Origin of the sequence: Serratia sp. CMO1, assembly GCF_015689115.1 — a bacterium.
GTDB classification, from domain to species: Bacteria; Pseudomonadota; Gammaproteobacteria; order Enterobacterales; family Enterobacteriaceae; genus Serratia; species Serratia marcescens.
On the sequence record NZ_CP065032.1, the window covers coordinates 2952177 to 3009847 of the forward strand.

55 protein-coding genes (2 of these 55 cut by a window edge) are annotated in these 57671 nt (G+C 60.4%); 38 read left to right on the top strand and 17 right to left on the bottom strand.

The window, feature by feature from the left end; all coding sequences use genetic code 11:
* Positions 1 to 211, bottom strand: partial view of a flagellar basal body rod protein FlgB gene (flgB, locus tag IT763_RS14080; RefSeq protein WP_015378256.1) — the 5' portion only. 203 nt of this gene lie to the left of the window's left edge; 211 of the gene's 414 nt are visible here — the first part of the coding sequence; its start codon is at positions 209 to 211; its stop codon lies off the left edge, out of view.
* Positions 212 to 371: 160 nt separating this feature from the next.
* Between flgB and flgA the strand changes: the two genes are divergently transcribed.
* From flgA to IT763_RS14105, 5 genes are all read left to right on the top strand, one after another.
* On the top strand, positions 372 to 1022 hold the full coding sequence (gene flgA, locus IT763_RS14085) for a flagellar basal body P-ring formation chaperone FlgA (protein ID WP_206194782.1): 651 nt from the start codon (positions 372 to 374) through the stop codon (positions 1020 to 1022).
* Between the two features lie 129 nt (positions 1023 to 1151).
* On the top strand, positions 1152 to 1463 hold the full coding sequence (gene flgM, locus IT763_RS14090; RefSeq protein ID WP_016927295.1) for a flagellar biosynthesis anti-sigma factor FlgM: 312 nt from the start codon (positions 1152 to 1154) through the stop codon (positions 1461 to 1463).
* Between the two features lie 39 nt (positions 1464 to 1502).
* Positions 1503 to 1937 (top strand): flagella synthesis protein FlgN, encoded by a 435-nt coding sequence (locus IT763_RS14095; protein WP_016927294.1) that lies wholly within the window; start codon positions 1503 to 1505, stop codon positions 1935 to 1937.
* A gap of 229 nt (positions 1938 to 2166) precedes the next feature.
* Positions 2167 to 2541, top strand: a complete 375-nt coding sequence (locus IT763_RS14100; protein WP_049299123.1) for a type II toxin-antitoxin system RelE/ParE family toxin — start codon at positions 2167 to 2169, stop codon at positions 2539 to 2541.
* Positions 2534 to 2836: a DNA-binding transcriptional regulator gene (locus IT763_RS14105; RefSeq protein ID WP_015378258.1), complete on the top strand. Its 303-nt coding sequence runs from the start codon at positions 2534 to 2536 to the stop codon at positions 2834 to 2836. The genes IT763_RS14100 and IT763_RS14105 overlap by 8 nt, the downstream gene beginning before the upstream one ends.
* A gap of 2 nt (positions 2837 to 2838) precedes the next feature.
* Here IT763_RS14105 and IT763_RS14110 read toward each other — a convergent pair whose 3' ends face one another.
* From IT763_RS14110 to flhD, 15 genes are all read right to left on the bottom strand, one after another.
* Complete coding sequence (locus IT763_RS14110) at positions 2839 to 3243, bottom strand: flagellar protein FlhE (RefSeq protein ID WP_206194783.1); 405 nt, start codon at positions 3241 to 3243, stop codon at positions 2839 to 2841.
* Positions 3243 to 5321: a flagellar biosynthesis protein FlhA gene (flhA, locus tag IT763_RS14115; RefSeq protein ID WP_016927291.1), complete on the bottom strand. Its 2079-nt coding sequence runs from the start codon at positions 5319 to 5321 to the stop codon at positions 3243 to 3245. The genes IT763_RS14110 and flhA overlap by 1 nt, the downstream gene beginning before the upstream one ends.
* On the bottom strand, positions 5314 to 6465 hold the full coding sequence (gene flhB, locus IT763_RS14120; protein WP_016927290.1) for a flagellar biosynthesis protein FlhB: 1152 nt from the start codon (positions 6463 to 6465) through the stop codon (positions 5314 to 5316). The genes flhA and flhB overlap by 8 nt, the downstream gene beginning before the upstream one ends.
* Positions 6466 to 6630: 165 nt before the next feature.
* Positions 6631 to 7275 (bottom strand): protein phosphatase CheZ, encoded by a 645-nt coding sequence (cheZ, locus tag IT763_RS14125; protein WP_004934858.1) that lies wholly within the window; start codon positions 7273 to 7275, stop codon positions 6631 to 6633.
* A 10-nt stretch (positions 7276 to 7285) separates the two neighbouring features.
* Complete coding sequence (cheY, locus tag IT763_RS14130; protein WP_004934862.1) at positions 7286 to 7675, bottom strand: chemotaxis response regulator CheY; 390 nt, start codon at positions 7673 to 7675, stop codon at positions 7286 to 7288.
* A 102-nt stretch (positions 7676 to 7777) separates the two neighbouring features.
* Positions 7778 to 8827 (bottom strand): chemotaxis response regulator protein-glutamate methylesterase, encoded by a 1050-nt coding sequence (locus tag IT763_RS14135; protein ID WP_015378262.1) that lies wholly within the window; start codon positions 8825 to 8827, stop codon positions 7778 to 7780.
* The gene (cheR, locus tag IT763_RS14140) at positions 8827 to 9699 is read right to left on the bottom strand and encodes a protein-glutamate O-methyltransferase CheR (protein ID WP_025159837.1); all 873 of its coding nucleotides are present in this window, start codon (positions 9697 to 9699) and stop codon (positions 8827 to 8829) included. Before cheR ends, IT763_RS14135 begins: the two co-directional genes overlap by 1 nt.
* A gap of 37 nt (positions 9700 to 9736) precedes the next feature.
* Complete coding sequence (locus IT763_RS14145) at positions 9737 to 11353, bottom strand: methyl-accepting chemotaxis protein (RefSeq protein WP_016927287.1); 1617 nt, start codon at positions 11351 to 11353, stop codon at positions 9737 to 9739.
* Between the two features lie 76 nt (positions 11354 to 11429).
* A complete protein-coding gene (locus tag IT763_RS14150) occupies positions 11430 to 13100 on the bottom strand; it encodes a methyl-accepting chemotaxis protein (protein ID WP_004934873.1) in 1671 nt (556 codons plus the stop codon).
* 194 nt (positions 13101 to 13294) lie between these two features.
* On the bottom strand, positions 13295 to 13795 hold the full coding sequence (gene cheW / locus IT763_RS14155; RefSeq protein WP_004934876.1) for a chemotaxis protein CheW: 501 nt from the start codon (positions 13793 to 13795) through the stop codon (positions 13295 to 13297).
* Positions 13796 to 13827: 32 nt separating this feature from the next.
* On the bottom strand, positions 13828 to 15849 hold the full coding sequence (gene cheA, locus IT763_RS14160) for a chemotaxis protein CheA (RefSeq protein ID WP_049299119.1): 2022 nt from the start codon (positions 15847 to 15849) through the stop codon (positions 13828 to 13830).
* Positions 15846 to 16910, bottom strand: coding sequence for a flagellar motor protein MotB (gene motB, locus IT763_RS14165; RefSeq protein WP_016927283.1), 1065 nt, complete (start codon positions 16908 to 16910; stop codon positions 15846 to 15848). Before motB ends, cheA begins: the two co-directional genes overlap by 4 nt.
* Complete coding sequence (gene motA / locus IT763_RS14170; RefSeq protein ID WP_015378266.1) at positions 16907 to 17797, bottom strand: flagellar motor stator protein MotA; 891 nt, start codon at positions 17795 to 17797, stop codon at positions 16907 to 16909. The genes motB and motA overlap by 4 nt, the downstream gene beginning before the upstream one ends.
* Positions 17798 to 17942: 145 nt before the next feature.
* Complete coding sequence (flhC, locus tag IT763_RS14175) at positions 17943 to 18527, bottom strand: flagellar transcriptional regulator FlhC (protein WP_016927281.1); 585 nt, start codon at positions 18525 to 18527, stop codon at positions 17943 to 17945.
* Positions 18527 to 18877 (bottom strand): flagellar transcriptional regulator FlhD, encoded by a 351-nt coding sequence (gene flhD, locus IT763_RS14180; RefSeq protein ID WP_004934891.1) that lies wholly within the window; start codon positions 18875 to 18877, stop codon positions 18527 to 18529. Before flhD ends, flhC begins: the two co-directional genes overlap by 1 nt.
* 1343 nt (positions 18878 to 20220) lie before the next feature.
* On the opposite strand from flhD, the gene ydgT reads away from it, so the two are divergent.
* From ydgT to IT763_RS14195, 3 genes are all read left to right on the top strand, one after another.
* A complete protein-coding gene (ydgT, locus tag IT763_RS14185; protein ID WP_004934895.1) occupies positions 20221 to 20436 on the top strand; it encodes a transcription modulator YdgT in 216 nt (71 codons plus the stop codon).
* A 197-nt stretch (positions 20437 to 20633) separates the two neighbouring features.
* Positions 20634 to 21053, top strand: a complete 420-nt coding sequence (gene uspC / locus IT763_RS14190) for a universal stress protein UspC (protein ID WP_016927278.1) — start codon at positions 20634 to 20636, stop codon at positions 21051 to 21053.
* Between the two features lie 84 nt (positions 21054 to 21137).
* Positions 21138 to 22169: an NADP-dependent oxidoreductase gene (locus IT763_RS14195; RefSeq protein WP_016927277.1), complete on the top strand. Its 1032-nt coding sequence runs from the start codon at positions 21138 to 21140 to the stop codon at positions 22167 to 22169.
* 45 nt (positions 22170 to 22214) lie between these two features.
* Here IT763_RS14195 and pcp read toward each other — a convergent pair whose 3' ends face one another.
* Complete coding sequence (pcp, locus tag IT763_RS14200) at positions 22215 to 22862, bottom strand: pyroglutamyl-peptidase I (protein WP_033641394.1); 648 nt, start codon at positions 22860 to 22862, stop codon at positions 22215 to 22217.
* Positions 22863 to 22959: 97 nt separating this feature from the next.
* Here pcp and IT763_RS14205 point away from each other — a divergent pair, with 97 nt between their 5' ends.
* The 30 genes from IT763_RS14205 to IT763_RS14350 all read left to right on the top strand — a co-directional run.
* Entirely contained in the window at positions 22960 to 23892 is a 933-nt protein-coding gene (locus IT763_RS14205) for a LysR family transcriptional regulator (protein ID WP_206194784.1), read from the top strand.
* Between the two features lie 512 nt (positions 23893 to 24404).
* On the top strand, positions 24405 to 26744 hold the full coding sequence (locus IT763_RS14210) for a type VI secretion system Vgr family protein (protein WP_016927273.1): 2340 nt from the start codon (positions 24405 to 24407) through the stop codon (positions 26742 to 26744).
* A 10-nt stretch (positions 26745 to 26754) separates the two neighbouring features.
* Complete coding sequence (locus IT763_RS14215) at positions 26755 to 27144, top strand: DUF3592 domain-containing protein (protein WP_016927272.1); 390 nt, start codon at positions 26755 to 26757, stop codon at positions 27142 to 27144.
* A gap of 86 nt (positions 27145 to 27230) precedes the next feature.
* A complete protein-coding gene (locus tag IT763_RS14220) occupies positions 27231 to 27731 on the top strand; it encodes a hypothetical protein (protein WP_049299109.1) in 501 nt (166 codons plus the stop codon).
* Between the two features lie 171 nt (positions 27732 to 27902).
* A complete protein-coding gene (locus tag IT763_RS14225; protein WP_206194785.1) occupies positions 27903 to 30455 on the top strand; it encodes a DUF2169 domain-containing protein in 2553 nt (850 codons plus the stop codon).
* Entirely contained in the window at positions 30452 to 31519 is a 1068-nt protein-coding gene (locus IT763_RS14230) for a pentapeptide repeat-containing protein (RefSeq protein ID WP_206194786.1), read from the top strand. Before IT763_RS14225 ends, IT763_RS14230 begins: the two co-directional genes overlap by 4 nt.
* Before the next feature lie 30 nt (positions 31520 to 31549).
* Entirely contained in the window at positions 31550 to 32185 is a 636-nt protein-coding gene (locus IT763_RS14235) for a DUF3540 domain-containing protein (protein WP_016927268.1), read from the top strand.
* A gap of 16 nt (positions 32186 to 32201) precedes the next feature.
* Entirely contained in the window at positions 32202 to 32594 is a 393-nt protein-coding gene (locus IT763_RS14240) for a DUF4150 domain-containing protein (protein ID WP_004934933.1), read from the top strand.
* Between the two features lie 48 nt (positions 32595 to 32642).
* On the top strand, positions 32643 to 33143 hold the full coding sequence (gene tagV / locus IT763_RS14245) for a type VI secretion system accessory protein TagV (RefSeq protein WP_033632731.1): 501 nt from the start codon (positions 32643 to 32645) through the stop codon (positions 33141 to 33143).
* Between the two features lie 29 nt (positions 33144 to 33172).
* Entirely contained in the window at positions 33173 to 33703 is a 531-nt protein-coding gene (gene tssJ / locus IT763_RS14250) for a type VI secretion system lipoprotein TssJ (RefSeq protein WP_206194787.1), read from the top strand.
* A 40-nt stretch (positions 33704 to 33743) separates the two neighbouring features.
* On the top strand, positions 33744 to 35090 hold the full coding sequence (gene tssK, locus IT763_RS14255) for a type VI secretion system baseplate subunit TssK (protein WP_028128110.1): 1347 nt from the start codon (positions 33744 to 33746) through the stop codon (positions 35088 to 35090).
* 21 nt (positions 35091 to 35111) lie between these two features.
* Positions 35112 to 36314 (top strand): DotU family type VI secretion system protein, encoded by a 1203-nt coding sequence (locus IT763_RS14260; RefSeq protein ID WP_004934945.1) that lies wholly within the window; start codon positions 35112 to 35114, stop codon positions 36312 to 36314.
* Positions 36314 to 39949 carry a type VI secretion system membrane subunit TssM gene (tssM, locus tag IT763_RS14265; RefSeq protein WP_060444625.1) on the top strand — a complete coding sequence of 1212 codons (3636 nt, stop codon included), beginning with the start codon at positions 36314 to 36316 and terminating at the stop codon, positions 39947 to 39949. The genes IT763_RS14260 and tssM overlap by 1 nt, the downstream gene beginning before the upstream one ends.
* An 18-nt stretch (positions 39950 to 39967) precedes the next feature.
* Positions 39968 to 40687: a type VI secretion system-associated protein TagF gene (tagF, locus tag IT763_RS14270; protein WP_028128112.1), complete on the top strand. Its 720-nt coding sequence runs from the start codon at positions 39968 to 39970 to the stop codon at positions 40685 to 40687.
* 23 nt (positions 40688 to 40710) lie between these two features.
* Entirely contained in the window at positions 40711 to 41742 is a 1032-nt protein-coding gene (tssA, locus tag IT763_RS14275; protein WP_143778249.1) for a type VI secretion system protein TssA, read from the top strand.
* Between the two features lie 121 nt (positions 41743 to 41863).
* On the top strand, positions 41864 to 42400 hold the full coding sequence (tssB, locus tag IT763_RS14280) for a type VI secretion system contractile sheath small subunit (RefSeq protein WP_016927260.1): 537 nt from the start codon (positions 41864 to 41866) through the stop codon (positions 42398 to 42400).
* Positions 42401 to 42403: 3 nt separating this feature from the next.
* Positions 42404 to 43909 (top strand): type VI secretion system contractile sheath large subunit, encoded by a 1506-nt coding sequence (gene tssC, locus IT763_RS14285; RefSeq protein ID WP_016927259.1) that lies wholly within the window; start codon positions 42404 to 42406, stop codon positions 43907 to 43909.
* Between the two features lie 304 nt (positions 43910 to 44213).
* The gene (locus tag IT763_RS14290) at positions 44214 to 44696 is read left to right on the top strand and encodes a type VI secretion system tube protein Hcp (RefSeq protein ID WP_004961372.1); all 483 of its coding nucleotides are present in this window, start codon (positions 44214 to 44216) and stop codon (positions 44694 to 44696) included.
* Between the two features lie 51 nt (positions 44697 to 44747).
* The gene (locus tag IT763_RS14295) at positions 44748 to 45227 is read left to right on the top strand and encodes a type VI secretion system amidase effector protein Tae4 (RefSeq protein ID WP_089180537.1); all 480 of its coding nucleotides are present in this window, start codon (positions 44748 to 44750) and stop codon (positions 45225 to 45227) included.
* Positions 45228 to 45247: 20 nt separating this feature from the next.
* On the top strand, positions 45248 to 45586 hold the full coding sequence (locus IT763_RS14300; protein WP_227255705.1) for a T6SS amidase immunity protein Tai4 family protein: 339 nt from the start codon (positions 45248 to 45250) through the stop codon (positions 45584 to 45586).
* A gap of 69 nt (positions 45587 to 45655) precedes the next feature.
* Positions 45656 to 45991 carry a T6SS amidase immunity protein Tai4 family protein gene (locus tag IT763_RS14305; protein ID WP_227255704.1) on the top strand — a complete coding sequence of 112 codons (336 nt, stop codon included), beginning with the start codon at positions 45656 to 45658 and terminating at the stop codon, positions 45989 to 45991.
* A 480-nt stretch (positions 45992 to 46471) separates the two neighbouring features.
* Complete coding sequence (gene tagH / locus IT763_RS14310; RefSeq protein ID WP_206194788.1) at positions 46472 to 48193, top strand: type VI secretion system-associated FHA domain protein TagH; 1722 nt, start codon at positions 46472 to 46474, stop codon at positions 48191 to 48193.
* On the top strand, positions 48193 to 48966 hold the full coding sequence (locus tag IT763_RS14315; protein WP_015378289.1) for a PP2C family serine/threonine-protein phosphatase: 774 nt from the start codon (positions 48193 to 48195) through the stop codon (positions 48964 to 48966). Before tagH ends, IT763_RS14315 begins: the two co-directional genes overlap by 1 nt.
* A gap of 28 nt (positions 48967 to 48994) precedes the next feature.
* On the top strand, positions 48995 to 49981 hold the full coding sequence (locus tag IT763_RS14320; RefSeq protein WP_206194789.1) for a type VI secretion system-associated protein: 987 nt from the start codon (positions 48995 to 48997) through the stop codon (positions 49979 to 49981).
* A 15-nt stretch (positions 49982 to 49996) separates the two neighbouring features.
* The gene (locus IT763_RS14325; protein ID WP_269472475.1) at positions 49997 to 50818 is read left to right on the top strand and encodes a type VI secretion system accessory protein TagJ; all 822 of its coding nucleotides are present in this window, start codon (positions 49997 to 49999) and stop codon (positions 50816 to 50818) included.
* A gap of 2 nt (positions 50819 to 50820) precedes the next feature.
* Complete coding sequence (locus tag IT763_RS14330; protein WP_049299094.1) at positions 50821 to 51396, top strand: type VI secretion system baseplate subunit TssE; 576 nt, start codon at positions 50821 to 50823, stop codon at positions 51394 to 51396.
* Positions 51397 to 51400: 4 nt separating this feature from the next.
* The gene (tssF, locus tag IT763_RS14335) at positions 51401 to 53287 is read left to right on the top strand and encodes a type VI secretion system baseplate subunit TssF (protein ID WP_004934987.1); all 1887 of its coding nucleotides are present in this window, start codon (positions 51401 to 51403) and stop codon (positions 53285 to 53287) included.
* The gene (gene tssG / locus IT763_RS14340) at positions 53284 to 54354 is read left to right on the top strand and encodes a type VI secretion system baseplate subunit TssG (RefSeq protein ID WP_206194790.1); all 1071 of its coding nucleotides are present in this window, start codon (positions 53284 to 53286) and stop codon (positions 54352 to 54354) included. Before tssF ends, tssG begins: the two co-directional genes overlap by 4 nt.
* A gap of 56 nt (positions 54355 to 54410) precedes the next feature.
* Positions 54411 to 57065: a type VI secretion system ATPase TssH gene (gene tssH / locus IT763_RS14345; protein ID WP_143778253.1), complete on the top strand. Its 2655-nt coding sequence runs from the start codon at positions 54411 to 54413 to the stop codon at positions 57063 to 57065.
* Between the two features lie 49 nt (positions 57066 to 57114).
* Positions 57115 to 57671 carry the 5' end (the start) of a serine/threonine-protein kinase gene (locus IT763_RS14350; protein ID WP_193842866.1) on the top strand. 889 nt of this gene lie beyond the right edge of the window, so 557 of the gene's 1446 nt are visible here — the first part of the coding sequence; its start codon is at positions 57115 to 57117; its stop codon lies off the right edge, out of view.

Below are 57671 nucleotides of genomic sequence, written 5' to 3' on the forward strand. Positions count from 1 at the left end.
GCGCCGCCGTCAGGTTGAGCGCCATGCCGTTGCCGCTGACGCGCCCTTGTTCCAGCACCTTGTTCAATTGGCTGGCGAAATCGATATCCCGCGCCTGATAACCCGGCGTGTCTGCGTTGGCGATGTTGGCGGCCAGAATTTCCTGCCGCTGGGCGCGCAAGTTCAGCGCCTCTTGGCCAAAGCGCAGAGCCGCGTCCAGTTTGTCGAGCATGCTCCCTCCGCGAGGTTAGAATTTGGAGTCGACAGCATAAACGCCCCCTGCGCCACCCTATCGCGGGAATAAACGCAAAATGGGGTGCTATTTATCTGCTTAGCCTGCGCGCGCTGCGGGTACACTTACGCGTATCCCGATGAAGCTTGAGAAGATGACGATGAAAGGTAAAATGCTGCTTATCGGCCTGCTGTGCAGTCTGAACGCGCGCGCCGACGATCTGGCGACGCAAATCGAAAGCTTCATCCAGGGCAAGTTCAGCGGCGAACCGGTACAGGTAAAAGTGCGGGTGCGCACGCCGCCGAACCAATGGCCCGCTTGCGAACTGCCGCAGCTGTCGCTGTCGCCCAACGCGCGGATCGGCGGCAACGTCAGCATTTCGGCGCGCTGTGGGCAGGAGCGGCGTTTTATCCAGACGCAGGTGCAGGTGTTCGGCCGCTATCTCGTTTCGGCGCGCGGCATCAGCGCCGGCAGCCGGTTGACGGCGGCGGATCTGGCGTTGAAAGCAGGCCGGCTCGATACCCTGCCGCCGCGCGCGCTGACCGAAGCGGGCAAAGCGGTGGGCGCCGTCAGCCTGCGCAACATCAGCCCCGGTCAGCCGCTGACCCTCGCCATGCTGCGCTGCGCCTGGATTATCAAGGCAGGGCAACCGGTGCAGGTCAACGCACAGGGCGAAGGATTCAGCATCAGCGGTGCGGGCAAGGCGATGAACAACGCCGCCGCCGAAGACAGCGTGCGGGTGCGCATGGCCTCCGGGCAGATCGTCAGCGGCGTGGTCGGGGACGACGGCGCGATCCGCATTACGTTATAAAAAAGTAAAGGTTCCGCAAACCTTGCCGATAAGACAAATCAAGCAGCATTTTATTGGCCACCAGGGCCGCAAAACTTTCATTGCAGCGTCGTCGCCCGCGAGCGGTCACGGCGTAAACGGAGATGGACCATGAGTATCGATCGCACCCAGCGGTTACAGCCGGTTTCCACTGTGCAACCGCGAGAAACCCCGGCCGACAACCCGCTCCAATCGCGCAAGGCCGCCGTGGCGGAAACCGCCGTCAGCGGCACGCAGGTCAAACTGAGCGAGGCGCAGGCGCGCCTGATGCAGCCGGGCACCCAGGATATCGATATGGGTCGGGTCGAGGCCATCAAGCAGGCGATCCGCAACGGCGAACTGAAGATGGACGCCGGCAAAATCGCCGATGCGCTGCTGCAAGACGCGCAGAGCGATGTTCAATGGATCGCCGGACGCGACTGACAGCGCGCGGCGAGTAGCGGTAAAGGATAAGTCATTACTATGGAAAACCTGGCACAACTGCTGGACAAACTGTTGGAAACGCTGCAGGCGCTCAACGGCGTGCTGGAGGAAGAGCACGACTTGCTGTGTTCCGGCCAGTTGCCGGGCGTGGCCTTGCAGCGCGTCACCGATGCCAAAAGCCAACTGCTGGCGACGGTCGCTTACCTCGAGCAACAGCGCCTGGGGCAGGAAAAAACCTGCGGGCAACGCGCCCCCTATGCCAGCCAAGCGCCCCTGGCCGATCGTTGGCAGCGCGTTCAGTTGCTGAGCCAAACGCTGCGCGAAAAGAACCAGCACAACGGTCTGCTGCTCAATCAGCAGATCGACCATAACGCGCAGGCGCTGGCCATCCTCAGCAAAAACAACAAATCGCTGTATGGCCCAGATGGCCAGTCGCACGCCGGCAGCCTGCTCGGCAGAAAAATCGGCGTCTGACCTGACTCATTTACCCGGTGAGCCTATCACCGGGCATGCGTTAACCGGCTTCTGCGCATCCCGTCGCATTTTCTCCCTATCACTCTTTGAATTCACTTAAGACTTTGCGCCAGGCTGCGCATGGCGTGAATTTGGCTGTTTCTTTCCCTTTGGCCGCTTGTCACCCTGTGGTTATTTTTAAACCACTTGAAATATACCCTTAACGGGTATAGATTCGCAGGGAGAGCGAATGGTCGACATTTATCTCACCAAAACCTTTCAGGGTTTTGCCGCACGCGAGCGCATCAGTGATGCCAGGATAGTGAAAGCGGCGCGAGAGATGCAACATCAGCTGTACGACGCCAATCTTGGCGGTTGCGTATACAAAAAGCGCATCGCTCGGGCTGGTGCGGGCAAACGTGGCGGCTATCGGGTACTGATCGTTTTTCGCGATGAAGAACGCCTGTTTTTTATGCGCGGCTTTGCCAAAAGTGAGAGAGAAAACATCAGTACGGATGAGTTACAGGGATTGAAACATCTGGCTGCGCTGTATCTGGATTATTCGCCATTCAGACTCTACCAGCTGGTCAACAACAGGGAGTTACGGAGGCTAAGCGATGAGTAAAATTCTTGCCGAGATCCACCAGGAAGTTCAGGGGCTGCACCGCGCCGGTTTCGTCGACGACGTGACCATGCGCACCTTCGACATGCTGTGCCTGCGGCCGGTGAAGCAGTTCGGGCCGGCCGAGATCCGCGCGCTGCGCGAACGGGAAAACGTCAGTCAGCCGGTGTTTGCGCTGTATCTCAACGTCAGCAAAAAGGCGGTGCAGAAATGGGAGCGCGGCGAAGCGCAACCGAACTCCGCCGCGATGAAACTGCTGACGCTGGTGGAACGCAACGGCCTGCAAATTCTGGCCTGATGTTACTGATAATTGACGATCACCTGATTGCCAATCACCCGCAGCGGCGGGTTCAACCCGCCTTGCGACTGCACGTAATAGATAAAGCGCAATTCCGCATTGGCCGGCTCGCCCTGCAGACCGTCACTGCTGCCGCTGCCGCCGCCCAGTGGAATGCAGCGGTTCACCGTGCAGAGCTGCGCCTGCAGCCCCACGGGCTCTGGCCCCAGCAAACGGTAGCGCCAGCTGACGCGGGTGATGCGCGCATTGGCATCCGGCAGCGCGTTCGGCGGCCGCAAAGCGGCGGATTCATCACGCATGCCGCCCTGTTCCAGCGTCACGCCCGCCCCTTCGGCCACCCAGGAGCCGGACACCGCATAGGCGGCGAGCGGCGCCAGCAAACAAAATACGAACAGACAGCGTTTCATCAGGCGGCTCCAATGGTCGAGGTCATGCGAATCTGGCGATCGTCGTTAATCTCCAGGTTGGACAGCACCACGAGCTGCGGCAGGCTGCGACGCAGGAAGCGCGCCAGTAAAGGACGCAGCGCATGGTTAACCAACAGCACCGGTGGCGCGCTGAGCATCTCTTGCCGCTGCAGCGCCTGGCGCGCCTGATCCAGCAAGCGATCGGCCAGCCCCGGCTCCAGGCCGCCGCCGCCCTGCAACGCCTGCAACAACAAGCGCTCCAACTGGGTATCCAGCCCGATAACCTGAATCTCGCCGTTGCCCGGGAACCACTGCTGCGTGATCGCCCGGCCCAGCGCCACCCGCACCACGGTCGTCAGCTCATAAGGATCGCTCTGCGCCGGGGCATGTTCCGCCAGCGTTTCGACGATGGTGCGCATATCGCGGATGGACACGCGCTCGGCGAGCAGATTTTGCAGCACCTTGTGCAGCGTCGTCAGTGACACCACGCCCGGCACGAAGTCTTCGGTCAGTTTAGGCATCTCCTGCGACACGCGATCCAGCAACTGCTGGGTCTCCTGGCGGCCGAACAGCTCGCTGGCGAACTGGCCGATCAGGTGATTGAGGTGCGTCGCCACCACGGTGCTGGCCTCCACCACGGTAAAGCCCTGGATCTGCGCCTGCTCGCGCAAGGCGCTGTCGATCCACACCGCCTCGAGCCCAAAGGCCGGATCGACGGTTTTGTCTCCCGCCAGCTCCCCAACGGCATTGCCGGGGTTGATCGCCAGCCAGCGGCCCGGCTGCGCTTCACCGCTGCCGATCTCGACGCCTTTCATCAGGATGCGATAGCTGGCTGGCGGCAGTTCCAGGTTGTCGCGAATGTGCACCACCGGCGGCAGATAACCCATGTCCTGGGCGAATTTCTTGCGGATCCCACGGATACGCCCCAGCAGCTCGCCGTTCTGTTGAAAGTCGACCATCGGAATCAACCGGTAGCCCACTTCCATCCCCAGCGGATCTTCCAACTGCACGTCGGCCCAGCTGGCCTCGGCGGCCTGCGGATTCTCAGGCATCACCGGATCCTCCACCGTTTTCGGCGCCTGCTGTTCACGGCCGCGCAGCCACCAGGCGAGGCCCAGCAGAGCCGCGGTAAACAGCAGGAACACCAGGTTCGGCATGCCCGGCACCAGGCCCAGCAGGCCCAGCACCCCGGCGCTCAGCAGCATCACGCGCGGATTGTTGAACAGCTGGCCCACCATCTGCTCGCCGACATCCTGATCGGTCGCGACGCGGGTGACGATGACACCGGCGGCGGTGGAGATCACCAATGCCGGGATCTGCGCCACCAGGCCGTCACCAATGGTCAGCAGCGTATAGCTTTCCGCCGCCGCCCCCAGTTCCATGCCGTGTTGCACCACGCCGACCAACAGGCCGCCGACCACGTTCAGCACCATGATCATCAGGCCGGCGATGGCGTCGCCGCGCACGAATTTACTGGCACCGTCCATCGAGCCGTAAAAATCGGCCTCCTGGGTCACTTCGGCGCGGCGTTTCTTCGCTTCGTCTTCGCCAATCAATCCGGCGTTCAAATCGGCGTCGATCGCCATCTGTTTACCCGGCATGCCGTCCAGCACGAAGCGCGCGCCCACTTCGGCGATACGCCCCGCCCCCTTGGTGATCACCATGAAGTTGATTAACACCAGGATGATGAACACCACGATGCCGATGGCGAAGTTGCCGCCCACCAGGAAGTGGCCGAAGGCTTCCACCACGCGGCCGGCGGCGGCGGAACCGGTGTGCCCCTCCAGCAAGATGATGCGCGTCGACGCGACGTTGAGCGACAAACGCAGCAACGTGGAGAACAGCAGGATGGTCGGGAAAGCGGCGAATTCGAGCGTGCGCTGGGTGAACATCGCCACCAGCAGCACCATGATCGACAGCGCAATGTTGAAGGTAAACAGCAGGTCGAGGATAAACGCCGGCAACGGCAACACCATCATCGACAGAATCAGCAGGATCAGCACCGGGCCGGCCAGCACCTGCCACTGCGTATCTTTAAAATTGCCCGGCAAACGAAGCAGGGAGGCCAAATTAGCCATCAGAGTCACTCTCTCTTGCAAAATCCAGTGCTTCCGGCACCGGTAAACGTTCAGGTTTTTTCGGGATCAGGCCGCCCTCGCGCCGCCAGCGGCGCAGCTGGTATACCCAGGCCAACACTTCGGCGACCGCGGCATACAGGGTGGCCGGAATATGCTGGCCGATCTCGCTGTGCCGATACAGCGCACGCGCCAGCGGCGGCGCTTCCAGCATCGGGATGCGGTGCTCCGCACCGAGCTCACGAATGCGCAAGGCGATTTCGCCGGCCCCCTTGGCCAGCACCTTCGGCGCACTCATTTTCTTGTCGTTGTACTGCAACGCGACGGCGTAGTGCGTCGGGTTGGTGACGATCACGTCCGCCTTGGGCACGTCGGCCATCATGCGGCGCCGGGCGATCGCCCGCTGCTGCTGGCGAATGCGTCCCTTGACGTGCGGGTCCCCTTCCTGATCCTTGAATTCGTCGCGGATATCCTGCTTGGTCATCTTCAGCTTTTTGAAGTGGCTCCACAGCTGATAGAACACGTCGAACGCCACCATCGGCGTCAGCCCCAGCACCACCAGAAAACCGCAGAACAGGATCATCTGCAGCGCATTGCCCAGCGCATCGAGCGGCTGCTGGGTCATCAGATGCAGCATCGCCGCCCAGTTGTGCCACAGATAGAGGCCGGTCACCCAGCCGACCAACGTCGCTTTCAGGATCCCTTTCAGCAGCTCGGCCAACACCTGGCTGGAAAAGATGCGCTTCAACCCGGACAGCGGGTTCAGCCGCTTCACGTCGAATTTAATCGACTTGCCGCTGAACAGAATGCCCCCCAACAGCATTGGCGCGGCGAGCGCCACCAGCACCAGCCCCGCCATGATCGGCAGCAGCGCCAGCACCGCCTGTCGCAACAGCATGCCGAGCTGGCGAAGCATCTGCTTGTCGTTACTGACCATGCCGTGGTCAAAGTTCAGCCCTTGCGTGAGCATCGCCGCCAGCTGTTGCGCCATGTTGCTGCCGGACATCAGGATAATCGCAAGGCCCGAGAGCAGCATCAGTACCGAGGTCAGCTCGCGGGAGCGCGGGATCTGGCCGTCTTCACGCGCCTTCTCCAGCCTGTGGGGCGTGGGGGCCTCGCTTTTTTCCAGATCGCTGTCTTCAGCCACGAAACGCCGTTCCTGTATCGGGAGGGTAAAGAATGGCGGTCAGCATGCCAAAAAATTGGCGATGTCATTGGCGGAACAACGGGGAAAAAGGCGGGTTATTTAGGGGATGAGACGAAAACTGCGTGGCTTGTTGTCGGGGCGCGCCGTCGCGCGCCCCGAAAGGCCTCAGAAACCGAGGCTGTCGAGCAGATCGTCGACCTGCGCCTGGTTGGCGATCACGCCGACGCCGTTCTGGTCGAGCTGCGGGCCGTTCAGCAGGCTGTCGTTCGGCCGTTTTTCCTTCACCGGCTGCTCCGGCATGTTTTCCATCAGCACCATCAGCAGCTGCTTTTCGATCTCCTGCACCACGTCCATCATGCGCTTGATCACCTGACCGGTCAGATCCTGGAAGTCCTGCGCCATCATGATTTCCAGCAGCTGGGCGTTGGTGAAGGCCGTATGGCCCGGCACCTGATCCAGATACTGACGCGTGTCGTTGACCAGAGAACGCGCGTCGTCCAGTTCGATGGGATTGGCGAACCACTCGTCCCAGCGCCCTTTCAACGCGTTGGCGCCGGATTCCAGCTCCGCCTGGCGCGGTTGCGCCGCCTCCACGCAGTTCAACGCCCGTTCCGCCGCCTGCGCCGTCATGGTTACGACATAGTCAAGACGGTCGCGCGCATCCGGGATCGCCTCTGCCGCCTGGGCGATCGCCTGATCGAGCCCCAGTTCGCGCATGCTGTCGCGCAGCATTCGGGTCAGTTGGCCGATGCGGGAGATGATCTCTCCCGCGGTCGCTGCATCGCTGGCAGGCATTGGAATGTCTCTCATCGCCCTCTCCTTACATGCCCAATTTTTCAAAAATCTTGTTGAGCTTTTCTTCCAGCGTCGCCGCCGTAAATGGTTTCACTACATAACCGCTGGCGCCGGCCTGCGCCGCCGCGATGATATTTTCTTTCTTGGCTTCCGCCGTCACCATCAGTACCGGCATCGCGGCCAGCGCGCTGTCGGCGCGGATGGTTTGCAACAGCTCAAGTCCGTCCATGTTCGGCATGTTCCAATCGGACACCACGAAGTCGAAACCGCCGGCGCGCAGCTTGTTCAGCGCATCCGCGCCGTCTTCAGCCTCTTCGACGTTGTTGAAGCCCAACTCTTTGAGCAGATTTCTGACGATGCGGCGCATGGTGGAGAAGTCGTCCACAACCAGAAATCTGAGGTTTTTGTCTGCCATTATTACTCCTGAAATAGTTAACCGTTTAATGATGCAACACCGCAGGCCACCGCGCGGCGAACCTGGGTCATATCGCCGCCGGGTAGACCCTGCGGACTAAAATCAAATGCGCAATGCCTGGCCGCCGGCGATCTGCGCCAGCATGCGCTGGCTCATTCTGTCCAGCTCGACCACTTCGCTGACGCCGCCGCTGGCGATCGCCTCGCGCGGCATGCCGAACACCACGCAGCTCGCCTCGTTCTGCGCCAGGGTATAGGCCCCGGCGCGGTGCATCTCCAGCATCCCCGCCGCCCCGTCGTTGCCCATGCCGGTGAGGATCACCCCCACCGCATTGCGGCCGGCGTATTGCGCCACCGAGCGGAACAGCACGTCGACCGACGGGCGATGACGGTTGACCGCCGGGCCGTCATGCAGCTTCACCTGATAGTTGGCGCCGCTGCGCGTCAGCTCCAGGTGGCGATCCCCCGGTGCGATGTAGGCGTGGCCCGGCAGCACGCGCTCGCCGTCCTCCGCTTCTTTCACCGTGATCTGGCACAGCTTGTTCAGCCGCTCGGCGAACGAACGGGTGAATCCCGGCGGCATGTGTTGAGTGATCAACAGCGCCGGGCTGGTGGCCGGCAGCGGCTGCAGCACTTGGCGAATCGCTTCGGTGCCGCCGGTGGAAGCGCCGATGGCGATCAGTTTTTCACTGCTCAGCAGCGGCGCATGGCTGAGGATCGCCGGCGCCGGGCTGCTGGAGCGCTGCGGCAGGCGCGCTCTGGCGGCGGTGCGGATCTTCTCGGCAATCAGCTCGCTGTAGGCCAACATGCCCTCGCGAATGCCGAGCTGCGGTTTGGTGACGAAGTCCACCGCGCCCAGCTCCAGCGCGCGCAGCGTGATTTCCGAGCCTTTGCCGGTCAGCGAAGAGACCATCACCACCGGCATCGGCCGCAGGCGCATCAGCTTCTCGAGGAAATCCAGCCCATCCATGCGCGGCATCTCGACGTCCAGCGTCAGCACCTGAGGATTAAATTTTTTGATCAGATCGCGCGCCACCAGCGGATCCGGCGCGGTCGCCACCATTTCCATGTCGGCATGGCCGTTCACGATTTCCGTCATCAGCTGGCGCATCAGTGCCGAATCGTCTACGCATAACACTCTGATTTTACTCATTACCTCTCCTTGGTCAGCCCATACACGGTCTGCCCACGCAAGTAGAAATCCCGGCTGATCTGGCTGAAATTCTCGGAGTGGCCGGCGAACATCAGCCCCCCCGGCTTAAGCAAGGGAACGAAGCGGCGCAGGATGCGCTCCTGCGTCGCCTTATCGAAATAGATCATGACGTTGCGGCAAAAAATGGCGTCGAATTGCCCCGGCAGCGCCCACTCCGGCGCCAGCAGATTCAGCGGCTGAAAGTTCACTCGCGCCGCCAACTCCGGCCGCACGCGCACCAACCCCTGATGCGGCCCGGTGCCGCGCAGAAAATAGCGCTGCATTTGGGTCGGCGTCAGGGTGCGCAGATCTTCCTGGCGGTAAACGCCCGCCTCCGCTTTTTCCAGCACCTGCGTATCGATGTCGCTGGCCCAGACCTGGCAACTGCCGGCCCGCTGACCCAATGCATCGCTCAGCGTGATGGCGATCGAATACGGCTCTTCGCCGGTCGAGGCCGCAGTGCTCCAGACGCTGTAGCCGTTCGGCCGCGAGCGCGCATGTTCCGCCAGGATCGGGAAGTGATGCGCCTCGCGGAAAAATGCCGTCAGGTTGGTGGTCAGCGCGTTGATGAACGCCTGCCATTCCGCGCTGTTCGGATCGCTTTCCAGCAGCGCCAGGTAGTCGCCGAAATCGTGCAATCCCAACAGCCGCAGCCGGCGCACCAGGCGGTTGTAAACCATCTCGCGCTTATGCTCCGCCAGCACGATGCCGGCGCGTTGATAAATCAACTGGCTGATACGGCGAAAATGCACGTCCGACAGCGGCAGACGCTGCACCATTTGCGTCAACATCGACGCTGTATCCCGGTTAGAAGTTGACGGCGCCTGTTTCATGCCACCTCACCGGAGAAAAACGTGCTGCTTATGCGGTTTAACAATCTTGGGCTTCCTTTACCACGGGTGAAACTGCGTTGCTGCTGTTACCTGACGCGACGACGTTATCGTCCGCCAGACGGAATACCGCGACCGCGTCGGCCAGGGTAATGGCCTGCTCTTCCAGCGCGGTGGCGGCAGAAGCGGATTCTTCCACCAGCGCGGCGTTCTGCTGGGTGACCTGATCCATCTGGGTCACCGCCTGCGTCACCTGCTCGATGCCGCGGCTCTGTTCATCCGATGCCGAGGCGATCTCGCCCATGATGTCGGTTACGCGCGTCACCGAACGCACGATGTCCTGCATGGTGGCGCCGGAATTTTCCACCAGCACCGAGCCGTGTTTGACGCGGCTGACCGATTCGTCGATCAGCACCTTGATCTCTTTCGCCGCCTGCGCGCTGCGGCTCGCCAGGTTGCGCACCTCGCCGGCGACCACGGCGAAACCCCGCCCCTGTTCGCCGGCGCGCGCCGCTTCCACCGCCGCATTGAGCGCCAGAATGTTGGTCTGGAAGGCGATGCCGTCGATCACGCTGGTGATGGCGCCGATTTTCTGCGAACTGTTGGCGATATCGTGCATGGTGGTGACCACGTCCCCGGCCAGTTCGCCGCCCTTGGCCGCGGTGGCCGAAGCGTCGCGCGCCAGCTGAGAGGCCTGCCGCGCATTGTCGGCGTTCTGCTTCACCGTCGCGGTCAGCTGTTCCATGCTGGCGGCGGTTTCTTCCAGCGAAGCGGCCTGCTGCTCGGTACGGGAAGAGAGATCGTTATTGCCTTCGGCGATCTCCTGCAGGCCGATCAGAATCGACTCCGCACCGTCGCGCACCGCGCCGACGGTACCGATCAGCGACTGCTGCGTGCGTTGCAGGCTGGCGAACAACATGCTGATTTCATTGCGGCCATACACTTGAATCGGCGTCGCCAAATCGCCGGCGGCGATGCGTTCAAAGTGGCTGCGGATTTGATTCAGCGGCTGTACCAACATGGTGCGCAACCACCACATGGCGCTACCGGTCACCACGATCAGCATCAAGACCGCCCCCGCCAGCATCAGGCCCGCCAGCGTGAAGGAGAATTGGTTGGCGTCTCGAGCCTCGCTGATGTCGCCATTGACCAACTGCAAATACTGCACGAAGTCAGCCTCAAACAGGTCCTGGGTTTTCTGCGTCGGCTGATCCATAAACGCCTGCAGCTCGCCCTTTTCCAGGAAACCGATCAGTTCACGCAGCGCGCCGCGCAGCCGCTCGTAGCTGGCCTTGGTGGTGGCCGTCTGCTGGTTCTGCTGTTCACTGCTGCGTTCAACCGCCATGAACTGATTGAAATAGAGGTCGGCCTTCTGCAGCGAACTGCGGGCGCTGCTCATCAATTCGTTCACCTGCTCCTGCGGCAGTTTCAGCGCCGCGCGGGTGCCGGCGCGGTTCAGCGTATTGCGGGCCTGCAACAGCGACACCCAGCTCAGGCTGAGCGAATCGCGCTGCTGGCTGCCGAGGGTGATGATGTCGAGGTTGTGGTTATCGGAGCGAAACGCGGAATACGACAGGCCGCTGCTGGCCAACTGCAGAACGCAGAAGGTCATCAACAACAGGAACAAGCTGGTAGAGATACGGATTCGGTTAAACACTGTGAACCTCCTTGCAGCCGGCCGGCGACCGGCCTACGTAGGGAAAAGGGCCTCTGCGAGAGAGGCCCGATACCGGTCAGAACGTTTCCCAGTTATCCTGCAGATCGCTGGCGTTCATTTTCTTATGATTGATTACCGGTGTTACCGGCGCCTTGCTGGTGACAGGCGCCTTAAACTCTTCCTGGCCTTCCGACCTCAAACGGAATACCGCTACCGACTGGGTCAGCATGCTGGCCTGTTCTTCCAGCGCCGCCGCCGCCGAGGCGGATTCTTCCACCAACGAGGCGTTCTGCTGGGTGACGCGGTCCATTTCCGCTACCGCCTGGCCAACCTGATCGATGCCGCGGCTCTGCTCGTCCGAAGCCGAGGCGATTTCGCCCATGATATCGGTCACGCGGGTGACGGCGTTGACGATGTCGCCCATGGTTTCCCCGGCGCTTTCCACCAGCACGGAGCCCATATCGACGCGGCTGACCGAGTCTTCGATCAGGCCTTTGATCTCTTTCGCCGCCTGCGCGCTGCGCTGCGCCAGGTTGCGCACTTCACCGGCCACCACCGCGAAGCCGCGGCCCTGTTCGCCGGCGCGCGCCGCTTCCACTGCGGCGTTCAACGCCAGGATGTTGGTCTGGAAGGCGATGCCGTCGATCACGCCGGTAATATCGGCGATCTTCTGCGAACTGCCGGCGATGTCGTGCATGGTCTGCACCACGTTGGCCACCACCTTGCCGCCTTTCTGCGCGGTTTCGGAGGCGCTCAGCGCCAGCTGTGAAGCCTGACGGGCGTTTTCGGCGTTCTGTTTCACCGTCGCGGTCAGCTGTTCCATGCTGGCGGCGGTCTCTTCCAACGACGCGGCCTGCTGCTCGGTGCGGGAGGAGAGATCGTTGTTGCCCGCGGCGATTTCTGACGCGCCGCTGTAGATGGCGTCCGCGCCCTGACGCACGCCGCTGACGGTTTCGATCAGTTCGCTTTGCATATGTTTCAGGCTGGCCGCCAGCACGCCCATTTCGTTGCGGCTGTTGACGACGATCTGCTGAGTCAGGTCGCCGGCGGCGATCTGTTTGATGTGATCGATCATGCGGTTCAGCGGGCGCACCAGGATGTGATGGATACCGGTCCAGACCAGTACGATCACCGCCAGCACCACCACCAGCACCACGATCAGCGTCCAAATGGCCGAGTTGTAGGAGCTGTTGCTGCCGTCGACCGCGATTTGGTACAGCTTGCCGTTTTGCTCCAGATAAACGTTGTAGCTCTGCTCAAAGTTGTCCTGGTAACTCTGCGTAGGCTGATCGAAGAAAGCGTTGATTTTGCCTTCGCCCAGCAGTTGGATCAGCTCGGAGAGCGCGCCGTACAGCACATCGTACTGCTGCTTGAGGCGTTCCGCCGACTGAGGATCCTGGCGCGGGTCCTGAGGAATTTTCTCGTACGCGGCGTAGTGTCTTTCCGCTTCACCCAGCTCTTCCTTCGCTTTGGCCAGCAGTTCATCAATGGTGGCGCCGCTGCCGATCTTGTTGGTATCCATCATGTAGCGAATACCGGCGCGGTTCAGGGAGTTACGCGCCTGCAGCAGGTCAACGCGGCTTTCACTCAGCTGCAGCTGCTGCTGGCGGATCGTTTGCAGGACGGTAAAGTTTTCCTTATCGCTTTTCAGCGAGGAGAAAAAGAGTCCGCCCGAAATCAACTGCAAGGCGCCAAACAGCACCAACACCAGCAACAGGCTGGTGACCACCTTCATACGATTTAACATGATTTCCCTTGTTGAAGCCCGCGCAGACAGGCTCTGATGACGTTGAATGTGAGAGTTATCGGCGCCGTGCGGCAAAACTTTATGCGGGAAAGTAACTATTTTTAGTGGGGGTTCCGGGCGCGGCTGAGGCCATCGCGACAGATCAGGGAAAGTGAAGGTTAAAGGGGGCGGCGCCCCGCCCCTTGAGTCTGAAATCAGACGCTTTTCGCCACGCTGTCGACCAGCGACATCTCTTCGCTGCTCAGCAGCTTTTCGATATCCACCAGGATCAGCATGCGCTCGCCCAGCGAACCGAGGCCGGTGAGATATTCGGTCGCCAGCGTCACCGCGAACTCCGGCGCCGGACGGATCTGATCGGCGGTGAGCGACAGCACGTCGGAGACGCCGTCAACCACGATGCCCACCACGCGCTGGCCAAAGTTCAACACGATCACCACGGTGTTCTCATCGTAGGAAACACTCTGCTGCGAAAACTTCACCCGCAGATCGATGATGGGAACAATCACGCCGCGCAGGTTGGTGACGCCCTTGATGAACGCCGGGGTGTTGGCGATGCGGGTCACCTGATCGTAGCCGCGAATTTCCTGCACCTTGAGGATATCGATGCCATACTCCTCGTTGCCCAGGGTAAAAATCAGAAACTCTTGCCCTACCGTTTCGCCAGCCAATTTGCTGACGGCTGCCAATCCTGCCATATCATTCACCTTTTAAATCAATAAACTCATTATTATGCGGCGGCGTCCGTCAGACGCTTTTCACGGTTCAAGGTTTGCAACGCCGAGACATCGACGATCAAGGCCACGCTGCCGTCGCCCAGAATGGTCGCGGCGGAGATGCCCGGCACTTTGCGGTAGTTGCTTTCCAGGTTCTTCACCACCACCTGATGCTGGCCAATCAGTTGATCTACCAGCAACGCATAGCGGCGGCCGGCGCTTTGCAGGATCACCACGATGCCCTGCGTGGCGTCGGTTTTGGCGCCGTCCACTTCGAATACCCGATACAGCTCCACCAGCGGCAGGTATTCGCCGCGCACCTGCAGCACGCGTTCGCCCCCGGCCAGCGGATGCAGATCTTCCGCCTGCGGCTGCAGCGATTCCATCACCGCGTTCAGCGGCAGGATAAAGACTTCGTCGTTCACCTTGACCGACATGCCGTCGAGGATCGCCAGCGTCAGCGGCAACAGGATGCGGATGGTGGTGCCTTTACCGGCCTGCGAACGGATCTCGACGTGGCCCCCCATCTCCTGAATATTCCTTTTCACCACGTCCATGCCGACGCCGCGGCCGGAAACGTCGGTCACCTGTTCGGCGGTAGAGAAGCCCGGCGCAAAGATCAGCATGCCGACCTCTTCGTCGCTCATGCTGTCGCTGACCGCCAGCCCTTGCGAAGCCGCCTTGGCGAGAATTTTTTCGCGGTTCAGGCCGGCGCCGTCGTCGATGACTTCAATACAAATGTTGCCGCCCTGGTGTTCGGCCGACAGCACCAGATTGCCCACCGCCGACTTGCCGGCGGCGATGCGGGTGGCCGGCTCTTCGATGCCGTGATCGAGGCTGTTGCGCACCAGGTGGGTCAACGGATCGATAATGCGTTCGATCAGGCTCTTGTCCAGTTCGGTGGAACTGCCTTGCAGCGTCAACTCCACCTGCTTGTTCAGCTTGCCGGCCAGATCGCGCACCAGGCGCGGATAGCGGCTGAAGACGTATTCCATCGGCATCATGCGGATCGACATCACCGACTCCTGAAGATCGCGCGCGTTACGCTCCAGCTGGCTCATGCTGTTCAGCAGATCGCCGTGGTTCACCGGATCGAGCGTGCCGGAGCGTTGCGCCAGCATCGACTGGGTGATCACCAGCTCGCCCACCAGGTTGATCAGCTGATCCACCTTTTCCACCGCCACGCGAATGCTGGTGGACTCGCTCGCCTTGGCGCGCGCTTTTGGCGCTTCGGCCGCTGCGGCGGCCGGTTTGGCGGCAGGCGGCGCGGCGTTCGCGACCGCCGCAGGCGCAGGCTCCGGCACGTCGACCGCTTCCGGTAAGCTCGCTTCTGCGATGGCCGGTTCGCTCTGGGGCGGCGTCGAGAAGCTGATTTGTTCCGGTTCCAGCACGAAGCACAACACGGCGCTGATGTCGTCTTCGCTGGCGGAGGTGAGCAACGTCACGTCCAGACTGTGTTCCGTTTGATGCGGATCTTTAACCTCGCCGAGGTTGCCCAGCTCTTCCAACATCAAGGGGATTTCACTGGCTTTCAGCCCGTTCAGGCTGATGCGCATGCCGCCCTCGATCGCCGCCGGCGCGGCCGATGGCTTAACGACAGGCTGCTGAACGGCCGGTTGAGCCGCAGGCGCCCCCTGCTGCTGTTGCGCTTCCAACGCCAGCTGGCGCAGCGCCTGACAAATGTATTCAAAGCTTTCAGCGTCAGGCTGTTGCGAGGTTTTATAGGCGTCCAGTTGCTCCTGCATAATGTCTTTGGTTTCCAGAAACAGGTTGATAATCTCGGTGCTCAGGCTCATTTCCTGGCGTCTTGCACCGTCCAGCAGGTTCTCCAGCAGGTGGGTGGTTTCCTGCAGCACCGAAAAACCAAAGGTCGCCGCGCCGCCCTTGATCGAATGCGCCGCGCGGAAGATGGCGTTCAACGGCTCGATATCGGGGGCCAGCGGATCCAGCTCCAGCAGGTGTTGCTCCATGTCGGCCAGCAACTCGTCTGCCTCATCAAAGAAGGTCTGATAAAAATCGCTAATGTCCATGCTCACGGGGTCACCTCTGGCTGTGAGTCGCGGTTAGTCGGTGCGGGTGCGGAAGCCGGTTGTTCCGGCGCCTGATCGGCCGGTGCTATCGCCGGGGATGCCTGCGGTGGAGCGCTTGGCGTTGGCGCCACCGGTTCCGGGGCTGTCGCCGAGGGTTCCGGCGTTTGGCTGGCCGGTGCGGTCGCCGACGGCGCCAGCTGCTTCAGACTGTCCGGTTGGGCGATATCCAGCGCGTTGCTTTCGGCATTTTCGTGCTCGATGCCCTCTTGCGTTTGCTTGTTCAGCACCAACACGGTGATGCGTCGGTTAATCGCGTCATCGGCGCCATGCTGTTTCAGGCTCATGGTGGCCGCCATGCCCACCACCCGCAGCACCTTGCCTTCCGCCAGGCCGCCGGCGATCAGCTCGCGTCGGGAGGCGTTGGCGCGATCGGCCGACAGTTCCCAGTTGCTGTAGCCGCGCTCGCCGGTAGCGTAAGGGATATCATCGGTGTGACCGGACAGGCTGATCTTGTTCGGCAAGTCGTTGAGGATCGGCGCTATCGCCCGCAGAATATCGCGCATATAGCTCTCGACCTGCGCGCTGCCGGTTTTGAACATCGGCCGGTTTTGGCTATCGATAATCTGAATGCGCAACCCCTCGTCCATCATGTTGATCAGCAGATGCGGGCGCAGCGCCTTCAGGCGCGGATCGGACTCAATCAACTCATCCAGCTTTTCGCGCAGCTTGTTCAGGCGCAGCTCTTCGGCGCGCGCGTCCGGCGAATCGACCTGTTTTCTCACCAGGCCGTGCTGCTGCGTGGGATCGTCGCCGCCGCCCGGAATTGGGCTGCTCTCGGAGCTGCTCTTGTCGCCGCTGGTCAGGGCGACCTTGAGCGGCGTACGGAAATATTCGGCGATTTGCGTCAGCTCCTGCGGGCTGGCGATCGCCAGCAGCCACATCACCAGGAAGAACGCCATCATCGCCGTCATAAAGTCGGCATAAGCGATCTTCCAGGAGCCGCCATGATGAGCGGCATGATGCGATTTGCGCTTTCTGACCAGAACGACCGGATGATTCTGTTTCATGCTTCTTCTTCTTCCGTCGCCTGCTGCGCCGGCGCTTTCACGCGGCGCACGTGTTCTTCCAGCTCAACGAAAGAAGGACGTTCGGTGGTATACAGCGTTTTGCGGCCAAACTCGACTGCGATCTGCGGCGCGTAACCGTTCAGACTCGACAACAGCGTGACCTTGATACATTGCATCATCTTGACGTTTTCGGCGCTCTTCTGGCGCAGCAACGTCGCCAGCGGCGAGATGAAGCCGTAGGCCAACAAAATGCCGAGGAAAGTACCGACCATGGCGTTAGCGATCAGCGCGCCCAGTTCAGCGGCCGGACGGTCAGCCGAAGCCAGGGCGTGCACCACCCCCATCACCGCCGCGACGATGCCGAACGCCGGCAAGGAGTCGCCCACCATCGCCAGACTGCCGGCGGGCACTTCGCTTTCCTGCTCGTAGGTTTCGATCTCTTCGTCCATCAGCGCTTCGATCTCGAACGCATTCATATTGCCGCTCACCATCAGCCGTAAATAGTCGGTAATGAACTCCACCAGGGTGTTATCGGCAAGGATGCGCGGATAATTAGAAAAAATTTCACTTTCTTGCGGATTATCGATATCGAACTCGAGCGACAGCATGCCCTGCTGACGCGATTTGGCCAGCAGACGGAACAGCAACGCCATCAGATCCATATACAGATCTTTGTTGTATTTGGAACGGCGCATCAGGCGCGGCAGGGCGCGCAGCGTGGCTTTGATCGCTTTGCCGTTGTTGCCGACGATGAAAGCGCCGACCCCCGCCCCGCCGATAATCAGAAACTCCGCCGGCTGATAGAGCGCACCGAGATGACCGCCCACGATCAGGTAGCCGCCAAACACCGCGCCCAATACCACGAGATAACCCAAAATAACTAGCACACGCATTCCTTAAATTAACAATGTGGATGGAAGGTGGGGCAAACGCGCCCTGGCGCGACAGACCAGGCTGCATGTCTGGGGGCGGCATGCCGCCCCTGCGTATCACACGTCGGTATTCATTGCCGAGAGCCGGCAATGTGGCGGCTCAAATGGCGCGTTTGACCTGCTCGTCCAGCAGTTGAGGAATAATATCGGCCAGTTGCGGCGAAAGTTTACGTCTTTTTACGGCGCGGGATGGGGGTTGGCATAAACTGCAGATGAAACCATTCAGCGGCTGGTGCGCGTGGGTGATAAATGCGCCGCCGCAGCAGCTGCAGGCGGAAAGCTGCAACATGCCGCTATCGACGAAGCGCACCAGCGTCCAGGCACGGGTCAGCGCCAGCAACGGCGCCTCGCCGGCCTGCTGCGGACACTGCTCGAGATAGAGGCGATAGGCTTTGATCACCGCCTCCACTCCGCTGCACTGCCCGCTTTTCATCAAAAACAGGTAAGCGTTGTAAAACATCGACGAGTGAATATTTTGTTCCCAGGTCATAAACCAGTCGGTTGAGAACGGTAACATTCCTTTTGGCGGCGGGCTGCCGCGTAACTCCTTGTAAAGTTTAATCAAGCGCCCGCGGCTGAGCTGGGTTTCACTCTCCAGCATCTGCAATCGGGCTCCCAGCGAAATCAGCTCCATGGCGAGCTGAATGTCCTTGGCTTCTTGAACGATACTTTTCTCAACCATCATCAGGCTCTTTTCTTCGTCGGGCTAGCGTCTTTACTCGATAGCTCTTGCAGTAAATGGCTTGATAGCAAAATGCCGGTATGGATTTGTTGCAGATCGTCGACGCGCGACTCTTTGGTCAGGCGCTCGATGGTCTGGCTTTCGTTAAAGCGGAAGTGGCAAACCAGCTGGTTGGTCTCGGCCAGTTTAACCATTTGCGGCAAAGTCAGCTGCGCCAGCGCATCGGCCATGGTTTCATCAATACCCAGGCGAAACATTGCGGACGCTTTTTCATCGTTGATCAAACGCTGTGCTAAAAGTAAATATGACAGATTGATGTCATAAATATGCTTAAGTAATTCAGACGTACCCATATTCCCCATCCCGACAGACTATGTTTAAAAACATACGCTGGGTGATAAATTTTATCGCCCGTGACTTGGGTTGTTTCCCAAAGTTGGCAAATTAATCTCTCAAAAACGACTGCTATAATTTTCGACAATCGCTAAATTCGACCACTGTTCAGTATTTGCTACGAGCGTAAACCAACGTGTATGGATGTACAGCATTCTGCTTCGATAGTGTTTAGTCACCATGAAACTATTTTTACAAATTTAATAAGATTATTCCTAAAGCAGCGCAACTCTACCCCTGAACCATTAGCACACACAATGTAAGTGAGAGGCAATTTTAAATACAATGTGACATAGATCACAAAAATAAAAAATAATTAAGCCAAATACACCCAAATACGTTCATTTATTGACCGCCAATTTGCTCATAAAACAGCCATAGGTAAAAAAACGTCTTAAAAACAATGTTTATCCGCCAAAAAATTATCTTTTTTAGATCAATTCGAACAAAAGCATCACCAAACCAAAATAACAGAACAAAAATCTGCATATAGGCAACAAACTCAGTATAAATAACCATTTGAGTTACTAAAAAATATCCAAGCTGAAAAATAACCAATGTAAACTATAAGGTTATTAGCTATCGGATTTGACTTAAGCCCTCCGCCTGAGGCTGTTCTAATTTCCAACATCAGGTGATTATGGCTTATCAATGATTCGCAGGCGTAGTGAACAAGCTAACAGACGTAACGATATGTTTCCGTATTAGCACGATGCAAGAATGCTTTTTTTGAGTTAAATTTCCCCAAAACGTTATATCGGCGGCAATTCATAAAACTTTAATGCTTTTTATTTCTTTCTCTGACGCCGAGATAATTCCCCCTCACCCCACAGATTATTTACATGGCTTTGGCTTTCATCACTTCATTGTCATAAAATAAAACGCAGTTTTGTTTTACTGTTGATATTTCGTCATCGAAAAAACGGTTTTTCAACGCAGGCAGCGGCGACAAACACCGCCCAATGCCGCGACGGCGCCACGGCCGGGTGAAAAAATCACCGCAAAAGAGGCCGGCACGGCACCGCGCGCTGGTGCACAGCACGAATGACGACGCGTCGGCCGTCAACCGCCCTGAGACTTTCCCTATTTCTCCATTAATCAGCAGGCTGAGATTGCTGACGGCGCACTGGCATATTATGATTTATCAAAGCGCCGCTACGGGCGGCGTGACATCATTACCCAGTGCAATTTATCTAATTGAAATGATTTTTGTCAGGTCGTACATCGCTGCCTCGACGGCGTCGCCGTGAGTCGCCATGTGTTATTCACCCGGCTTTAACTATTAACAGGCTATATTTTAATCATGACCGATACGCTCGAATATCTGCTGACATTTCGTAAATGCTCCTCTTTGGACAGCCTGGAGAAGGTGTACGACAAACTGAACTACTCCATTGAAAACGATACGGAAATGAGCAATATGTACCGTGCCGCCGACCACCGTCGCGCCGAGCTGGTTGCCGGTAAATTGTTCGATCTGGGCAAGGTGCCGAAAACGCTGTGGGCACAGGTGCTTTAATTCAGTGAAATTACGTGCGGCAACGGTTTTATCTTTTATTGCTATATAACCGGGGCAAATTCAGCTTTTATTGCCGCGCGTGATATGAAACACATTTATTAGGCTCACCAGGTTCTACCCTTTATCCGACGCAGTGCTTCCACCAAGGCCGCCGATGCGGCAGCCTGAAACACGATGGATACAACAAGGAGTCGGATATGGGGTATCAAAACGTTCTGGTCACCGTCGCCGTTGCCCCTGACAGCCACCGCCTGGTGGAAAAGGCCGTCTCCATCGTTCGCCCTTACGGCGGCAGCATCACCCTGTTAAGCACCCTAGCCAATCCGGAAATGTACAATAATTTCGCCGGGCCGATGCTGGGCGATTTGCGCTCGCTGATGGAAGAGGAAACCCGGCTGTTTATGGAAGAACTGCGCCAACGCGCCGGCTACCCTATCGCCGATACGCTGATCGTGCATGGCGAGCTGGGTGACAGCCTGGCATTCGCCAGCCGCCGTCAGCCGTTCGACCTGCTGCTCTGCGGCAATCACCGCGACAGCATGATGAACAAAGTCTCCTGTTCCGCCGCCCGCTTTATCAATATCAGTCATATCGACGTGCTGATCGTTCCGCTCTGAGCTAAGCACATTCGGTCACGTCCCCTTAGCGCCCCTGGACTAGGCTTAACGGACCTTGTTTGCCGCAACACAAAGGAGCTTTCGATGTCCCCTTCTCAACAGAACCGCCGCTTCCTGCTGGCCTCGCGTCCGCACGGCGAACCGACGGCGGCGAACTTCCGTCTCGATACCGTCCCCGCACCGCAACCCGGTGCCGGCCAACTGCTGCTGCGCACCGTCTATCTGTCGTTGGATCCTTATATGCGCGGACGCATGAGCGATGCCCCCTCCTATGCGCCGCCGGTGGAGATCGGTCAGGTGATGGTGGGCGGTACGGTATCGCGCGTGGCGGCCTCACAGCATCCCGATTTCAACGTCGGCGATTGGGTGTTGGGATATGACGGCTGGCAGGAATATGCGCTGTCCGACGGCAGCGGTCTGCGCAACCTCGGCCCGCATTTGCCGCACCCTTCCCGCCTGCTGGGCGTGCTCGGCATGCCGGGATTTACCGCATACATGGGGCTGCTCGACATCGGCCAACCGCAGGCGGGTGAAACGCTGGTGGTGGCCGCCGCCAGCGGTGCGGTTGGTTCGGTGGTCGGCCAAATCGGCAAACTGAAAGGCTGCCGCGTCGTCGGCGTCGCCGGCGGTGCGGAAAAATGCCGCTATGTGGTGGAAGAGTTGGGTTTCGACGCCTGTATCGATCACCGCGCCCCAGACTTTGCCGAACGGTTGGCCGCTGTCTGCCCACAGGGTATCGACATCTATTACGAGAATGTCGGCGGGGCGGTGTTCGACGCCGTACTGCCGCTGTTGAACACCAAAGCGCGCATTCCGGTATGCGGCATCATCGCCCATTACAATGCCACCGGATTACCCGCGGGGCCGGACCGCTTGCCGCTGCTGGAGGGACTGATCCTGCGCAAACGCATCCGCATGCAGGGCTTTATCATCTTTGACGACTACGGCGCTCGCTTTGACGAGTTCTTGCAACAAATGAGCAGTTGGGTCGAACAGGGGAAAATCAAGTTCCGCGAAGACATCGTCGACGGGCTGGAGCAGGCGCCGCAGGCGTTTATCGGCCTGCTACAGGGCAAAAATTTCGGCAAACTGGTGATCCGCGTCGCCGACGAATAACCCGCAGCAGGGCGTGGTACGCCACGCCCTGCTTTTAATGTACGGCTAATGTACGGCGCCATCGCCGAATCGCACATCTTCCTCTACCGTCAGCGTCACCTGCACGACAGTGCGCACCGCTTCCACCATCGTCGCCAGCGCCATGCTCGGCTTGCCCGGGTGCGCTGCCGCCAGTTCATGGCTGTACGGAATATGCACGAACCCGCCCCTGACCCGCGAATGATGCGTCTCCAGATAGTGACGCAGACCATAAAAAATATGGTTGCAGTTGTAGGTGCCTGCCGTATAAGAGACCGCCGCGGGGATCCCCTGCCGGCGCAGTTGCTGCACCGCGGCCTTGACGGGCAGCGTACTGAAATAGCCCACCGGCCCGCCGGCCACCACCGGCACGTCAATCGGCTGTTTACCGGCATTGTCGGGAATGCGGGCATCGATCAGATTGATGGCCACCCGTTCCAGGGATATCTCGGCCCGGCCGCCGGCCAGCCCCAGACAAATCACCGCCAGCGGCTGCAATGCCTCAATCGCCGCGATCAACTGCTGATTGGCCACGCCCAATACGCAGGGCAGCTCGAGCACCACGATCTCCGCGCCGGCAATATGTTCACCGGCCAACGCCTGCGCAATCTGCCAGGAAGGATTCACCGCATCACCATCGAACGGCTCAATGCCGGTGATCAAGACTTTGTTCATCATTTCCCCTGATTGAAGGCTAAATTCGTGTACTTCCAGCCTAAAGAACGCAGTATGATTCTGGAAATGGATTATCTTTATATATGGTATTCATGAAATGAATTTATCCAGCGTCGATCTCAACTTGCTGGTGGTGTTTGAGGCGTTGTATCAGACGCGCAACGTCACCGCCGCAGGCCGGCGTCTTAACCGCGCGCAACCTTCCGTCAGCAATGCATTGGCGCGGCTGCGCATTCTTCTGAACGATCCGCTGTTTATTCGCAGCGGCGGCGCCATGGCGCCCACGCCGCGCGCCCACCAGCTGATGCCGCAAATACAGCGGGTGCTTGAACAGATCCATCTGGCGTTGGCGCCCCCTGCCCGTTTCGACCCGGCCACCGCCGGGCAGCGGCGTTTTACGCTGGCAGCCGGCGACTATGCCGATATCTTGCTGCTGCCCGCCATCATCAGTCGATTGCGTCAGACTGCACCCGGCATCGATATTCGCGTTTCGCGCCTGGATCGCCACAATATTTACCGGCAGCTGGATCGCGGCGAGGTGGATATCGCGCTGGGAGGGCACCTTTCCGGTGCGGAAAGCCACTATGTGCGCACGTTGTTTGAAGAACATCTGGTGTGTATCGCCAGCCGTTCACACCCACAGCTGGCGGACGGCCGCTGGGATCTGGCGCGCTACCTCAGCCTGCCGCATGGGCTGTACGCACCGGCAGACGACGGCTCTGCCAGAGGATTGCTCGACCGGCGTCTGGCGGAAATCGGCGGTCAACGGCGCGTTGCCGTGACCTTTTCACACATTGCCGCTCTGCCGGCCGTGGTCGCCGACAGCGATCTGATCGCCACGCTGGCCGCCAGCGCGGCCCGGCATTTTTCCGATCCGCAACGCGTACGCATTCTCCCGCTGCCTGACGAGTTGGCCATCGCACCTTTCCCCATTGAGCTGATCGCCGGCCGGCAGGCGCAACGCGACCCGGCTTTAATCTGGCTCTGCGAGCTGATCGGTCAACTCTCCTTCGCCTCCTCTCCACGCTAACGGCGGCATTCGCTGCATTTTCAACCGTTCAAACGCATGTTCCCAGGCCCGTCGGCGGGCCCTGGGACGCCCACCAAATAGGAATCATCCGAATTAACATTCGCTAAATTTATATATTTGATCATCTTTAACTGGCAAATGGTAAGGATAAAAAACAGTCAGCGACTTTTTTTACGTAAAAAAAGAGTTGTTTTATAAGCACGTTGACTTATGTGTTACACATTTATTTTTTGGTATGACCAATTACCCAATAATTTGAGATAAAAAATGATCTACCAGCATCCATATGTTTTAAATGATAAAAAACAAGATCGTGAGCAAGTTAACGAATTGAGCATTGATCCACAAGGCTATTTTGCAAATGCAGTGCTCTATTGTAGACTGCACAAATCGTGCCTTTGTGTAAACTTTGTTAAATCTTTCGTCAGTTCCTGTCTCCATTCGTGACAGATACGCCATCGGGATCGCGCGTCAATTCTCGTGCGGTAGCTATGCCTAAACCGGGGAATAGTATGGATCGTCTTATCATTGCGCACACGCCTTTGCCCGCCCATCAGCTGTTGTTCAGAAGCCTTTCCGGTGAGGAAAAACTGGCCGGCCTGTTCGAATTCGACGTCGAGCTGCTCAGCCCCGACAATCGGCTCGATCTGAAAGCGCTGCTGGGACAAAAAATCACACTGGAGCTGCGGGGCAATCCGTTGGCGCCGCGTTATCTCAACGGCAATATCACGCGCATGACCCTCTCTGGACGAGAAGCCGGCGGCAACCGTTACTATATCTACCGCGCCGTGCTGCGCCCCACGCTGTGGTATCTGACGCAAAACCGCGATTTTCGCATCTACCAGGAAAAGACCGTTCCCGACATCCTGACTCAGGTGCTGGGGCAGTATCAGGTGAAAATCGATAACCGCCTGAGTTACGACTACCGCATCTGGGGGTACTGCGTGCAGTACCAAGAGAGCGATTTCGATTTCATCAGCCGTCTGATGGAACACGAAGGCATCTATTACTATTTCACGCACCAGCAAGACGGCCATACGCTGGTGCTGGCTGACGCGCCGGCGGCGCATCAGGAACTCGCCGGCTACGCCAGCATTCCCTATCAGCTCGCGGAAGGCGGCCTGGTGGAAAACAAAGACAGCATCAATAGCTGGAGCGTTTCTGACGCCATCACGCCCAGCCTGTATAGCCTGGATGACTACGATTTTCGCAAGCCGCGCGCGCGGTTGCTGGAAGCCCGGCAAAATCCCGCCTCGTTCGCGCAGGACAAAGCCGAGGTGTTCGACTGGCCCGGCCGTTATACCGATCACGCCCATGGCCAGTTTTACGTCAAGGTTCGCCAACAGGAGTTCGAAGCGCAGCATGAGCAGATGAGCGGCGAAGGCAATTCGCAGGGCATTGCGCCCGGCTACCGTTTTCAACTGACCCAGGCGCCGCGTATGGAAGACAACCGCGCCTACCTGGTGGTCAGCGCGCATTACTTCATGCAGGAAAACAGCTACGCCAGCAACGATAACGACGTCGGCGAGCAGCGAACCGAATTTCAGGTCGTTCCGGCGGACATCAATTGGCGCCCGGCGCGCACCACGCCCTGGCCGAAAACCCATGGCCCGCAAACCGCCGAAGTGGTGGGCCCGGAAGGCGAAAGCATCTGGACCGATAAATATGGCCGGGTGAAACTCAAGTTCCGTTGGGATCGCCACGGCAGCGGCAACGAAACCAGCTCCTGCTGGGTGCGCGTCTCCAGCGCCTGGGCCGGCTGGAAATACGGCGGGATCCAGATCCCGCGCGTCGGTGAAGAAGTGGTGGTCGACTTTATCAACGGCGATCCGGATCGCCCCATCATCACCGGCCGCGTTTACAACGAAGACAGCATGCCGCCGTGGGATCTGCCCGGCGACGCCACCAAAATGGGCTTTATGAGCCGCAGTAAAGGCGGCGGCGCCGACAATGCCAGCTTCCTGTTCCTGGAAGATGCGCCCGGCAACGAATCTTTCGACATGCACGCCGAACGCAACATGAACATGACGGTGGAAAACGACAAGAACGTCAATATTGACGGCAGTCGCACCACCATCATCGGTCGCCAGCAGGACGACACCGTCACCGGCGACGCCACGTTCCTGTACAAAGCGAAACGCACCACGACGGTCAATGGGCTGGAAACCGCCAACCTGAACGCTCATCAGACGGTGAACATCAAAGGCGGCCGCGACCTGACGATTATCGACGGCGGCGATAAAATCGACATCACCGGCAATCAGTCCTTCAAGCTCGACGGCGCGCAGACGCAAAACATTACGCAAACCCAGCATGTCACGGTCAAAGGCAACCAGACCCTCGACATTACCGAGGGGCAACAAACCAGCACCATCAAACAAGGGCAAACGGTCAACATCACTTCCGGCGGGCAGCACACCACCATCTCCGCCGGCGGGCAGGAATTGACGATTAAAGGCGGCGGCCAAACCGCCACCGTAACCGGGAATGTCACCGAGACCTACAAAAACGATCAGAGCACAACGATCACCGGCACGCTGACCATCAAAGCGAAAACGATCAATATCACCAGCAGCGACGGCGTATCGGTGCAAACACCGAGCTGGAAAGACAACTGCCACGGCTTGAAATGGGTGGCGACCGGGGCCAACTTCGCCTTTTACGGTTCAAATCTTGCGTTGACAGGGGCCAGCCTGAAACACACGATGCTCGATATTTCGCACAACCCGCTGTCGATCAGCAAAACCAATTTCAAGCTCAGTAATGATCCCATGACGTTCACACAGCTTGGCGCGCTGGTGACCAACGGTGCCTTACGATTGAGCACCAAGGCGCTGGCGATCTTCTTGTAAAGGGACACCCATGTCGAAGGCCAAAAATGTTTTCACCGTTATCGGTTTGATTTTATTGGCTCCTATTCTCAGCCTGGTGGGCTTTTTCAAATTCATCACGGTCGATATCTGGGGTTATTTCAAACATATCGGTTCTTCCCTCAGCGTGATGGAGAACGGTATTTCCGCCTCAGGGCAAATCGTCAGCATTCGCCAGACCAACCTGTGGGACGGGAATCGGCCGGTCTGCGAAGTCGAAGTCAAGTACATCGCCCAAGACGGGAAAAACCGTACGGCCGTGGCGAAAGGCCCGATCAGCGTCGTGGATCTGCCGCGTTATCAGCCGGGCCATTTCATCGCGATAAAGTACGATCCGAAGAATCCCAAAAAAGCGGTGATCGAAGAGCTTTCCCGGCTTTGAGCGAAAAGCATCCCTTCAATCACGCGATCCGAAACGGCTTATCGTTCATCAGTTCGCGAAATCACCTTGCATAAGGAAGTGTCACGATGGGCACGTTCATTGCCTTTTCGACGCAGGACAGCCTCTGGGGACAAATCCTGTTTACCTTCTTTGGCATCCTGGTTGGCTGCGTATTGCTCGCTGCGATCGGCAAAACCTTCTTGTCGGCCAACCGAGCGGTCACGTTGCCTTTGCGGCTGCTGATCTTTGTCGCGCTGATGCTGGCGCTCCTGAAATACAACCAGCAGGTGATGTCTGCGGTGAATGCCCCCGCAGAACTGATCGGATTGCTGATTTTTCCCGGCTTTTTGATGAGTTACCTGGGTGCGGCGCCCACCGGCCGCCTGGCGCTGGCGATAGAGCTGCCCTGTTTTGCGGCGCTCGCCGCGCTGCTGATCCTGGGCACCGCCGACGTCGGCTTCTTTGCGCCCTATCACCTGGAGAGCGCCGGCCAATTGATCGCCAAGGCGATCGCCGCGGCGTTGTCCGTGGCGGCCGTGCTGCTGGCTCGTGGAATAAGCGGAAAGGACAACGCACTGTCCTCTTGATCATCCATTTCGAAGCGGGGCGCTCCCCGCATTGGCGATCGGCTCTGAACGCCGTATCGTTTTCTTCATCTGTTGTGACATAGCCTGATATCTATTAAACCGAAAAACGGATTGTTTTTGAGCAAGCAGCCTGGCTGCCGGCTGATATCCACAGGAAGCTTTACACACACAATGAAAGTCGTAAAACCTCTGCGCCTCAGCGCGCTTCATCGACCCTTCTCTTGGCAAGGGCAAAACCATCTGGGCGTTTCCGTTTTGGCCTTGGCCGACATGGGGGCAGCCCCGCGCCTGCGTCCCGAACCGGAGTTGTGGCAGTTGGCCGCCGACGAACTCACGTTGAGCGGCGGCGTGCTCGATTTGGCTATCCCAAAAGCCTGCGCGGAGTTTCTCGCCACCGGCAACGCCTACACCCATCATCAACAAGACAAAACCGCTTGCGCCGTGAAGATCCAGCTTGATTCGCTGGAAAAAACGCTGGTGGTTTTCGGCGATCGCCATTGGATCAACGATCGCCCCTCTACTCCCCTCCCTTTTGCAGAGATGCGTCTGGACTGGCGCCGGGCTTACGGCGGCGCACAGTTCGCCGATAATCCGCACGGCATCGGCGCCACCCCAGAAACATTTCCGCAAGGCCGCATCCATCGCCTACCCAATGTTGAACCCCTGCAGGGGCGCCTTGCGTCTTCTCGGCAAAGCGCGCAACCGGCAAGCTTTGACGCGTTGGATATCACCTGGCCGCGCCGCTTCTCCCGCATCGGCAAAAACTACGACGCCGACTGGTTGAAAAACGGCTTTCCCGGCTTCGCCAACGATATCGACTGGCGCCTGTTCAACATGGCGGAAAGCGATCAGCAGTTTCCTCAACGCGACAGCTTGCCGCCCCGGGCCGCCTATCGGATTTGGAACATGCACCCTTCAGAACCGGTGCAGCAAGGGCATTTGCCGCCGTGGCGCGCGCGCTGCTTCATCAACCGGCTGCGCGGCGGCGAAACGCATTTCGAAGAGATCGCGATGCGCCACACCACCGTCTGGTTCTTCCCACATCGGGAACAGATGCTGCTGATTTATCAGGGCAGCACACGCATCAATGAAGACGATGCCGCCGACGTGATGCAGCTGATGCCGGCCCTGGAAACCGAAGGCGAGCCCCGCTCCGCCGCGCATTATCGGCAGGTGTTGGCCCAGCGGCTGGATAAAGAACGGGGTGCTCTGCACGCTTTTCGTGAACAAGAGTTGCTGCCGGAGGCGTGCATCGGCGCCTGGCTGGATACGGAAACGCCGACGCAGCAAAGCCCGATGGCGGAAAATATCGCCGCCTACGAGCACCAGCAACGCGAAGAGCATCGCCAGCGTCTGCTGCGCGAGGGGCAAGACATCGATGAACTTTTCCCGCGCCCGTCGCAAGAGGCGCCGCCGAAGCTTGACCAGCTCGCCGAATTCGTCGAGCGTCTGGAAAACCAGGCCGAGGCGCAGTATCAGGACATGCTCAAGCTGACGCAAGCCGAGGGCATCGATCCGCTCAACCCCGGTGGGGATCACGTGCCGCCATCCGGTGCGGAAAGCTACCAGCAGCAACGCGATCTGCTGTTCCAGGAGGCGCGCCGCCATCCCGACGCGTTTAGCGCTAAACAGCGTGGGGAAAGCGAGCGCGCGCTGCATCAAATGTATTTAATGTCGGCGCAGGCGCAAAGCCCTGCACTGCGTTTGCGTGGCGATCTGGCGCAAATCATTCGCCAACGCGTCGCCGCCGCCATGCTGCGCGATAAGGATCTCAGCGGTCTTGATCTCACCGGCGCCGATCTGTCCGGCATGGATCTCTGCCAGGCTAACTTGCGCGGCGCTTTGCTGGAAAACGCCAATCTGCGCCAAACCCAATTGGTGGGTTGCGATCTTCGCGAGGCGATGTTGGCGCGCGCCGATCTCAGCGGCGCCGTCTTACAGCAGGCCGATTTGAGCCACGCCTCCTTGGCCCTGGCGAAATGCGAAGCGACGGATTTCGGCGGCGCGCGGTTGCACGAAACCAACATTCAGCAAACGTTGTTTCAACGCTGCGATTTCACGATGGCGTCGTTACGCGACTTGCTGGGATACGAAACCCTGCTCGGGCAGTGTGACTTCAACCGCGCCACGCTGGCCAACATTACGCTGATGGAGCTGCAACTGGAGCAGCTGACATTCAGCCACGCCCGGCTCGACAAAGTCAGCTTCGTCAAATGCCGGCTGCTGGCGGTGAACTTCGATCGGGCGCGGCTAGAGAGCTGCGCCTGGGTTGATACCGAGACGCAAAGCCTCAGCTTCCGCGCCGCACGCCTCACCGCCTGCGCCTTCGCGGCCAAGACGCTGTTGCCGCAGGCGGATTTCAGCGACGCGACGCTGAACCAGTGCAATTTGCGCCAGATGCCGTTGCAGCGGGCGAATTTCAACCGCGCGCGCCTCGACAACTGCGACCTGTCGGAAACCCGGCTGAACGAGGCCGATTTCCGTCAGGCCAACGGCAGCGGCAGCCTGTTCATTCGCTGCGATCTGTCCCAGGCCAACCTGCGCGACGCCAATTTCATCGCGGCGATCCTGCAAAAATGCGTGCTGTCAGGCGCCGACCTGCAGGGTGCCAATCTGTTCCGGGCCGATTTGTCGCAGTCGCAAGTGGATCAGGCGACACGGCTCGACGGTGCCTATACCGCCAGGGTGAAAACATTGCCTCGCCATAACGGGAAGGAAGTATGACGTCAAAACCTGAGCAGATACGCCAGCGCGTGAAACGCGGCGAGCTGATTGCCGGTGAGGATTTGCACGGCCTGTCATTCGCCGGTATGGATTTGGCCGGCGGCATGTTCAACGAACTGAACCTGAACGGCGTGAACTTCTCCGATTGCGATCTGCGCGACAGCGTCTTCAGCGATTGCCGGCTCGAACACGCTCAATTTGCGCGGGCGAACCTGAAGCAAACGGCCTTCAATCAGTGCGTCATGGCTGGCGGCCGCTTCAGCGAGAGCCATATCGAACTGACGATGTTCAACGACTGCCGGCTTGAACAGAGCGACTTCAGCCGGCTGTCGCTCAACCAAAGCCACTGGATGTCATGCCAATTGGCCGGCGCGAATTTTTCCGCCACTCAGCACGATCGCACCACCTTTTACGAAAGCCCGCTCGACGGCGCAGATTTAAGCCATACGAGGCTGTCACTTGTCACATTCTTTCGATTAAATCTCTGTGAAACAAGGTTTGAAGGGGTTGATTTCGACCGCGTCACGTTTTTCGAATGTGACCACCGTGGCAAAAGTTACGCCGGGCAGCGCCTCATCGCCTGCCAGTTTACCGATAACCAACTGGACGACGTCGATTTCAGCCAGGCGACGTTGCGCCAGAGCAATTTCAAGGGCGCTTCACTGCGGCGCGCCAACCTGACGGGTGTGCAAGCGCAGCAGTCACTGTGGCTGGAGGCCAATCTGACCCACGCGCAGTGCCGCAGCGGGCAGTTCGATCAGGCGATCTTCAGCGAAGCGACACTGGACGCCGCCAACTTTAGCCAGGCGCGCCTGTATCAATGCGTGTTCCAGCGCAGCCGCGCGGCGCGCTGTGATTTCAGCGACAGCGACCTGACCTACGCCGACTTCTGTTACGCCGACATCGACGCCGCCGATTTCCGGCGCGCGCGTTTTATGCGCACCCGCATGCACCGCGCCCACCAGCAGCAAACACGCTGGGGCGATCGCAGCGGGATCCTCGAGAGCGACGAAGAGCTGTACGCCGCTGAAACCTGGAGCGCACAGCGCCAGAGCCGAATCTGAATGCATTAACCACTTCACGAGGGGATCACCATGAGCGTTGCCAACACAACTCGCGCCGTCAACATCGCACCGCCCCAGCAGGCCGCCGGCCAGATCGTCAATCTATTGCCGGACGGCAGCCTGGTGGTGGAGTGCGAAGGCCGCGGCTGGCATTGCCGCCGGGCGGCGAGCTGCCTGCTGACGCCGGCCCTCGGCGATAACGTGCTGGTCGCCGGCTGCGGCCACCAGCTGTGGGCGATCGCCGTCCTCGAACGTGCGGAACCGCAAAACGCGGCGCGGCTCTGCGTCGCAGGCGATCTGCAGATTGAAACGCCGAACGGTTCGCTGTCGCTGCACGGCGCGCAGGCGCTGAACCTGAGCGGCGACGCCATGACGCTGCAGGCGAACAGCGGCGACTGCCACGTCGACAAGATGAAATACAGCGGCGAAGAGCTGTCGGCCTTCGTCAGCCTCAGCCGCCTGGTCGGCAAACGCTGCGAGTCGCTGTGGCATTCAGTCAGCCAGATCAGCCATTCGCTGTTCCGCAAAGTGCGCCAAACCGAGCACGTGCGCGCCGGGCAGCTGGATTACCAGGCGGAAGATTACGCCCGCATTCATGCCCGCAACACGCTGATTACCTCGAAAGACATCACCAAGCTGGATTCGGAACAAATCCACGTCGGATAACCTGCGGAGGCCTTTTATGTTTGCCAACAGCCAAATGATCGGCGTGGACCTGGCGTTTCCCGACGTCTGTCTGACGCCAAGCCCGGCGCCGGTGCCCGTGCCCTACCCGGATATCGCCCTCGCGCCGACCGCCATCCCGAACGCATTCAATATTCTGTTCGTCGGCACCCCGGCGCACAACATGGCGACGGTGACGCCGCTGACCAACGGCGACAACCCCGGCGTGGCCACCGGGGTCGCTTCCGGGACGGTGATGGGGCCGTCCCGCCACCTGACCGGCGCCTTTACCGTGCTGCTCAAAGGCACCCCGGCCACCCGGCTGACCAGCCTCAGCCTGCAGAATTCCACCAACGCGCTCGGCATGCGCATCGTGCCGAGCCAATTAAAAGTGTTGCTGCTTGCGCCCTGATGACGGCGCCTTATTACACAGCCATTCAATCAAGAAGAAGAGGACATTGTGAAAACACGGATTACCCTGACGCTGCTGACCGCCCTGACGCTTGCCGGTTGCTCTACCCCGCCGCCACCGCCGCCGGCGCTCAATAACGACGCCATCGTCAGCAGTGAAGTCAATGGCGTCACGCTAAAGCACCGCGCCGCGGTGAGCGCGCCGAAACAGTTCAAACCGATCGGTGAGGAATACCGCAGCCTGTACGCCGCCAGCATCATGAGCAGCCCCGATTATACCGGCACCGCCGTCGGCAGCCTGGACAACGCCGCCGCGTTCTACGCGCTGGGCGAAGTGGAAAACAATTGGCTGGCGATCTCCGCCATCCGCGGCGGCGATCTGGTGGGTTATATCCAGGCCAACGCCGGCGTGCCGGAAGCGCGCTACAAATCGACGCTGCGCAAAGATCTGCCGCGCCGCGCGCGCGCCGCCAAACAGGACTGCGTCAAAGTCGGCGGCGACAGCAAGGCGTGTAAAAACGCCGGCTCAGCCACCTGGATCCTCCAGTAGTCAGTACGCCTGCGGGCGACGAGATTCCCATGATGACGACCCCTATCGCTTTCCGCTGGTGCGGGATGCTGTTTCTGCTGCTGGGCGCGTTGGCGCTCGGCGGCTGCATGTCTTCCGCCAAAAGCGTGCCGTCGCGCTACAGCCTGGTGTTCGATGCCGATCGCCAGGTCAACGCCGCCGCCGGCGCGCAACCGGCGCCGATAAAAATTCGCGTGCTGCTGCTGCGTTCGGATGCGGAATTCATGGATGCCGACTTCTTCAGTCTGCAAAACGACGCCAAAAGCGTGCTCGGCAATAGCCTGCTGGACAGCGATCAGTTCTTCCTGACGCCGGGCCAGACCGGCAAGACGCTCGGCGGGCAAAGCGCGTTGGACGCACGTTACATCGGCGTAATCGCCGAGTATCAAAACCTGGACGGCAAGACCTGGCGCATTTCGCTGCCGCTGCCGGAGCCCACCGAAACCAATTTCTACAAGGTATGGCAATTCTCGCCGGATGAGCTGGAAGCGCATATCGTCGCGGGCGTGAATGGCCTGCGTCCCGTAAAAAAGGTCGACTGACCTACCGCTGCGCTGAAGCGAAGTAACTATAGGTGTGATGATGAAAGATGCTCATAAGGTTGTCTGGACTGAGGGGATGTTTTTGCGCCCTCACCATTTCCAGCAGGCGGAAAACTATCTCGAAGGCTATATGCGCAACTGGGGTCAGGCCCACAGCGGCTGTTTCTGGGGGTTCCTCACCCTGGATCTGGACCAAACGCTGCTGCGCCAGGGCAAGATTGCGCTCAACGCCGCCAGCGGCATCATGCCGGACGGCACGCCGTTTCGCTTTGCCGGCGCCCAGCAGGCGCCCGCGCCGCTGAGCATCGCCGAAAACAAGACCGGTGAAAACGTGGTGCTGGCCCTGCCGACTTACCGCGCAGGGCGTGAAGACGTGATCTTTCAGGAAAGCCCGGAGGCGCTGGCGCGCTATCTGGCTTACGAGAACGAAGTCGACGATCTTAATGCCGTCTCGGTGGGCAGCGCGGCGCTGCAATTTGGCCGCCTGCGCCTGCGGCTGATGCTGGAGAGTGAACTCAACGCCGAATGGACGGCGCTCGGCGTTACCCGCGTGCTGGAAAAGCGCGGCGACAACAGCCTGCGTCTCGATACCGCACAGATCCCGCCGATGCTGAACTGCCAGGGCAACCCGGTACTGAAGACCTTCATCAACGATCTGCAGGGCCTGCTGCAACAGCGCAGCCAGCAGATGAGCCAGCGCCTGCTGCAGCCGGGGCGCGGCGGCAGTTCCGAAATGGTCGATTTCATGCTGCTGCAGCTGATCAACCGCCATCTCGGCCAGGTGAGTCACGCCTATCACCTCGACCATCTGCACCCGGAGCGCCTGTTCGCCGATTGGCTGCAGTTCGCCACCGAGCTCGCCAGCTTCTCGGCGCAGCGCACCCCGGAAGGCCGCCTGCCGGTGTACGACCACGACAACCTGGCGCTGTGCTTCGGCAAGCTGATGCTGTTGCTGCGTCAAGGATTGTCGGTGGTGCTGGAAGACAACGCCATTCAGTTGACCCTGGTCGAACGATCCCACGGGCTGAACGTCGCCACCGTGCAGGACGCCAAAATGATGCGCGACTTCGGCTTCGTGTTGGCGGTGCGCGCCGACGTGGCCGCCGAGGTGTTGCTGACCCACTTCCCGGCGCAGATGAAGATCGCCCCGGTCACGCGCATCCGCGATCTGGTGCAGCTGCAGCTGCCGGGCATCGGCCTGCGCACCATGCCCGCCGCGCCGCGTCAGATCCCCTATCACGCCGGCTACACCTATTTCGAGCTAGAAAAAGGCGGCGACCTGTGGAAACAGATGGAAAAATCCAGCGCCTTCGCCCTGCACCTGGCCGGCGAGTTCCCGGGGCTGGACATGGAATTTTGGGCGATTCGCAGCCATACGGACCGGTAACCTATGACTCAGGAAAATAGCATGGCGCCGGCGGCCAATCCGCTGGTGGACGCCGCCAACCCGCTGCTGAACGCCATTTCGCAGATCCGCCAGTCGGCTACGCACGCCAACCCGGCGCAGCTGCGCCAACAGCTGATCGACGAAATGCGCCGCTTCGAGATCCGCGGCCAGCGCGCCAATCTGCCGTACGAAGTGATCATCGGCGCGCGTTATTGCCTGTGCACCGCGCTGGATGAAGCGGCGGCGCTGACCCCGTGGGGCAGCAACAGCGTGTGGTCCGGCAGCGGGCTGCTGGTGACCTTCCATAACGAAACCTGGGGCGGCGAAAAGTTTTTCCAGCTGCTGGCCAAGCTGTCGCAGAGCCCGCGTGAGCACATCAACCTGCTGGAGCTGATCAATTATTGCCTGCTGCTGGGCTTTGAAGGCCGCTATCGGGTCATGGAAAACGGCCGTTCTCAGCTGGAAACCATGAAACAGCGTCTGCTGCAGCTGATCCGGACGGTGCGCGGCGGCTACGCCCCTCCCCTGTCGCCTCATGCACTGGATCTGCCGGTACAGCAAAAACTGTGGCGCCCGCTGGTGCCGCTGTGGGCCTGCGTGGCGCTGACCGGCTTCCTGGCTTCGCTGCTGTTTATCGCCCTCAACTGGCGGCTGGGCGACAACACCAGCCCGGTGCTGGCGGCGATTTACCAAACCAATCTGCCGCAGGTGGCGATCGGTAACCCGGCGCCGGCCGCGCCGCCGACGCTGAGCCTGAAAAGCTTCCTGCGCAAAGAGATCGCCGAAGGGTTGGTGGTGGTGCGCGACGAAGCGCAGCAAAGCGTGGTGATCCTGAAAGGCGACGGGCTGTTCGACTCCGCCGCCACCACGGTGCGCGCCAACTATATCCCGGTCATCGACCGCATCGCCGCCGCCATGAACGGCGTCAGCGGCAAGATCCTGGTCACCGGCTACAGCGACAACCTGCCGATCCGCAGCGCCCGTTTCGCCTCCAACTGGGAGCTGTCGCTGGCGCGCGCCGAAGCGGTCAGCGCCCGCTTGCAAAAACACCTCGCCAACCCGCAGCGGGTCAAGGCCGAGGGCCGCGGCGAGAGCAACCCCGTCGCGCCGAACGATAACAAAGTGAACCGCGCGTTGAACCGCCGGGTAGAAATTACGCTGTTGGTCGCCCCGGAAAACACCCAGGCGGAAATCAACGGCTTGCCGCAAGGAACCGGAAAGTAATGCTCAGTACGTTATTCTCCATCATCACCAGCCGCCTGCTGTGGGGCTTTGTCGGCATTACCGCGCTGGCGTTCATCATCTGGATGATCGGCCCGCTGGTGGCCATCGGCGACTATCGCCCGCTGGAGCCGGAACTCAACCGCCAGATCGCCATTGGCGTCATCTACCTGATCTGGTTCCTGTGCCGCCTGATCCCGCGCCTCTACAGCGCCTGGTTCAACAGCCGCCTGCTGAGCAACCTGCGCGCCGCCGAAACGGTGCCGGCGGAAGACGGCAAGCCCGAGGTTAAACAAGACGATCAGCTAGCGCAGCGCTTCGACGAAGCGGCGCAGCTGCTGAAAAAGGCGCGCTTCGCACCGGGCCAGGGCGACGGCAAACACCGCTGGATGACCCGCTTTAGCCGCCAATACCTCTACCAGCTGCCGTGGTATGTGATCATCGGCGCGCCCGGCGCCGGCAAAACCACCGCGCTGGTCAATTCCGGCCTGCACTTCCCGCTGGCGGATCGCTTCGGCAAATCCGCGCTGCGCGGCGTGGGCGGCACCCGCAACTGCGACTGGTGGTTTACCAACGACGCCGTGCTGCTCGACACCGCCGGCCGCTACACCACCCAGGAAAGCCAGCGCGAAGAAGACGCCGGCGAATGGCAAAGCTTTGTCGCGCTGCTGAAAAAATATCGCACCCGCCAGCCAATCAACGGCGTGATGGTCACCATCAGCGTCGCCGATCTGCTGAGCGACAGCGCCGAAGCGCGCGCCGCCCAGGCCAGCGCGCTGCGCAAACGCCTGATCGAACTGCATGAACAGCTGGGCATTCACTTCCCGGTCTATGTGCTGGTGACCAAAACCGACCTGCTCAACGGCTTTATGGCCTATTTCGGCAGCTTCGACAAAGCGCAGCGCGACCAGATCTGGGGGTTCACCTTCCCTTACGAGCGCTCGCGGCAGCCGGACTTCAACCTGAACGCCGCCTTCGAACAGCACTACGCCCTGTTGCAACAGCGGTTGGACGCGGCGCTGCCGGATACGCTGCTGATGGAACACGACGCGCGCCAGCGCGCCGAAAGCTACCTGTTTCCGCAGGAATTCGCCGCGCTGCGCCCGCTGCTGAGCCACTATCTGGATCAGGTGTTCGCCACCTCCAGTTTTGAAACCCGCTTTACCCCGCGCGGCATCTATTTCACCAGCGGCACCCAGGAAGGCCTGCCGTTCGACCGAGTGATGGGCGAGCTGAACCGCTACCTGCAGCTGCCAACGGCAAACTCAGGGGCGCAGGCCAACACCGCCTGGGACAGCGTGGGCCAAGAAACGCCAATCCCGGCGGCCAAGGGCCAGAGCTTCTTCCTGAAAGAGACGCTGGAATCGGTGGTCTTCCAGGAGTCCGGGCTGGCGGGCAGCAACCGCTGGTGGGAATACCGCAACCGCGCCCTGCACTGGGCGGGTTACATCGCGCTGGCGGTGGTCCTGGCGGTGCTGGCGATGCTCTGGTTCACCAGCTATGGCAACAACAAGGCCTATCTGGCGGAAGTGGCCGCCAAGGTGCCCGGCGTCGAGCGCCAGGGACAAAACCTGACGCAGGTGGGCAATGGCGACATGTTCTCGCTGCTGCCGTTCCTCAACAGCCTGCTGCACCTGCCGGACAGCCAGAACTTTTCGCTGGACGATCCGCCGTTCACCTACCGCATGGGGCTGTTCCGCGGCGATCAGGTCGGTGACGCCGGCAATGCCCTGTACCAAAAAGCGCTGAAAGAGCTACTGCTGCCGCAGGTGGCGCAACAGATCGCCACCACGCTGCGCAACGATAACCACGGCGACGCGGACTTCAGCTATGAAGCATTGAAGGCCTACCAGATGCTGTATCTGCCGAAGCAGTACGACGGCAAATTCCTGCGCGCCTGGGTGATGCTCAACCTGCAGCGCAACCTGCCGCAGGGCAGCACCCAAAAACAGCTGCAACAGATCGAATGGCACCTGAGCCAACTGCTGGATGCGCAGATCCAGGCCTCGCCCTACGCCAAAGACGAACAGCTGGTGGCGCAGGCGCAGGCCGCCATCAACCGGGCGCCGCTGTCGCAGCGCGTCTATGGCCGCCTCAAGCGCCTGCTGCTGAAACAGACCGACATCAAGCCGGTCAGCCTGGTCGATTTGGCCGGCCCGCAAACCGAACTGGCGTTCAGCCGCAAAAGCGGCAAGCCGGTCACCGACGGCGTGCCGGGCCTGTTCACCTCACAAGGGTACTGGAAAGCGTTCAACGACAACATCGACCCGGTGACCGACACCCTGCGCAAGGAAGACGTCTGGGTGTTGAACAGCCAGACGCCGGAGCAGAAGAGCGCCGATTTGACCAAGACCATCCGCCAGCTGTACATGCAGGATTTCATCAGCGCCTGGGATGAGCTGCTGGGGGATATCCAACTGGCCAACATCGGCAACCTGACCCAGCGCATCAGCAGCGCGCGCCTGTTGTCCGGCAATCCGTCGCCGATGCGCAACCTGCTGGTCAACGTCAGCAAAAACGTCACCCTGCGCGACGAGAAAAGCGACGCCGACTCCCGCTCGCTGCTGGCCAAAACCGAAGACAGGCTGAACCAAAACGCCAACCGCACGCTGGAGGCGCTGTTCACCAACCGGCCGGCCAACGCCGACGGCGACGTGTCGGCCCAGCCGGAACAGCTGGTGATGGCGCACTTCGCGCCGCTGCTGGAGCTGGCGCAAAGCCAGGGCGAAGGCAATAAGGCGATCCCTTTCGACAGCGTGCTGAAGCAGGTCGATGAGCTGTACAGCTATCTGACGGCGGTTCAGGGCGCGGCCAACAGCGGCATGTCGGCGCCGCCGAGCGACATCATCCCGCGCCTGCAGGCCGAGTCCGGCCGCTTGCCGGTGCCGTTCAAACAGATGCTGCTGTCGCTGGCGATCGGCGCCAGCAGCGACACCCAGCGCAAAGAGATGGAGAACGTGAAAAAACGCATCAGCTTCGAGGTCGGCAGCTTCTGCCGCCAGGCGATCGCCGGGCGTTATCCGCTGGTGGCCCGGGCGCGCCAGGAAGTGACGCCGGACGATCTGGCGCGCATGTTCGCACCGAACAGCGGGCTGATGGACAGCTTCTTCCGCGACAACCTGCAGGGCAAGGTCGACACCACCCGCGCCAACTGGCGTTTCACCCCCGGTGTGGACGGCAAGACGCTGCCCGGCGGCGAAGGCATCCTGCGCTCGTTCCAGCAGGCGCAGCGCATCCGCGACGCCTTTTTCGCCAACGGCACCGCGACGCCCTCTTACCGCGTGACCGTGCGGCCGGTGCGGATGGATAACGACATCCTCAACCTGACGCTGGATATCGACGGGCAGTTGTTCAAATACAGCCACGGCCCACAGGTGCCGCTGGTGGTCAGTTGGCCGGGCACCCGCAATACCAACCAGGTGCATCTGCAGCTGGCGCTGGCCAACGGCACCACGGCCAGTCTGGTGACCAGCGGGCCGTGGGCGCTGAACCGTCTGGTGGACATGGCGCAATCGTCGGGCACCGCCGGCCTCGGCCGTCAGGCGACCTTCAATCTCGACGGCCACCGCGTCACGCTGGAGTTTACGCCCAACAGCATCCGCAATCCGTTCCAACTGCCGGCCTTCTCGTGCCCGTAGCCCCGAAAGGACATGACCATGAGCACTGATTCAAGCGCCCCGACGAGCATTGGCTGGTACGGCAAACTCCCCTCCGCCGGCGATTTCCTGCAACGCCGCTTGCCCGATCCGGTGGTCAACAACTGGGCCCACTGGTTCCATAACGGGCTGGTGAATTTGCAGCGCGATGCGCAAGGGCCTAACGATCACCCATTCAGCAACGCGCCGGTGTGGAACTTCGTGATCCCCGCCACGCTCGGCAGCCAGTACGTGCAGATGGGCTGCCTGCTGCCGGCGCGCGACCGCGTCGGGCGGCGCTACCCGATCTGCGCGCTGCGCCTGTTCAGCCAGCAGGATTGGCGATCGCAACAGTTGAACATGGCGGCGAGTTGGTACCAACAGCTCGGTCATACCCTGCTGAACGGCGTGCGCAACGGTTTCTCCGCCGAGCAAATTGACCGCGCGTTGCAGGCGATCCCGGCGCTGCCCAGCCCGCCGGCGGAAGCGGATTCCGAAATATTGTCGATTATCGGTTTCCAGCATCCGGACGTGCCGGGCCTCGGCTGGCAACAGGCCGCCGACTGCTTCGATCCGGCGCAGTACACCAGCTTCTGGTGGACCAATCAGGCAGACGGACACCCGCTCTACACCCACGTGCACAGCGGCAACCTCACCGTGCAGCTGTTTTCACTGCTGTTCGAGCCCAACGGCTGGGCGCGCCCCGGCCGCGGCGGCCAGTACCCGCAAATGTTTGATTAACATCGTTCGTTGAAGGAAATTTTATGGCTATCGATACCGATACCCTGCTGGCCCCGGTTGACGCGGACAATCCCTGCGGCGACAACCTGGAATACGACGCCGACTTTCTGGCGATGGAACAAGCCGCCACCGGCAAGGCCGAACAACAGTTCGGCAGCACCATCATTCCGGAAGAAGCGCCGGACTGGGTGCAGGTCGAGCGCCTCGCGACCTCGCTGCTGACGCGCACCAAAGACCTGCGCGTCATGCTGTATCTCACCCGCGCCTGGACCCAGCTGCGCGGGTTGCCGGGCTACGCCGACGGGCTGACGCTGGTCCATCAGTCGATGACCCGTTACTGGGACACCCTGCAGCCGCCGCTGGAGTTCGATGGGGAAGCCGACCCGCTGTTTCGCATCAACGCGCTGGCCGACCTTGGCGACAAGGCCGCGCTGGCCGCCAGCGTGCGCGCCGCCCCGCTGCTGAAAAGCGCCGCCGGAGAAATCTCGCTACGCGATGCCGGCGCCCTGCTCGACGGCAGCAAGCAGGAGTGCCCCAACTTTCCCGGCGGCCGCGCGCGGCTGCAGGATGAACTGGCGCAGCAGGATCGCCCCGAAGGCGCGCTGGTGATGCACATCGCCAACACCCTGGCCGCCATTCGCAGCGAAGTCACCCGCCATCTGGGGGAAAGCGCGCTGCCGGAAATGAGCGCGCTGACCAAGGTGTTTTCTCTGGTGGCGCTCGCCGGCCAGAGCGAGGTGCCCGCCGCCGCCGAAGCGGACGCGACGCCTGAAACGGCGGCCATGCAGCAACCTGCCGCCGTACAGAGCGCCACTGCCCCGCTCAACTGGCGCAGCGCGCAGATCCAGTCGCGCGACGATGCCCAGTTGATGCTGGATAAGGTGAAAAATTATTTTCGTCTTCATGAGCCGAGCCACCCGGCGCCGCTGATGATCGATCGGGTCCAGCGGTTGATTACGCTGGACTTTATGCAAATCGTCCGCGATTTGGCGCCCGATGGGCTTAACCAACTGGAGACCATTCTCGGTCGCCCCGACAACGAGGAGAACAGCTAGCCGCCGACCTTTGTTCTCTTGACGCATCCGATACCGTCTGCCCCTGCGCAGACCCGAATCAGAACCTGACTCTCCCAGCCGGACGAGGCGCGTTCCCAATCGCCATTAGATGGAGTAAATCATGTCAAACTCGAAATCCCGCAGCGGGCAGAAATTCATCGCCCGCAACCGCGCGCCGCGCGTACAGATTGAATACGATGTCGAAATTTATGGCGCAGAGCGCAAAATCCAGCTGCCGTTCGTAATGGGCGTGATGGCGGATCTGGTGGGGAAAGCGGTCGATCCGCAAGCCAGCGTGGAAGAACGCAAATTCATGGAAATCGACGTCGACAACTTCGACGAGCGTATGAAGTCGCTGAAACCGCGCGTCGCTTACCAGGTTGACAATACCCTGACCGGCGAAGGCAAGCTGAACATCGATCTGACCTTCGAAAGCATGGAAGACTTCTCCCCCGCCGCTATCGCCCGCAAGGTCGACGCGCTGGACAATCTGCTGGATGCGCGCACCCAGCTTTCCAACCTGCTGTCCTACATGGACGGCAAGAACGGCGCCGAAGAGCTGATCTCCAAGATCCTGCAAAACCCGGCGCTGCTGCAATCCCTGACCGACGCGCCGAAGCCGGCGGTTAACGATGACAACAACGAGCGTGAGGATTAATCGATGAGCAACTCGCCTCAGCAACAGAATGCGTTGCAAACCACCGAGACTTTTTCCAGCGATGAATTCAGCGCGCTGTTGAACAAAGAGTTCCGGCCAAAGACCGATCAGGCCAAAGAAGCAGTTGAGAACGCGGTGAAAACCCTGGCGCAGCAGGCGCTGGAAAATACCGTCACCGTTTCTTCCGACGCCTACCGCACCATCCAGGCGCTGATCGCGGAAATCGACGAAAAGCTGTCGCAGCAGATCAACCAGATCATTCACCACGACGATTTCCAGAAGCTGGAAGGCGCGTGGCACGGCCTGCACTACCTGGTCAACAACTCTGAAACCGACGAGATGCTGAAGATCCGCTTCATGAGCATTTCCAAGCAGGAGCTGGGCCGCACGCTGAAGCGCTATAAAGGTGTGGGCTGGGATCAGAGCCCGATCTTCAAGAAAGTCTACGAAGAAGAGTATGGCCAGTTCGGCGGCGAACCGTTCGGCTGCCTGGTGGGCGACTACTACTTCGATCACAGCCCGCAGGACGTGGAGCTGCTGGGCGAAATGGCCAAGATCGGCGCCGCCTCGCACTGCCCGTTCATCGCCGGCACCGCGCCGAGCGTGATGCAGATGGAGTCCTGGCAGGAGCTCTCCAACCCGCGCGATCTGACCAAGATTTTCCAGAACACCGAGTACGCCGCCTGGCGCAGCCTGCGTGAGTCGGAAGACGCGCGCTACCTGGGGCTGGTGATGCCGCGCTTCCTGGCGCGCCTGCCGTACGGCATCCGCACCAACCCGGTGGACGAGTTTGACTTCGAAGAAGACACCGACGGCGCGACCCACGGCAACTACACCTGGACCAACGCCGCCTACGCCATGGCCGCCAACATCAACCGTTCGTTCAAAGAGTTCGGCTGGTGCACCGCCATTCGCGGGGTGGAGTCCGGCGGCGCGGTGGAAAACCTGCCGTGCCACACCTTCCCGAGCGACGACGGCGGCGTGGACATGAAGTGCCCGACCGAGATCGCCATCAGCGACCGCCGCGAAGCCGAGCTGGCCAAAAACGGCTTTATGCCGCTGGTGCACCGCAAAAACTCCGACTTCGCCGCCTTTATCGGCGCGCAGTCGCTGCAGAAGCCGGCGGAATACTACGACGCCGACGCCTCCGCCAACGCCCAGCTTTCCGCGCGCCTGCCGTATCTGTTCGCCTGCTGCCGCTTTGCGCATTACCTGAAGTGCATCGTGCGCGACAAAATTGGTTCCTTCCGCGAGCGCGACGACATGGAGCGCTGGCTGAACGACTGGATCATGAACTACGTGGACGGCGATCCGGCCAACTCCTCGCAGGAAACCAAGTCGCGCAAACCGCTGGCCGCGGCGGAAGTGCAGGTGGAAGAGATCGAAGACAACCCAGGCTATTACAGCGCCAAGTTCTTCCTGCGCCCGCACTACCAGCTGGAAGGTCTGACCGTCTCCCTGCGCCTGGTGTCGAAGCTGCCTTCGCTGAAACAAAACGACGCGTCCTGATGGGCTGAAGTCAGGCCGCGGTAGTGCGGCCTGGCTGATACATCAACCTCATCGTCAGCCTATCGCAGAAAACCCGGATCGCACGTGGAATCAAGATAACGCGAAATAATTAAGCATTGAGCCATTAGCACTTAATAGTGGCTCGGTAACCCGTACCGATAGTTTTCGGTATTTAAGAAGGTGCATGGCACAAGGATATAAATTGGTAATGCATTACCACACTTGCAATTCCTGCTGCTATTACCTGAGTTTTTCAACGTAACGTTAATACTACTGTTAACCCTTAATAAAGAGTGAAGAAACTATGGCTATTGATATGTTCCTGAAAGTTGAAGGTGCCAGCGGCGAATCTAAAGATTCGAATCACAAAGGCTGGACCGACATTACTTCTTTCTCCTGGGGCGCTTCTCAACCGGGCAATATGGGCGTTGGCGGCGGCGGCGGCGCCGGTAAAGTGTGCTTCAACGATCTGCACGTCAACGCGCTGGTCGACAAGTCAACCCCGGCGCTGCTGAAGCACTGCTCCAGCGGTAAGCACCTGACCAAGGTTGAGTTGTCTGTCTGCAAGGCGGGCGGTACTCAGGTTGAGTACGTTAAAATCACCCTGGACGACGTGCTGGTCACCGCCGTGCAGTACACTGGTGCAGGCGGCGAAGACACCGTGGGCGTCACCTACTCCTTCCAGGCGGCGAAAGTGAAACAGCAATACTGGGAGCAGAGCGACAAAGGCGGCAAAGGCGCCGAAAGCAGCGCAGGTTGGAACATCAAGGAAAACCGCGAAGCTTAATCTTCCCGCACAGATGCCCCTGATTAGGGGCATCTATCAACAGAGGACGTTATAATGAGTCGCCCTTCATTCCAGCAAGCGTGGCAACGATTTAGCGAAATCAACGTAGATATTACTGACGTTGGCAAAAAGATAGGTGGAAATGTAGGTCTTAACATTGAGCTTGGCGTCAATGACCCATTGCAAGGATTCACCAATGCCTGCGCAATACGCATGAGTTACACGCTCAATTATTCTGGTTTTAAAGTTGAACGAGGAGCGTGGAAGACCGTTTCAGGCAAAGATAAAAATTGGTACATTTATCGCGTCAGAGATATTATTAACTTTTTGAATTATAAGTTCGGCAAACCTGATAAAACGATTAAAAACCCTACCCCTAGTGATTTTTCAAAAGACAAAGGGATATTGGTTTTCACTGTTCCAGGATGGAATGATGCCAGCGGACACGCAACATTATGGAACGGTACAACCTGCTCAGATCATTGTTACTTTCCAAAATCCAGCGAGGCATCTATATGGTTACTAAAATAAAATCCCTGTGTGTTGCAAGCATGATATTTTTGGGATGTATTCAATCGGCTCAAGCCAAAGAAACCTATACCCCCGAAGAGTACCTAAAAAACTACGCGCTTAGCGTTTGCATCGCCGAGGGGTACTCAGCAAAAGAAGTCAAAAACGATGCCGCCGCCGCCGCTCGGGGTTACACGGAATTCGGCGATTATTCTCTGGAAGCGCATACCGCCGTCAGGGCGCTGGCAAAAGAATTTCTGGCAAAGCCCTATGACAGTATGTCAGGGGAGCCGATGACGATGGCCAAGTGCATCGATCTTGTACACAGCCAAGAGCTGCAAGCCATCATCAAGAAATACCAAGGAAAAGACGACAACTGATATCAGAGTTGCTCAAACGACGGCTCATATCAAAGGTTATCTCGGATGAGAAGATACACGTACTTTTTAATGTCTCTGCTGCTCGGAAGCCATGTAGTCCTTGCTGAAAACTCGCTCAATGCTTTATCGCAAGAGGCACTTTATAAAAATTGGTTAACCAGCCGCTGCATTGGGAAGTCCACTGACTCAGAAAGAACCAAGCAAGACGCCTTCCGTTCCGCTTCCGCCTATTTAGAATTGAGTAAACTGCCGATGGATGCATTTGAACAAGGTGAAAAACTGGCTGAACAGTACGCAAATAAAAATAGCCAAGGCTCAGTTCAAGGGACTTACCATACTTTAGATTGTCTTTCACTGCAGAACGCCAGTGAAGCTGAAACCATTTTTGAACGTTACTCTAAGTAATAGTCAGGATTGTTGAATCCAATTTCATAAAGTTATCAACTCAAGAGAATTAAAACTTATTGATTATTAACATGACTCCAGACGTCACGCTATCAACTTACTCATATGGATTCTTACTTTCCTATTTTTCATTGTCACTCATCACGTTAGTGGCATTATATTACTTAAAAAAATTATCGGCTCACAAACACAATTATCCATTTTTTGTTTTCAACTGTCTCATTGTGGTTTTTATGGGTGTCATACAGCTCTCAATTTTTGCATACGGGAATGATTTCCTTAATCTCTTCTACCCACTAGGCAACAATGACTATGACTCTATACATTATGGCAGTTTGATATTTACCTTTATCTACTTAACTCAACTACCAAAAAACACCTATTACAAAAAAGAAAAGAATAGAAGTTAGCCATCAGATTAGATGACTAAATCAACATACGCCCAAAGCAGTCTACAATCCCCATCAGCAGGAATGCCTTATGCGATTTTCCATTGTAAAAAACAAAAGCGGCCAGGTTCCGCCGCAGAGCAGTTGCGATTTTCTGCCGCCGGGCGGCACCATCGGCCGCAGCGTGGACAACAACCTGGTGCTGCCGGACGAAGAGCGCGCCATTTCCCGCCTGCAGGCGATTGTGCATATTTCCGCTGACGGCGAATGCCGCATCACCAACCGCGGCAACGTTACCCGCGTGCTGCTGAATGACATTCCGCTGGAACGTGGCCGCCAGGTTGAACTGCAGGATGGCGACGTGCTCGGTATCGACGATTACCAGATTGAAGTCAGCGCGCTGCAACGGCACGCCGCGCCGCAGGCTCAACCGGTGGCCAAGGCTGTTGCCGCTGCTGCGACCCCTGCTGCCACCGCCAAAGAAAAATCCGCCGCGCCAATCCCCAACGAAATCTGGGACAGCCTGGTGGAAGAATTTACGCCGAATGCGCCGGCCGCCGTCACGCCGCCGCCGGCCGCCAATCCAGACAGCCATCCGCTGTTGGACACCCCCGCTCGCGAGCTGAACCCGGCCGATCCGCTGGCGCAGCTGGCGGGCGAGGTCGATCTGCGCCAGCTGCAACAGCAACAAACCGATCCGGCGGCGCTGTTCAACACCGACACCACTTTTGAACGCGAACACATTCTGGCCGATACCACCCCCAGCGCGCTGCTGGCGGAGCAGGCTGCGCCGCCGCGTCCGGCAACTCCGGCCCGGAATGCGCAGCAACCGGAGCAGGAGTTGGATCCGCTGGCGCTGTTCGGCGGTTCATCCGCGCCCGCTTCGCCAGAGACGTTAAACAGCAACGATCCGCTGGGTCTGCTGATGGGCGGCGCCGTGCCGCTGGCCCAGCCGGAGGAGCCGCCCGCGCCGCCGTCTCCGCCACCGATGGCCGCACAACCGCAAGCGCCGCGCCCGCAGCCGACGCCGCCACCCGTGCAGACGCCTGAGCCACAGCCCCAACCTGCACCGCAGTTCAGCCAGCAGGAACCGCCTGCGCAGCCGCCGCGCCCGCGCCAGGGCAACCGCCTGGGCATCGATCCGGTCGCCTACCAGTCCGCTCAGCGGCAGCACGCCGCCGCGCCGAGTGGCGACGCATTGGAGGGGCCGTTGCTGGCGGCGCTGCTGCAAGGCATCGGTCTCGACGATCTGCAACCGCAGCCGCACTTTGACGAACAGCAGATCCGCCTGGCCGGTCGCCTGCTGAGCCTGTTCTCGCAAGGCACCGTCGCCCTGCTCTCATCCCGCTCGATCCTCAAGCGCGGCGTAAAGGCCGAGATGACCATGATCCTCGACGAAGCCAACAACCCGTTCAAGCTGCTGCCTTCGGGAAAAACGGTGCTGATGCAGATGTTCGGCAGCCAGATGCCGGGCTTTATGCCGCCGGAGCAAGCGGTGCGCGACGCGCTGATCGACCTGCAGGCGCACCAGCTGGGGATGATCGCCGGTATTCGCGCCATCATCGCCGCCATGCTGCAGTCGTTCAACCCGGAGCGCCTCGAAGAGGAAGCGCGCAAGGAAGGCGTGGCGCCGCGCCTGTCGCTGCCCGCCAACCGCAAGGCTGCGCTGTGGGACTACTTCGTGAAGAACTATCAGCAAACCTCCGGCGAGATCGAGGACGATTTCCACACCCTGTTTGGCGAAGCTTTCCTGCACGCCTATGACGTTGAAGTGAATCAATACAAAGACTCACAGACCAAACCGGACGCGTAATGAATATCACCATAGCCTCTACTTCCAACCAGGGCGGCCGCGCCTCCAACCAGGATCAGACCGGCGAGGTGCTCGGCAACCGCGCCGCCTGCTTCGTGGTGTGCGACGGCATCGCCGGTTTTCCGGGCGGCGATATCGCCGCCAAACTGGCGCGCGACACCATTTTGCAAAACTTTGACGGCGAAAAGCACCTGAACGCCCAGAGCATTCGTCAGCACATCACGCGCGCCAACGCCGCCATCCACCAGCAGCAGCGGCAGTCGGACGAATACAGCAAGATGGGCACCACGCTGGTCAGTCTGTTTATCGATCGCGATTACCAGCTGGCCTACTGGGCGCACGCCGGCGACAGCCGCCTGTACCTGTTCCGCCGCGGCTACCTGCATGCCGTCACCACCGACCACAGCCTGATCCAACAGATGCAGGACGCCGGCTATCAGACCAACGGCATCAACAGCAACCTGCTGTATTTCGCGCTGGGGCTCAACGAAGAGCGCGACGCCACCTACAGCGACGTGCTGCAGCTGGAGGACGGCGACGTTTTCCTGCTGTGCACCGACGGCTTCTGGCACAGCTTCAGCCAGGCCGAACTGGAACAGTCGCTGCATATGGTCAACTCCCCCAGCGAGTGGATCGCCCTGATGCAACAGGCATGGAAGAAAAACAATAACAGCGATAACTACAGCGCTATCGCCGTCTGGATTGGCTCACCGCAGGAAACCACCCTGCTGCATTCGCTGGCGGATGCGGAGCGGTTTCTGAGCCGCGACTGAGCAGCGCACATTCACAGCAAGGTTCACTATGAAATATTGGATGCCAGGGCTCGTCGCCCTGATGGCGGTACCGACCGCGCAGGCGATGAACTATCGCCTGGTTTACTCCCCCAGCCAGAAGCTGGAAGTGTTTATCGATGACGTCAAAAACAGCAATCCGGCAAGCTGGTGCGGCAAAAGCATCCCGCTGCGTATCGTCTCGGCGCAAAGCCAGGATCCGGCGGTGCTGAACGACTTTCTGCCGCGCGTCGGCAATCTGTTGGAAAAGCAGTGTCCGAAAGCCGGCCACCTGCCCTGGACGCTGACCGACAAGCGCGGAGAGAAACTGGCCAGCGGCGAAGCCGCCAAAGCGCGCGGCTGGAAACCGGTGGTCAAACAAGAGGCCTCCGAGCCGCCGGAAACCCCACCGCAACCGGCGATCCCTGCGGCGGTGGCCGTGACGTCTCCGCAGGCAGACAGCGCGCCGGCTCAGCGTTTCAGCCTGCCGCAGGGCTGCCACTTCCGCACCTACTGGAGTGACGAGGCCAACGGCGGCGCGCTGTTCATTCCCGCCGGCGCTGCGCTGCGCTGCGGCGAGGACGGCTGGCTGCAGGGCCGCAGCGCGGTCACGTTGCAACAAGGCGGCCAAACCCTCTCGCCGACGCTGTGGTTCCTGCAAGGTTACCCGCTGGCGCAGGTTAACGGCGGCGATCGCGCGCTGACCGTCGTCAGCGCCAACGCCCAACGTCTGGTTCTGGGCGGCAACCCGCAGGCGCCGGGCAGCTTCCTGCTGCTGAGCTTCGAACCGAAGCTGCACGCCTGGGCGTTCAACGGTGAAGCGATCGTTGAAATGCCGCGCGTCGACGCCGCCGATGAGAACAAGATCAAACAGCGCGTGCAGCAGGCGCAAACCGCCTGGCAGCCGCTGCTGAGCGCCCCCTCCCCGCTGACTTTCAAGCTGGTGGAAAAGCTGGCCACAGACCGCGTTGATCCCGCCAGCGGCAGCTACCTGTCGGTTAACGGCGCCCCTCACTGATTCTAAGGAAAGCCTGTGAAATCATTAGCAAGCATGCTGCAAGGCCAGTCGATCGGCGCGGCCATCACCACCGTCGAAAACGATATCAAGGCGAAACCGGCGGATGCCGACCTGCGCGCCGCGCTGGTGCAACTGCTGTGCCTGAGCGGCAACTGGACGCGCGCCAACGCGCAGCTGAAATCCTGGCAGGCGCTGAAACCGATCGCCCAACCGACCACGCTGCTGCTGATGCAGTCAGTCAACGCCGAGCTGCAACGCCAGGCGGTGTTTGCCGGCACGGCCGCGCCGGCGCTGCTGCGGCAGGATCAGCCTTGGCTGAAACTGATGGTGCAGGCGCTGCATCAGGATGCGCAAGGGGCGGCCGAACAGGCCCAGGCGCTGCGTGATGACGCGCTGGAGGCCGCCCCGGCCGGCGCCGGGCGGTTAACGCTGGCCGAAGGCGAACAAGAACGGCAGCTGCGTTTCGACTGGCTGACCGACGGTGACGGCCGCCTCGGGCCGGTATGCGAACTGGCGCTGAACGGCGTTTACTACTGGCTGCCGTTTGCCGACATCGCCGCGATCCAGTTCCAGGCGCCGCAGAGCGCCATCGACCTGGTGTGGAGCCATGCGCTGGTGCGCCTGACCGATGGCCGCGAACAGGTGTGTCAACTGCCCGCCCGTTACCCGCTGGCAGAAGGCAGCGACGACGCGCTGCTGCTCGGCAAGCGCACCGAATGGCAACCGCTGGGCGACGGCACCCACTATGCGGGGCTGGGCCTGAAAACCTGGCTCAGCGAAAGCGATGAATTCCCACTGCACAGCCTGCGGCAGCTGAGCTTCGACGCGAGCGCCTGACCATGAACGATAAGCGCCCACCCCACTACGACGGCAGCGATCTACGCCACCAGGGCTATCGCTATCGTCAGGACAGCGAACGCCTGACCTCGCGCGACAAAATGCAGCCGGTGCTGCTCGATATGCTGACCGACGACGAACCGCAGAAAAAGCAGGAGGCGCAGGCGCGCAACCTGGTGTCGCACAGCGAGCTGCGCCGCCGGGTATTGCGCGATCTGCAGTGGCTGTTCAACTGCGTCAACAGCGAATCCAATCTGGATCTCGGCGATTTTCCGCAGGTGCGGCGCTCCACCCTGAATTACGGCATCGCCTCGCTGGCGGGCAAGCGCATGTCGGACATCGAATGGCTCGACATTCAGCGCGCGCTGACCGAATCCATTCTGCATTTCGAGCCGCGCATTTTGCCCGAGGGGCTGCAGGTGCGCTGCATCTCGGATACCGGCTCGCTGGAGCTGCACAACGTGCTGTCGATCGAAATCAAGGGCCGCCTGTGGTGCGTGCCCTATCCGCTGGAGTTTCTGTTCCGTACCGACGTGGATCTGGAAAATGGCCACTTCGATCTGAAAGACATAGGGTAAGGCGATGGACAGTAAACTGTTAGATTATTACAACCGCGAGCTGGCCTATCTGCGTGAGATGGGCGCCGAGTTCGCCGAACAGTACCCGAAGGTTGCGGGCCGCCTCGGCATGCGCGGCATCGACGTGGCGGACCCTTATATCGAGCGCCTGATGGAAGGCTTTGCCTTCCTCACCTCGCGCGTGCAGCTGAAAATGGACGCCGAGTTCCCCCGCTTTTCTCAGCGCTTGCTGGAGATCATCTACCCCAACTACCTGTCACCGACGCCGTCGATGGCGATCGCCGAGCTGCAGCCGGACAGCAGCAAAGGCGACATCAGCAACGGCTTCGTGGTGCCGCGCGGTACCATGATGGACAGCCAGACGCTGAAGAAAAGCGGCATCACCTGCAGTTACACCACGGCGCATGACGTCACGCTGCAGCCGGTGCGCATCGCCGGCGTCGAGCTGGGCGGCATTCCGGCCGATATCCCGCTGGCCTCGCTGGGGCTGCAGCACAGCGGCTGCGTCAGCGCGCTGCGCATTCGTCTTGAGTGCTACGAAAGCGTGACGCTCAACAATCTGCAGCTGGATCAATTGATGTTTTACCTGGCCGGGCCGGACATGCAGGCGCAGCAGCTGCTGGAGTTGCTGATGCAGCACAGCGTCGGGCTTGTCTGCCAAACGGTGGAGGCTCAGCCGCAGCGGCGGGCGCTGGCGTTGGACGGGCTGCGACAGGAGGGCTTCGCTGCCGATCAGGCGCTGCTGCCCAACGATCTGCGCAACTTCGAAGGCTACCGGCTGCTGCAGGAGTATTTCGCCTTCCCGGCGCGCTTCCAGTTCTTCAGCGTCAACGGCCTGCGTCCGCTGCTGCAGAGCGTGCGCGAAGGGAAAAAGGGGCTGCGCCAGTTCGAGATCGTGGTGCTGCTGGATCGACACGACGCCGCGCTGGAACGGGTGGTCGACGTCGCCCATTTGGCGCTGCACTGCACGCCGGTGATCAACCTGTTTCCGAAGGTCGCCGAACGCATCGCGATCAACGAAAAAAACCACGAATACCATCTGGTGGTCGACAATATCCGGCCGCTGGATTACGAAGTGTTTTCAGTGCAGCGGCTCGGCGGCAGCGCCAGCGAAAAACGCTACGAGCAAGAGTTTCGGCCGTTTTACAGCACCCTGAGCGCGGACGACGGCAACTATGGCGCCTACTTCTCGCTGCGGCGCGAACAGCGCACGCTGTCGGAGCACGCCCGCCGCTACGGCACCCGCACCGGCTACGCCGGTTCGGAAGTGTTCGTGTCGCTGGTGGACGAGCGGCAATCGCCGTGGCACAGCGATCTGAAATACCTCACCGCCGACGTGCTGTGCACCAGCCGCGACCTGCCATTGATGTTGCTGCAGCAGGATCAGGGCAACTTCGTGATGCCCGATTCGATCCCGATTAAGCAGGTCTCGCTGCGCAAAGGCCCCACCCCGCCACGCCCGGCGCTGGCCGAAGGGATGATCACCTGGCGGTTGATCAGTCAGCTGCAGCTGAATTACCTCAGCATGATGGACGGCGATCCGGAACAGGGCGCCGCCAGCCTGCGCCAGCTGCTGGGGCTGTACGGCAACCTGAGCGAGCCGGCGATCGCCAAACAGATCCAGGGCGTGCGCCACTGCAACCTGCGGCCGGTCTATCGGCGAGTGCCTGAACCCGGCCCCATCGTATTCGCGCGCGGCATCGCCATCGATCTGACGGTCGATGAGCAGGCGTTCTCCGGCAACAGCCCTTACCTGCTCGGCAGCGTGCTGGAGCGCCTGTTCTCGCGCCTGGTGGCGATGAACACCTTCACCGAGATGACGCTCTCCAGCCAGCAGCGCGGCGAGATCGCCCACTGGCAGGCGCGCATGGGCAAAAGGACGCTGATATGAGCGCGGAGATGATCGCCACCGAACTGGCGCCGCCGCAGATCAACGCGCTGTATCGCCTGCCGGACGACTTCTGGCCGCGGCTGCGCAGCGCGCCTTACAAGCACGATCTGTTTCAGCTGCTGCGCCGCATCGACGCCCAGGGCGGCCAGCCCTACCTGCTGGGGCGCGCGCCGCTGCCGCGCCACGAGATGCTGCGCCTGGGCCAGGAGCCGTCGCTGTCGTTCGCGCCCTCCACGCTGGCGCAGGTGACGCCGCGCGCCAACGGCCCGCTGCACGACGTTTCGATCTTCAGTTTCGGCCTGTTCGGCCCCAACGGGCCGCTGCCGCTGCACCTGACCGAATACGTGCGCGAACGGGTATACCACCATCAGGACACCACCCTGCTGGCGTTCACCAACCTGTTCCATCACCGCCTGACGCTGCTGTTTTATCGCGCCTGGGCCGACGCACAGCCGACGGTATCGCTGGATCGCCCGGACAACCGGCGCTTCGACGAGTACCTGTCGAGCCTGATCGGCATCGGCCAGCCGGCGCAGCAGGAGCGCGACAGCATCAACGCCCACGCCAAGCATTTTATGGCCGGTCATCTGATTCGCCACAGCCGCGATCCGGAAGGCCTGAGCAAAATTTTGCAGCAGTATTTCAAGGTGCCGGTGCGCATCGTCGAAAACGTGCCGCACTGGCTGCGGGTGGAGCCGCGCGAGCAGGCGCGGCTCAAGGCCGGGCGCGGTGCGCCGCGGCTCGGCGAGTCGGCCTTTCTCGGCATCGCGGTGCGCGATATTCAGCACAAATTCCGTATCGAGCTGGGGCCGATGCCGCAGCAGGACTATGACCGTTTCTTGCCGGGCGCAGAGCTGTGCCGGCAACTGCGCGACTGGGTGCGCCAATATCTGGGCATCGAGTTCGTCTGGGAAGTGCGCCTGATCCTGGCAAAGGAACAGGCGCACGGCACCCAGCTCGGCGGCGCGCAGCGATTGGGCCTGAGCAGTTGGCTGGCCAACCATCGGCGACAGCGCGATCTCGACGATCTGATCTTCAGCCCTGAACCGCTGGAAAATCCGTTCTGACCCTATTTCGGCCGACGCTCCGTGGCGTCAGGCCACCCTGAGACCTGAGGAAAACCATGTCTGAAATCAGCCGCTCGGTATTATTTGGCAAACTGGATAGCCTGTTATTCACCTCTCTGGAAAGTGCGACGGCGTTTTGCAAGCTGCGCGGTAACCCCTACGTCGAATTGGCGCACTGGCTGCATCAGCTGATGCAATCGCCGGACGGCGATCTGCAGCAGATCGTTCGCCACTTCGCGTTGGACGAGGCGCAGCTGGCGCGCGACATCGTCGAGGCGCTCGATCGCCTGCCGCGCGGCGCCAGCGCCATCTCCGATCTGTCCGAGCACATCGACAGCGCGGTAGAGCGCGCCTGGGTCTATGGCTCATTGAAATTCGGCGCGTCGCGCATCCGCGGCGGCCACCTGCTGCTCGGCATTCTGAAAACCTACAGCCTGCGCCATCTGCTGAAGGCCATTTCCCCGCAGTTCGAGCGCATCAACGCCGATCTGTTGATGGAGCAGTTCGCCGCCATTACCGCTCACTCGGCGGAAAACGCCCAGGATGCGCCGGCGGAAAGCCACGCCGAGAACGCATCCGGCGCGGCGCGCAGCGGTGAAAGCGTGCTGGCGCAGTATGCCCAGGATCTGACCGCCAGAGCGCGTGACGGCGAGATCGACCCGGTGGCCGGCCGCGATGAGGAGATCCGGCAAATCATCGATATCCTGATGCGCCGCCGCCAGAACAACCCGCTGCTGACCGGCGAGGCCGGCGTCGGCAAAACCGCGGTGGTGGAAGGCCTGGCGCTGCGCATCGTGGCCGGCGACGTGCCGCCGCAGCTGCGCGACGTGAAGCTGTGCCTGCTGGACATCGGCATGCTGCAGGCCGGCGCCGGCGTTAAGGGTGAGTTTGAAAAACGGCTGCAGGCGGTGATCGACGAAGTGCAGTCCAGCCCGACGCCAATCATCCTATTTATCGACGAAATTCACACCCTGATCGGCGCCGGCGGCGCCCAGGGCACCGGCGACGCGGCCAACCTGCTGAAACCGGCGCTGGCGCGCGGCCAACTGCGCACCATTGGCGCCACCACCTGGTCGGAATACAAGAAATACATCGAGAAAGACCCGGCGCTCACCCGCCGTTTCCAGGTGGTGCAGGTACACGAACCGAGCGAAGACAAAGCGCTGTTGATGCTGCGCAGTACCGTCAGCCCGCTGGAGCAACACCACCGCGTGCTGCTGCTGGATGAAGCGGTGGACGCCGCGGTGCGGCTGTCCCATCGCTATATTCCAGCCCGCCAGTTGCCGGACAAGGCGGTAGCGCTGCTGGATACCGCCTGTGCGCGCGTGGCGGTCAGCCAACACGCCGAGCCCGCCCAGGTCGAAGACTGCCGCCACCGCATCGATGCGCTGCAGATCGAATTGGATATCGCCCGCCGCGAAGCCAAGGTCGGCATTGGCGATCCCCTGCGCCCGCAGGAGATTGAAACCCAGCTGACCGCGCTGCGCCAGGAGTTGGAACAGCTGACCGACCGCTGGCAGCAGGAGCTGGCGCTGATCCAAGAGATCATCACGCTGCGCGCGCAGTTGCACCGGCAGGAAGCGGAGCCTGCCGGCGAAGAAACGGAGGCGGCCCCTGACGCCGACGCGCTGCGCACCCAGCTGGGCGAACTGCAGCAGCAGCTGAGCGCGCTGCAGGGTGAAGCGCCGCTGATCTTCGCCGCCGTCGACGCCAACATCGTGGCGGCGGTGGTGGCCGACTGGACCGGCATCCCGCTGGGCCGCATGGTGAAAAACGAGATTGAAGCGGTGCTGCAGCTCTCCGACACCCTGAATCAGCGCGTGATCGGCCAACGCCATGCGCTGGATCTGATCGCCCGCCGGGTGCGCACTTCGCGGGCGCGGCTGGACGATCCGAACAAGCCGGTCGGGGTGTTCCTGCTGGCCGGGCCATCCGGCGTCGGCAAGACCGAAACCGCGCTGGCGCTGGCGGAAACCCTGTACGGCGGCGAGCAGAACGTCATCACCATCAACATGAGCGAATTCCAGGAGTCGCACACCGTTTCGACGCTGAAAGGCGCGCCCCCCGGCTATGTCGGCTACGGCGAAGGCGGCGTGCTGACCGAGGCGGTGCGCCGCCGTCCATACAGCGTGGTGCTGTTGGACGAGATCGAGAAGGCGCACCCGGACGTGCATGAAATCTTCTTCCAGGTGTTCGACAAGGGCTGGATGGAGGACGGCGAAGGCCGCCATATCGATTTCCGCAACACCATCATCATCCTGACCTCCAACGTCGGCACCGATCTGATCGCCGGGCTGTGCAGCGATCCGGAGCTGCTGCCGGAGCCGGAGGCGCTGAGCGGCGCGCTGCGCCAGCCGCTGCTGTCGGTGTTTCCGGCCGCCTTGCTCGGCCGTCTGCTGGTGGTGCCGTATTACCCGCTGACCGACGCCACGCTGGGCAACATCGTGCGCCTGCAGCTGGGCCGCATCCAGCGTCGCCTGGCGGAGAATCACGACATCGTCTGCACCTTCGACGACGCGGTCATCGAGCAGATCGTCAGCCGCTGCACCGAAGTGGAGTCCGGCGGCCGCATGGTCGACGCCATCCTGACCAACACCCTGCTGCCGCAGATCAGCCACACCCTGCTGACCGGCAGCGCCAACGACCAGCGCTATCGCCAGCTGCACATCGCGCTGCAGAACCACGAATTCATTTGTCAATTTCAGGCATAACGCCGCGGCCGCCGAGACGGCGGCCCTTTGAATACAGAGAGTCATCACTATGTCGGGAACCGGGATAACCAAACCGAATTCGAACAGCCTGCCGAGCGGCTATCGATTCAACGAATTCGAGATCCAGGAAGCGATCGGCGAAGGCGGCTTCGGCATCGTCTACCGCGCCTACGATCACCAACTGGAACGCACCATCGCCATCAAGGAGTACATGCCGACCTCGCTGGCGAAACGCAACGACGATCTCAGCATCGGGCTGCGCGGCGAGCGCTTCGGCAAAACCTTCCAGGCCGGGCTGAACAGCTTTATTCAGGAGGCGCGTCTGCTGGCGCGCTTCTCGCATCCCGGCCTGCTGCACGTGTTGCGCTTCTGGGAAGAGAACGGCACCGCCTACATGGGCACCCAGTTTTACAGCGGCACCACGCTGAAAAACCTGCAGGCGCAGCAGCCGGAGAAAATCGACGAGGCGTGGATCCGGCGGCTGCTGCCGCCGCTGTTCAGCGCCATCAACACCATCCATCAGGAAGGCTATCTGCACCGCGACATTTCGCTGGATAACATCCAGATCCAGGAGAGCCAGCTGCCGGTGCTGCTGGACTTTGGATC

Excerpts from the sequence above, each read along its gene's own strand:
- flgA (WP_206194782.1), top strand. The coding sequence starts at position 372 with ATGAAAGGTAAAATGCTGCTTATCGGCCTGCTGTGCAGTCTGAACGCG.
- flgM (WP_016927295.1), top strand. The coding sequence starts at position 1,152 with ATGAGTATCGATCGCACCCAGCGGTTACAGCCGGTTTCCACTGTGCAA.
- IT763_RS14095 (WP_016927294.1), top strand. The coding sequence starts at position 1,503 with ATGGAAAACCTGGCACAACTGCTGGACAAACTGTTGGAAACGCTGCAG.
- IT763_RS14100 (WP_049299123.1), top strand. The coding sequence starts at position 2,167 with ATGGTCGACATTTATCTCACCAAAACCTTTCAGGGTTTTGCCGCACGC.
- IT763_RS14105 (WP_015378258.1), top strand. The coding sequence starts at position 2,534 with ATGAGTAAAATTCTTGCCGAGATCCACCAGGAAGTTCAGGGGCTGCAC.
- IT763_RS14110 (WP_206194783.1), bottom strand. The coding sequence starts at position 3,243 with ATGAAACGCTGTCTGTTCGTATTTTGTTTGCTGGCGCCGCTCGCCGCC.
- flhA (WP_016927291.1), bottom strand. The coding sequence starts at position 5,321 with ATGGCTAATTTGGCCTCCCTGCTTCGTTTGCCGGGCAATTTTAAAGAT.
- cheZ (WP_004934858.1), bottom strand. The coding sequence starts at position 7,275 with ATGAGAGACATTCCAATGCCTGCCAGCGATGCAGCGACCGCGGGAGAG.
- cheY (WP_004934862.1), bottom strand. The coding sequence starts at position 7,675 with ATGGCAGACAAAAACCTCAGATTTCTGGTTGTGGACGACTTCTCCACC.
- IT763_RS14135 (WP_015378262.1), bottom strand. The coding sequence starts at position 8,827 with ATGAGTAAAATCAGAGTGTTATGCGTAGACGATTCGGCACTGATGCGC.
- cheR (WP_025159837.1), bottom strand. The coding sequence starts at position 9,699 with ATGAAACAGGCGCCGTCAACTTCTAACCGGGATACAGCGTCGATGTTG.
- IT763_RS14150 (WP_004934873.1), bottom strand. The coding sequence starts at position 13,100 with ATGTTAAATCGTATGAAGGTGGTCACCAGCCTGTTGCTGGTGTTGGTG.
- cheW (WP_004934876.1), bottom strand. The coding sequence starts at position 13,795 with ATGGCAGGATTGGCAGCCGTCAGCAAATTGGCTGGCGAAACGGTAGGG.
- motB (WP_016927283.1), bottom strand. The coding sequence starts at position 16,910 with ATGAAACAGAATCATCCGGTCGTTCTGGTCAGAAAGCGCAAATCGCAT.
- flhC (WP_016927281.1), bottom strand. The coding sequence starts at position 18,527 with ATGATGGTTGAGAAAAGTATCGTTCAAGAAGCCAAGGACATTCAGCTC.
- flhD (WP_004934891.1), bottom strand. The coding sequence starts at position 18,877 with ATGGGTACGTCTGAATTACTTAAGCATATTTATGACATCAATCTGTCA.
- ydgT (WP_004934895.1), top strand. The coding sequence starts at position 20,221 with ATGACCGATACGCTCGAATATCTGCTGACATTTCGTAAATGCTCCTCT.
- uspC (WP_016927278.1), top strand. The coding sequence starts at position 20,634 with ATGGGGTATCAAAACGTTCTGGTCACCGTCGCCGTTGCCCCTGACAGC.
- IT763_RS14195 (WP_016927277.1), top strand. The coding sequence starts at position 21,138 with ATGTCCCCTTCTCAACAGAACCGCCGCTTCCTGCTGGCCTCGCGTCCG.
- pcp (WP_033641394.1), bottom strand. The coding sequence starts at position 22,862 with ATGAACAAAGTCTTGATCACCGGCATTGAGCCGTTCGATGGTGATGCG.
- IT763_RS14205 (WP_206194784.1), top strand. The coding sequence starts at position 22,960 with ATGAATTTATCCAGCGTCGATCTCAACTTGCTGGTGGTGTTTGAGGCG.
- IT763_RS14210 (WP_016927273.1), top strand. The coding sequence starts at position 24,405 with ATGGATCGTCTTATCATTGCGCACACGCCTTTGCCCGCCCATCAGCTG.
- IT763_RS14215 (WP_016927272.1), top strand. The coding sequence starts at position 26,755 with ATGTCGAAGGCCAAAAATGTTTTCACCGTTATCGGTTTGATTTTATTG.
- IT763_RS14220 (WP_049299109.1), top strand. The coding sequence starts at position 27,231 with ATGGGCACGTTCATTGCCTTTTCGACGCAGGACAGCCTCTGGGGACAA.
- IT763_RS14225 (WP_206194785.1), top strand. The coding sequence starts at position 27,903 with ATGAAAGTCGTAAAACCTCTGCGCCTCAGCGCGCTTCATCGACCCTTC.
- IT763_RS14230 (WP_206194786.1), top strand. The coding sequence starts at position 30,452 with ATGACGTCAAAACCTGAGCAGATACGCCAGCGCGTGAAACGCGGCGAG.
- IT763_RS14235 (WP_016927268.1), top strand. The coding sequence starts at position 31,550 with ATGAGCGTTGCCAACACAACTCGCGCCGTCAACATCGCACCGCCCCAG.
- IT763_RS14240 (WP_004934933.1), top strand. The coding sequence starts at position 32,202 with ATGTTTGCCAACAGCCAAATGATCGGCGTGGACCTGGCGTTTCCCGAC.
- tssJ (WP_206194787.1), top strand. The coding sequence starts at position 33,173 with ATGATGACGACCCCTATCGCTTTCCGCTGGTGCGGGATGCTGTTTCTG.
- tssK (WP_028128110.1), top strand. The coding sequence starts at position 33,744 with ATGAAAGATGCTCATAAGGTTGTCTGGACTGAGGGGATGTTTTTGCGC.
- IT763_RS14260 (WP_004934945.1), top strand. The coding sequence starts at position 35,112 with ATGGCGCCGGCGGCCAATCCGCTGGTGGACGCCGCCAACCCGCTGCTG.
- tssM (WP_060444625.1), top strand. The coding sequence starts at position 36,314 with ATGCTCAGTACGTTATTCTCCATCATCACCAGCCGCCTGCTGTGGGGC.
- tagF (WP_028128112.1), top strand. The coding sequence starts at position 39,968 with ATGAGCACTGATTCAAGCGCCCCGACGAGCATTGGCTGGTACGGCAAA.
- tssA (WP_143778249.1), top strand. The coding sequence starts at position 40,711 with ATGGCTATCGATACCGATACCCTGCTGGCCCCGGTTGACGCGGACAAT.
- tssB (WP_016927260.1), top strand. The coding sequence starts at position 41,864 with ATGTCAAACTCGAAATCCCGCAGCGGGCAGAAATTCATCGCCCGCAAC.
- tssC (WP_016927259.1), top strand. The coding sequence starts at position 42,404 with ATGAGCAACTCGCCTCAGCAACAGAATGCGTTGCAAACCACCGAGACT.
- IT763_RS14290 (WP_004961372.1), top strand. The coding sequence starts at position 44,214 with ATGGCTATTGATATGTTCCTGAAAGTTGAAGGTGCCAGCGGCGAATCT.
- IT763_RS14300 (WP_227255705.1), top strand. The coding sequence starts at position 45,248 with ATGATATTTTTGGGATGTATTCAATCGGCTCAAGCCAAAGAAACCTAT.
- IT763_RS14305 (WP_227255704.1), top strand. The coding sequence starts at position 45,656 with ATGTCTCTGCTGCTCGGAAGCCATGTAGTCCTTGCTGAAAACTCGCTC.
- tagH (WP_206194788.1), top strand. The coding sequence starts at position 46,472 with ATGCGATTTTCCATTGTAAAAAACAAAAGCGGCCAGGTTCCGCCGCAG.
- IT763_RS14315 (WP_015378289.1), top strand. The coding sequence starts at position 48,193 with ATGAATATCACCATAGCCTCTACTTCCAACCAGGGCGGCCGCGCCTCC.
- IT763_RS14320 (WP_206194789.1), top strand. The coding sequence starts at position 48,995 with ATGAAATATTGGATGCCAGGGCTCGTCGCCCTGATGGCGGTACCGACC.
- IT763_RS14330 (WP_049299094.1), top strand. The coding sequence starts at position 50,821 with ATGAACGATAAGCGCCCACCCCACTACGACGGCAGCGATCTACGCCAC.
- tssF (WP_004934987.1), top strand. The coding sequence starts at position 51,401 with ATGGACAGTAAACTGTTAGATTATTACAACCGCGAGCTGGCCTATCTG.
- tssG (WP_206194790.1), top strand. The coding sequence starts at position 53,284 with ATGAGCGCGGAGATGATCGCCACCGAACTGGCGCCGCCGCAGATCAAC.
- tssH (WP_143778253.1), top strand. The coding sequence starts at position 54,411 with ATGTCTGAAATCAGCCGCTCGGTATTATTTGGCAAACTGGATAGCCTG.